Genomic DNA, 56,142 nt, shown 5'->3' on the forward strand with positions numbered 1-56,142 from the left:
AGGCCGAAGCGGCTGAAGCGGGTGAGGAATTCGGTGACCGCCGCGGGATTGACCGAGAACCGCCGCGACAGGTCGCGCACGTTCAGCCGCGTATCCGGCACGACGTCGCGGCGCAGGATCCATTCGAGGAAAGCCCGCTCCAGCCGCTCGCTGCCGGTGCGAAGGTCGGTCGGCGCGAAGCGGTCGGCCGGCAGGGGCCGGCGCAGCACCTGCTTGTCCCGGCCTCGCCAGCGGACGATGCCAGCCTCGTCGAGCTCCTTCAGCGCCGAGCGCGCGACGGTGCGGCTGACCGACAGCCACTCGGCGATCGCCGCCTCGGAGGGCAGCGCGGCGCCCTCCGGCCAGGCTTCCAGCCGCTGGAGAAGGGCGTTGTAGGCTGCCTTGAACCGCTCGTTCGTCCGCGCCACGACTTCCGTACCATTCGCAGAAGCAACTGACGGGGCTGCAACATTCCCGTTCAGTACGAAAACAATTAAAAACCATTGACGGAAAATCGCCGGCCTGTCTAGTGTCTCGCCCGGGAGAGGGAGCCGGGCCGACATCGCATGGGCCGGACCTTGAGACTGGCCGGTGAAGGCGAAGGCGGCGTTCCGCTCGCCGGCGCCTCGGCCGCGGGGAGGATCGAGATGACCCAGATGGAGGAGTCCGCGGCAAAGCCCGGAGGTCTCGACGTGATCGGCATCGCCGGCGCGGTGAAGCGCCAGGGCGACCTGATCCAGAAGGTCTCGGCGCTGGCGACGCTGGTCGTGCTCGTCGTCGCCTTCTCCTTCGTCAACGGCGCCTTCCTCTCGTCGGCGAATGCCATGACGATCCTGCTGCAGACCGCGGTGATCGGCCTGCTGGGCCTCGGCATGACCGTCGTCATCATCACCGGCGGCATCGACCTGTCGGTCGGCTCCGTGCTGGCCCTGTCGGGTGTCTGCGCCGGGCTTCTGGTCAAGGCGGGGCTGCCGGTTTCCGTCGGCTTTGCCGGCGGCCTCGCCGTCGGAACGTTCTGCGGCTTCCTCAACGGCCTCGTCGTCACCAAGCTGCGGATCACCCCCTTCATCGCGACCCTCGGCATGATGCTGATCGCGCGCGGCGTCGCGCTGCAGATCACCGGCGCCGCGCCCGTGTCGGGCCTCGGCGATACGTTCGGCCTGCTCGGCAACGGCGCCTTGTTCCGGATCGTCCAGAAGGCGCCGAACGGCTTTCCGCACGTCGTCTTTCCGGGCATCCCCTACCCCGCTATCCTGCTTCTCGTCGCGGCGCTGATCGTCAGCTTCGTCCTGCACAAGCGCGGCGTCGGCCGGCACGTCTATGCCGTCGGCTCCAACGAGGAGGCCGCGCATCTCTCGGGCGTCAGCGTCTGGCGCACCAAGCTCTTCGCCTATTCGCTCTCCGGCTTCATGGCCGGGCTCGCGGGCCTCGTCCTGATGTCGCGCCTCGTCACGGCGCAGCCGAGCGAGGGCGTCATGGCCGAGCTCGACGCCATCGCCGCGGCGGTGATCGGCGGCGCGTCGCTGATGGGCGGTGCCGGCACGATCTCCGGCACGATGATCGGCGCCTTCATCATCGGCATCCTGCGCAACGGGCTGAACATGGCCGGCGTGTCGTCCTTCATCCAGCAGATCGTCATCGGCTGCGTCGTCATCGGCGCGGTCTATGTCGACCAGCTGCGCAATCGCCGGTGAGGCGGCGCGGGAGGCGCCGCCGAACCCTGACGGAAAACGCAATCGCGGCCGGAGGTCGGCCGCCAAACGGGAGGATCATCCTATGAAGAAATTCGGAACATGGACGGCCGCGGCCGTCCTCGCCGGACTGCTGACCACGGTGTCGGGCGCCGCCATGGCGCAGGAGATCGCCGTGATCGTGAAGACCAACTCGTCGAACTACTGGCAGAACGTCAGGAAGGGCGCCGAGGCCGCGATCAAGAAGCACAAGGGCTACACCATGACCTTCGACGGGCCGGCGACCGAGACGGCCATCTCCGACGAGGTCAACATGGTCGAGAACGCCGTCAACCGCGGCGTGAAGGGCATCGTCCTCGCCCCCTCCGACCCGGAGGCGCTGGTGCCGGCGGTGAAGCGCGCCTTCGAGAACGGCATCCCGGTCGTGATCATCGACTCGGCGCTGTCCGACAAGGCCAAGCCCTACTACCAGTCGTTCCTGTCGACCGACAACAAGGCGGCCGGCGAGGCGATGGCCAAGGAGATGATCGACCGCGTCGGCAAGACCGGCAACATCGCGGTGATGTCCTACGTGCCGGGCGTCGGCTCCGAGATCGGCCGCGTCGGCGGGTTCAAGGACTACATCGCCAAGAACTCCGACCTGAAGGTCGTCTCGACGCTCTATTCGCAGTCGCAGATGGCGACGGCGCTGAACCAGACGACCGACGTGCTCTCGGCGCATCCGGACCTCAAGGGCATCTTCGGCGCCAACGAGCCGACCGCCGTCGGCATGGGCCGGGCGATCGAACAGGCCGGCAAGAAGGGTCAGCTCGTGGCGCTCGGCTTCGACGGCAATTCCGACGAGCAGCAGATGATCAAGGACGGCACGCTCGACGCGATCGCGGTCCAGAGCTCCTACGAGATGGGCAACAAGGGCGTCGACACCGTCATCGACCTGATCGAGGGCAAGAAGGTCGAGCCCTTCGTCAACACCGGCGTGGTGATCGTCACCAAGAAGAACATCGACAGCCCGGAAGCCAAGAACGTCCTCTACTGAGCGATCCGAACCAAGCCGCGGGCCGGGCACTCGGCCGGCCCGCGGCAGATCAGGCCCGAACGGCCGACTGAATGAGGCACGCGATGTCGAACGCCCAGCCGCCGCTCGTCGAGATGCGGCACATCTCCAAGCATTTCGGCGGTCTCCACGCCGTCAAGGACGTGTCGCTGTCGCTGCATGCGGGCGAGGTCGTCGGCGTCCTCGGCCACAACGGCGCGGGCAAGTCCTGCCTGATGCGGATCCTGTCCGGCGCGATGGCCGCCTCCTCCGGCGAGATCCGCCTCGGCGGCAAGCCGGCCGAAATCCCCAGCCCCTCCGCCGCCCGCGATCTCGGCATCGAGACGATCTACCAGACGCTGGCGCTCGCCGACCATCTCGACGCGCCCGCCAACCTCTTCCTCGGCCGCGAGCTGAAGACCCGCTTCGGCAATCTCGACAAGAAACGGATGCTGCGCGAGGCCGAGGCGGTGCTGCATCGGCTGAACCCCAACTTCAAGAACCTCACCGTCCCGGTCAGCGCCATGTCCGGCGGCCAGCGCCAGGTGATCGCCATCGCCCGGGCGATCTATTTCGACGTCAAGGTGCTGATCATGGACGAGCCGACGGCGGCGCTCGGCCCTTCCGAGACCGAGATGGTGTCCGGCCTCGTCGAGAAGCTGCGCGCCGACGGCATCGGCATCTTCCTCGTCTGCCACGACATGCACGACGTCTTTCGTCTGTGCGACCGGGTGATGGTGATGAACAACGGCCGCAACGTCGGCGACTACGCCATCGACCAGGTCACCAAGGACGACGTCCTCAGCCTGATCATCCGGGGCGAACTCCCCTCGGACTGGAGCGACCGCCGTGCAGCCTGATTCCGAGACCAAAGCCGCCGCCGGCACGATGCGCGCCCTCGTCGTCGCGGCGCCGGGGCGGCTGACGCTGGAGACGCGGCCGCGGCCGCAGAGCGCGCCGGAGGGCTGGGTGCTCGTCGACATCGCCCGCGTCGGCATCTGCGGCACCGACTACCACATCCTCGAAGGCAACCAGCCCTTCTTCGAATATCCGCGCGTCATCGGCCACGAGCTCAGCGGCCGCATCGCCGAGGACGCCCATGGCTTTCGGCGCGGCGACCTCGTCACCGTCAACCCCTACGTCTCCTGCGGGAAGTGCCGCGCCTGCCTGCGCGGCAAGCCGAACTGCTGCACCAACATCGCCGTCCTCGGCGTCCATCGCGACGGCGGCCTTGCCGAGCGGCTGGCGGTGCCGGCGGGCAATCTCTATCCGGCGGACGACCTGGCGCCGGACCAGGCGGCGATGGTCGAGTTCCTGGCGATCGGCGCCCATGCTGTGCGCCGCTCCCGCCTGACGGCCGAGGACCGCGTGCTGGTTGTCGGGCTCGGGCCGATCGGCCTCGGCACGGCGCTGTTCGCCAAGGCGCGGGGCGCCGAGGTCCATCTCCTCGACGCCAATGCCGAGCGGCTGGACGCCTTGAAGGGCGACTTCGGCTTCACGCACACCCACACCCTCGCCGACGGCCCGCAGGCGGTGATGGCGGCGAGCGGCGGCGCGGGCTTCGACGTCGTCTTCGACGCGACGGGCAGCGCGCGCGCCATCGAGGCGGGTTTTGCCTATGTCGGGCATGGCGGCACCTACGTCCTCGTCAGCGTCGTCAAGGACGAGATCCGCTTCCTCGATCCGGAGTTCCACAAGCGCGAGATGACGCTGATGGGCAGCCGCAACGCCACCCGCGAGGACTTCGAGACGGTGACGGCGGCGATGGCCGGCGGGACGATCGACACGGCCAAGCTGAAGACCCATGCGGCCCATTTCCCGGATGTCGTCGCGGCGCTGTCCGGCTGGAGCGCCGACCGCCGCGACATCGTCAAGGCGATCGTGACGGTCGCCGAATGACGGCGGCGGCGCGACCAGCCGTCTGCTGTATCTTCAGGGGCCGGAGGAAAGAGGCGGCGGAACGTCCAACCTCTTCCGGCGCCCGGAGGTGAAACGGATGCGCATCGACGCCCACCAGCACTTCTGGAACTACACCCGCGACGCCGCCGACTACGGCTGGATGACCGACCCGAAGATGCAGGTCGACCGTTCGCCCGGGGACCTCGCGCCGCTGCTCGCGGCGGAGGGTTTCGACGGCTGTGTGGCCGTGCAGGCGCGGGCGCGGCGGGAGGAGACCGACAGCCTTCTCCGGATCGCGGATGAGCACGCCTTCGTGAAAGGCGTCGTCGGCTGGCTCGACCTCACCGATCCGGACGTGGGCGCAATGCTCGACGCCTATGCCGATGCGCCCCGCCTGAAGGGCCTGCGCATGCTGATCCACGACGAGCCTGCGGACGATTTCGCCGCCTCGCCCGCGCATGTACACGGCGTCTCCATGCTCGCGGCGCACGGCCTCACCTACGACCTCCTCCTGCGCCCGCGGCACATCCCGGCAGCGATCGCGCTGGTCGACCGGTGTCCCGACCAGGCCTTTGTCGTCGACCACATCGCCAAGCCGGACCTGACGCTGCCGCGCGACGAGGCGTGGTTCGACGGCATGGCCGAGCTGGCGCGCCGGCCGAACGTCATGGCGAAGCTCTCCGGTCTCGTCACCGAGGCGGACCCGGCGAACTGGCGCGCGGCACCCTACGATCTCTATCTCGACCGCACACTCGACCTCTTCGGGCCGGAACGGCTGATGTTCGGCTCGGACTGGCCGGTCTCCGCCGCGACGGCCCCCTATGACGCGGTCCATGCGCTGGTCGCGGACTGGGCGAGACGTCTTGGCGAAGGTGAGCGGGCGGCGATCTTCGGCGAAACCGCCCGCCGGTTCTACGGCTTGGGATGACCCGGCGCGGGAGGAAGCATGCTGGACGGCTTCTCCCTTCTCCGGCGAATCGGCGAGAGCCCACGCGGGTGATCAGCGCCGCTTAAATGCTCGCTGAGGGTCAGGAGTTCGCGCCGGCCGCGGAAGCGATTCAGCTGTTCCGAAGTCGTGGCTGCACCGTCGCGGGACGCGACCGTGCCGCGACATCCGTGGACTTCACCTGGCGCCGATCAACCCGCGGAGAATCGTCCCGCTTGATGCGGAAACCGCGACGTGACGCCTGCAGAGGCCACGGCCGACGAAGCGCAGCGGCAAGCGCCATGACCGGACCACTCGGGAGATGTGGAGGATGATGGGCTTCGTCGCGCTATCCTGCAGCGAAGTCTTGGCCCGGGGGTTCGGATGGTGGGCGTGACAGGGATTGAACCTGTGACCCCTTCGATGTCAACGAAGTGCTCTCCCGCTGAGCTACACGCCCATCCGACGAAGCGGCATAGACCACAGGTCGGAAGCGCTCGTCAATAGGATGTCACACGACTTTTGCGGCTTGCGGCCTTCTCCCCTCGCGCCGCCTTCCCCAGCCGGCCGAAACGCCCGCATGCGGGACGCCTCCGGCCGGGCAACGGGCGGCAGCCGGTCATCTCGCAAGGACCGGCTGCGCCCTCGCATTCCTCAGGCCGCGTCTTCCAGCATCTTGCCGACCTCGTCGACGAGTTCGCGCAGATGGAAGGGCTTGGACAGGATCTTGGCGTCCTTCGGGGCCTTCGAATCGGGGTTCAGCGCCACCGCCGCGAAGCCGGTGATGAACATCACCTTCAGGTCCGGGTCGAGTTCGGTGGCACGGCGGGCGAGCTCGATGCCGTCCATCTCGGGCATGACGATGTCGGTGAGAAGCAGCGAGAACGGCTCCTCGCGCAGCCGCTCATAGGCGCTGCCGCCATTGTCGAAGGACACAACCTCGTAGCCGGCGCGCTCCAGCGCCTTGGCCAGGAAGCGGCGCATGTCGTTGTCGTCTTCGGCGAGTAGAATCTTGAACATTCGTGTTTTCCGCAAGCGCCGCGCAACTTGACCGGCGGCTGGTTCGTTCCTGCATCAATTGCATAGCAGAATGGTCCAACATTTTCTAAAAGGGAAATCGGCCCGCTTGTCGCGGGCGGGACTTTTTTGCGCCACGTGAGGCTGGAAGGGGTCAGATTGGCGACGATTCCGACACTGAATACGGCCAGCGGCCGCGTGCCGGCCTTTGACATCCTCGAACCTGACGACATCGCCGTCCCTTTCGTCTTCTGCTCGCCGCACAGCGGCCACGACTATCCCCAGCAATTCCTGGCGGCGACGCGCCTGTCGGGCGATGCGGTGCGGCGGTCGGAGGATCTGTTCGTCGACGAGCTGTTCGATTTCGTCCCGTCCTTCGGGGCGCCGCTGATTCGGGCGCGGTTCCCGCGCGCCTTTCTCGACGTGAACCGGGAGCCCTACGAGCTCGATCCGAAGATGTTCGCCGACACATTGCCGGACTTCGTCAACGCGGCGTCGGTGCGGGTCGCGGGCGGGCTGGGGACGATCCCGCGCATCGTCGCGGAAAACGAGGAGATCTACCGCGACACCCTGCCGCTCTCGGAGGGACTTCGGCGGATCGAGGACATCTACAAGCCCTTCCACGCAGCGCTCGAAACGCTGCTGAAGCGCACGCACCAGCGCTTCGGCCTCGCCATCCTCATCGACTGCCATTCGATGCCGTCGACCGTGCGGGCGCTGCCGGGCGGGCGCCGGCCCGACATCGTGCTCGGCGACCGCTACGGGACGAGCGCCGCGGGCCGCTTCGTCGCCATGGCGACGGCCCGGTTCACCGAGCTCGGCTACGACGTCGCGCGCAACAAGCCCTATGCCGGCGGCTTCATCACCGAGCGCTACGGACGCCCGCCGATCGGCTTCCACGCCCTGCAGATCGAGATCAACCGCGCGCTCTACGCCGACGAGCGCGCCTTTCAGCGCCACGACGGCTTCCCCATCCTGCGCGAGCGCCTCTGCCGCTTCGTCGAAGGCCTCTCCGACGACGTCATGGCCGAATATATCCGGCCGGCCGCAGCGGAGTGATCCCGGACGAGGCGAGGCTTCGGGCAAAAAAAACCGCACTGCAGTGAAGCAGCGCGGTCTGAGTCTAGGGAGGAAACGCCCGTAAGGGCAGCGGCAAACCAATGCCGCACTGCAAAACTATGCTGCGGCGCCAGAGCTGTCAAGCGCTGATCGCGTGTATTTTAGGCACGCCCAAAGATTGCGCAGATTCTGCCGACGCCGTAGTCAGTGCCAAGACCGAGCCTGGAGATAACTCCCGATGGAACGACCCGATGCGACCTTTCTGCGGCACCTCGCCGATGCGGCGGATCGCGAGACCCTGCCGCGGTTTCGGGCAGGGGTCGGCGTCGACAACAAGCTGAGCGATGCCTTCGATCCGGTGACCGAGGCCGACCGCGCCGCAGAGCGTGCGATCGTCTCCGCCATCTCGGCGCGCTATCCGGATCACGCGATCCTCGGCGAGGAGTACGGCGCCAGCGGCGCGTCGGACCGGCAGTGGGTGATCGATCCGATCGACGGCACGCGCGCTTTCATATCGGGGGTCCCGGTTTGGGGCACGCTGATCGGCTACTGCGAGAACGCGCGCGCCGAACTCGGGATCATGTCGCAGCCCTTCACCGGCGAGCGCTACCTCGCCGACGGTTCGGCGGCATGGTGCGAGCACGGCGGCCAGCGCAAAGCGCTGTCGGTGCACCGGACGCAGGGACTGGAAGATGCGACGCTCTTCACCACCTCCCCCCGCCTCTTCCAGGGGGATCTCCTCGAACGCTTCGAGGCGCTGGAGGCGCGCGCCCGCCTCACCCGCTTCGGCACCGACTGCTATGCCTACTGCATGCTTGCGGCCGGCCATGTCGATCTCGTCGTCGAGGCGGGCCTCAAGCCCTACGACATCGTCGCGCTGATCCCGATCGTCGAGCAGGCGGGCGGGATCATCACCACGCTGTCGGGCGGCCGGGCGGAAGGCGGCGGCGACATCGTCGCGGCGGCGACGCCGGCGCTCCACGCCGCGGCACTGGAGATTCTGGCGGGCTGACCCGCGGCCGTCGCCGGCTGTCTCCCCGGCTCCGGGCTGGCATCGCCGTCACGCCGGCGGCAGCGATTCCCCGACGAATGCCTCGAAGGCCTCCAGGACCGGCTCGCGGAACCGGTCCGCTTCCTGCAGGAGTTCGTGGCGAGCCAGCGGCACGCTCAGGCTGGCGCCGCAGCGCATGCGCCAGGCGAGACGCTCCGCCGCCTCGCTGGACACGACACGATCGGCGCCGGCGGTGACGATCAGCGTCGGCACGTTCAGCCGCGCGATCCGGTCGGAATCGGTGAGCCGCAGCATGGCGCCGGAGACTGCCGCGAGCCACGCGACCGTCGGTCCGCCGATGAACAGATCCGGCGCGGCCTGCATCAGTTCGCGGTTGCGGCGAAAGCGGCCGGCCTCGGAGGTCAGCGGGTTGTTCTCCGGATCCGGGAGCTTGCCGCTCGGCCCGAAGGGTCCCAGCGCCGAGCGGCCGAAGCCGAGCGCCGTCAGGAACCGCGCGACGCGGTGGATGGTGCGCAGTCCGACCTTCCGGCGGGGGAAGGCCACCAGGGGCGCGCAGACCACCATTCGCTCGATGATATTGCTGAGACGCGGGGCGGCCTCGAGGGCGATCAGCCCGCCCATCGAATGCGCCAGGATCGCGTAGGGGCCACGGCAGTCGGGCAGAGCGACGTTCTGCAGGACGGCCTCAAGGTCGTTCAGATAATGGCCGAAGCGCCGGACATGGCCGAGACGGCTGCGGCGAAGCAGGCGCTCCGACCCGCCCTGCCCGCGCCAGTCGAAGGTCAGGACGGCGAAGCCGCGGGCCGAAAGGTCGCGCATCGTCTCGAAATACTTCTCGATCGTCTCGTTGCGCCCCTGCAGGAGGATGACGGTGCCCCGCGTTCCCTCCTGCGCGCTCGGCGCCCGCGCATAGCGCACCTGCCGGCCGTCGAGCGTGCGCACGGTGCCGAGCGTCAGCCCCTCGGGCGCCGGATTGCCGTCGGTGACGAGAAGTCTTGCAGGTTCGGCTGTCTCGTGCATGGCGAAATCTTCGACTGGCCGGCTGGATGACGGCCGGAGGGCTGCACCGCAGGCGCTCGGCCAACGGATAGATGGCGCTTCTTAAGATCGCGCTACGACCGGGTCAAAGCCGATCCGGCGCGGCATCGGCGGCGCGGGAGCAGTGCGTCGGCGGGAGACGGCGTCGTTCCGAGCGGGGAGACCGGGGGCCCCGTCTAAAGACCCCCGGTCCCGGCGGCCGCAACGGAAGGGACGGGACGTTGCGACCGATTTCGGTACGCCCGGCAGCCGGTGGGATCGCCAGGCGAAGATCGACGCCGAATGGCCTGGCTGCGGCTCGGAGCGTGGGGGCAGAATAGCCGCCGCGGCTGAACCGGTCCGGAAGGCGCCGTTCATCGGCCGTTCAGATACCCGTTCGTTTTCAGGTGGTTAGAGCTGCCGCCGACGCCGGTGGAAAATTTTCGGCGGGCGACTTGACGGGGAAAATCGCCAATCCCACCTCATGGCTGCGGTCGCCGAAACGGGGCCGCTGGCCAAGGCCGCATCGCCAGAACGGGATGCCCGCCGCGCCATACGCAAACATTGTTGCTTCTGATGGAGAACACCATGCGTCACGTTGATTTCGCTCCGCTCTACCGCTCGACCGTCGGCTTCGACCGGCTGTTCTCGATGCTCGACGGCCTGTCCCAGCCGGAGGCGAACACCCAGACCTATCCGCCCTACAACATCGAGCGCACCGGCGAGAACGCCTACCGCATCACCATGGCGGTGGCCGGCTTCGGCGACGACGAGCTGTCGATCGAGTCGCGCGAGAACGTCCTGACGGTGAAGGGCGAGAAGACCGAGAGCAAGGACGAGCAGAGCGTCGAGACGCTGTATCGCGGCATTGCCGGCCGCGCCTTCGAGCGTCGCTTCCAGCTCGCCGAATATGTCGAGGTGAAGGGCGCGAGCCTGAAGAACGGCCTCCTGCACATCGATCTGGTCCGGGTCATTCCGGAGGCGATGAAGCCGCGCAAGATCGCGATCACCGCCGCCGGCAACGCCAACGAGAAGCAGATCGAGGCGAACGCCGCCTGATCGGCCGAAGGATCGGCGGCGCTTCGGCGGCGCCGCCGTCCGGAACGGCAGCACTGATGAAGCCCCGACGCAAGCCGGGGCTTTTTCGTTGGCTCGGCAAACAAGCTGTCGCAGCGTCTCGACGGAGACGGTGCGTCAGTTGCCGACGGGTGCCGGATTGAGGGCGCCCGCCTTCTCCCCCGTCATGATTGGCGGACGTGTCGCTCGTCGATGTGGCTGGCCTTTCGCGCGTCACCCATCATGCCGGATCGCTCGCCGCTTCCGCCGGTCGCCGGATCGGCGTTGCGGGCCTCGTTCCAGCCTCGCATCCACTCCGCACGCAGCGTCGAATCCACGGGATAGCTGCAGCCGGACATCGGGTAGTTGTTCTGGTAGGCAAGCTTACCCTGCTGATATGCATCGGTGGCCATGACAACCTCCTCTGGCGGTTTCCATCCCTGTGAGATGGGAGCACGCGGCGCGGCTTCAAACCGTTGGCTACGCGCGGCGCCCAGACTGCCCTCGACGGAGCGCGTGCCCGCACCCCGTCTGCGCCCACACCTCCCGCCCCGACCGCCTGGTCCGACGAGGCGTACGGCCCGCCGATTCTGCCGCGACGGGTCGCCGGGCCTCAGCGGGCCCCCGGCTCGTGGATCGGGCACTTGTTGAAGACCTGCCGGAAGGCCGCGGAATGCCGGTAGGTGTCGCGGCGGGCGCGGTTGATGTTGCCGAGCGGCCGGTGCGCGGCGAGCCCGGTCCAGACGCTGAAGCGCATCCCTTCGTTCACCTCCTGGACCAGTTCCTCGTCCCAGCTGTCCTGCGGACGGACCTCCACCGTCGCCACGGTCTCGAAGGGCGAGACGTCTTCGGACCACTCGACGGTCGGGTCCTCGACCGGCTGTGCCGCCCGGTCGCGCAGGAGCTGCACCCGCAGCTCCCAGGTCGCGGTGACCTTGCGCATCTCCTCGCGGACGATCTCGCGGATCGCGTCCTCCCGCCCGTCGACGGCGATCGTCTCGCCGCAGAGCGCCTTCAGGTCGGCCGAGACCGGCGCCAGCGAGAACTTGGCGACATAGTCGCCGTAGCGGAAGGGCGTGACGCTGTAATAGGTCTCGCCGAGCGGGTCGACCTGCGGCGCGCCGCCGAGCGCGTTCACCGTGGGGCTCTGGATCCCGACCGTCTGGAGCGCCGAATTGACGCCGCGCAGGACGCTCGACATCGCCTTCTTGGTGCCCTCGAGGCGGTCGGTCGTCCCCGCCAGCAGCTTGAGGCTCGAGTGGAACTCCGACGCGGTCTTCGCCTGGAACACCGTGCCGTTGACCATGACGAAGTCCTGCGTCGCCCCGTCCGCACCCGGCAGGCGCTCGCCGTCCACCTGCAGCACCTTCAGCGCCAGGCCGCGCGGCAGCGAGACCGCGTCCGGCAGGATGTCGCCGGCATTGGTCGACAGGCGCAGATAGACCGGATGGTCGCCGCCGCGCGCGAACATGCCCTGTGCCAGTTCCTCCGGCAGATCCGGCCGGATCCGCAGGACCCCGCGCAGGATGCCGTGCGACTTGGCATGGACGCCGCGGACCGCATGGCCGTAGTCCTCGGCGGTCGTCTCGATGATCGTGTCGAAGGTCTCGTTCAGGCCCTGGACGGTCTCGCCTTCGCCCGGCTGGACGTCTTCGAGGTCGGGCGTATAGCGGACGGGCGGCAGCAGTGTCGGCATCGTCATACTCCTTTGAAGGAGTGCGAACAGGTCCGGCGCGAATGCGTTCCCGCGCTTCGACACGCCTGACACGCATTTGATCCCGCCGGACCGCGACGCGGCAGCCGCGAGCCGGACGCCGATCCGGGCGCCGCCTCGGCCGGGCCTCAGCCCGATCTGCCCGTTCAGTCGATCGCCGCCTCGATCAGGAACGGCCCGTTCGTCTCGAACGAGGCGCGCAACAGGTCGGCGAGCTCCTCGCCGGTCTCCGCCCGGGCCCCCTCCACACCGTGACCGTGGGCAAGGCTCGGCCAGTCGAGCGGCGGCTCGTCGAAGCGCAGCATGGCTCGGGCGTTCGCGCCATATTGCGAGATGCCGACATTGCGCATCTCGTGTTCGAGGATGGCGTAGCGGCGGTTGGAGAGGATCACCGTCGTCACGTTCAGCCGCTCGCGCGCCTGCGTCCACAGCGCCTGCACGGTGTACATGGCGCTGCCGTCCGCCTGCAGGCAGACGACGCGCCGATCGGGGCATGCGACGGCGGCGCCGGTGCCGAGCGGCAGGCCGATGCCGATCGCGCCGCCGGTCAGCTGCAGATAATCGTGCCGGGCGCCGTCATAGCTCGCCTCGAAGAAGACGCCACCGGCGCTGATCGATTCGTCGCAGACGATCGCCTCCTCCGGCAGGAGGGCGGCGAGGATGGTGCAGGTGGTCTCGGCGGTGAGCCGCCCGGTGGGGAGCGCGTCCGGCCGCGCCAGAGCCGAGCGCGGCAGCGGTGCTTCGGCCGCGCCCGGCTTCGCGCCGACGGCCTCGGCCAGCGCCTGCAGCGCCGCCATCAGATCCTCGTCCGGATCGGCGAGGGCATGCAGGCTGGCGGCGGGGTCGTTGAGGACGCTCGGCTTGTCCGGATAGGCGAAGAAGGCGACCGGCGGCCGGGCGTCGACAAGGATCACGCGCTCGGCGCCCGCCAGCGTCGCAACGGCGGGATCGACGGGATAGGCGAGCTTGGCGAGGGGCACGCGTCCCCTTCCCCGCTGCATGCGCGCATTGAAGGTTTCGGCGAGGTAGTCCGCCCCGGTCTTCGCGGCGATCGCCGCGACCAGCGCCAGCGCCTCCTCCCGCAATGCCCGCCCGCCGACGAGAAGCACGGTGCGCCCGGGCTCTCGAAGTGCAGCCGCCGCCTCCGTCACCTTGCCCGCATCGGCAGGTTTCCACCCGGGATGGGCGACCGGCGCGATCGGGCCCGATGCGGCCGCTCCCCAGGCGATATCGGCCGGCAGGATCAGCGTGGCGACGCCCGGCGTCGACACCGCCGCCCGCCAGGCCGCCGCGGCTTCGTCCGCCACACGGTCGGGATGGCTCGCCCGCGCCAGCCAGTTCGACATCGGCCGCGCGACGGCGTCGACGTCGCTCGTCAGCGGCGCATCATATTGCAGGTGCCGGGCGGCATGGTCGCCGACGACGGCGATCAGCGGCGTGCGTCCCTTCTTGGCGTTGTGGAGGTTGGCAAGGCCGTTGGCGAGGCCGGGCCCGAGATGCAGCAGCGTCGCCGCCGGCTTCTCCGCCATTCGCGCATATCCGTCCGCCGCAGCCGTCACGACGCCCTCGAACAGGCCGAGCACGCAGCGCATCTGCGGCCGGCGGTCCAGCGCCCCGACGAAATGCATTTCCGAGGTGCCGGGATTGGCGAAACAGGTATCGACCCCTTGTGCGATCAGCGAGTCGCACAGCCGCTCCGCCCCGTTCGTCTGCTGTTCGTCCCCCATCCAATCCTCCCGCTCCGATCGGCTTGCCCAGCCTAATCCTTGTGAACGACGTCCTCCCAGGGCACGTGCATGACGCAGGCGACGCCCTCTGGCTCGAAGGCGAGGTCGGCGCCCCCGTCCTTGGCGTAGGCGAGGCTGCGGGCGATCACGGTCCGGCCGAAGCCGCGCCGCACCGGCTCGGCGGTGATCAGGCCGCCTGTCTCGCGCCAGGTCACCGTCAGGCGGCCCGCATCCGGATCGAGCGCGGCCGCGACCTTCAGATCGCCATAGGCGTGCGACAGCGCCCCGTACTTGACGGCGTTGGTCGCAAGTTCGTGGAGCACCAGGCCGATCGCCGTCGCAGCCCGCGGCGCGATACGCACGTCCAGTCCTTCGAGCGAGAGGCGCGGATCGCCTTCGCCGACGAAGGGCGCGAGTTCGGCGACGACGATGCTCCTCAGCGTCAGGTCGGTCCAGGACTTTTCGGCCAGGAGATTATGGGTCGCCGACAGCGCCTGGATGCGGCCGAGAAACGCGCGGCGGAAGCCGTCGACGGTGTCCTCGGAGGAGGCCGTGCGGGCGCAGATCGAGGTGACCAGCGCCAGCGTGTTCTTCACCCGGTGGTCGAGCTCGCGCATCAACAGAAGCTGCTGCTGCTCCGCCTTCTTGCGTTCGGTGAGGTCCACCATGGTGACGACGCAGCCGCGGATCTCGTCCGAACCGACGATCAGCGGCGCTGCGCTGACAAGCAGGCTGCGGGCCTTCGGCGCCTTGGGCGCCGTCGCCTCGATGCCCTGGATCGTACCGCCGGCGACAGCGACGCCGATCAGGTCCTCGCCGGAGACGAGGCCGGTCATGTCGGGCAGGATCAGCGGGATCGCCTCGTCGAAGCGCTTGCCGAGCGGCGCCTGCGGGCAGATCGCCAGCGCCGCGGCATTGCTGTGGGTGATCCGGCCGTCGAGGTCGCAGACGACGACCGCCTCGTTGGCCGAGGCGATGACGGCGCGCGCCAGCCGCTCGGACTCCTCGATCGCGGCGGCGCGGATGCGGTCGGTCAGGTCGGTGACGGTGAGCGCGAAGCCGAGCGAGGGCCCGACCTGCAGCGGGGCAGCCGAGATGTGCAGATGCAGCGTCCTGCCACCGAGATGCAGCTGCAGTTCCATCGCTGCAGCGCCGGCTGCCGCCGCGTGAAACAGCTGCTCGAATCCGGCGGCATGCTCGGCCCCGAACGCCTCGACGAGGCCTTCCTCCTCGATCTCCATGCGCGAGCGGCCGAGGAGCTGGCAGAGCGCCTTGTTGGCGAAGAGCAGCCGGTGGGAGCCGTCCAGCGCCGCGGCGCCGGTCTCCATCGCCTCCATGAAGACGCGGTAGGGCTCCGGCCCGCCTTCGAGCGTGAACACCTCTGCCGGCCGGGCGCCCTCGACGACCAGCGCATCCACCTCGCCCTCGCGGATCGCGCGGATCAGTTCCTCGGCTTCCTCCAGGCGCAGCTTCAGCGCGCCAATATCGTCCTCGCGGCCGGCCATGGAGGCGTCACTCCCCCTCGACCGACAGATGCACCAGGACCTTCTGGGTGTCGGACAGGTCGCCGATGATCTTGCGCATCGGCTCCGGCAGTTCGCGCACCAGCGTCGGGATCGCGACGATGTTGTGCTCGCGCGCGAGCTGCGGCGACTTGCGCAGGTCGATGACCTCGACCGCGAACCGGCCTTCGAAATGCTCGCTGCAGATCCGTTCGAGATTGCGCACCGCGGCTAGCGACTTCGGCGTCTGCCCGGCGACGTAGAGGCGCAGCCGGATGGGATCGGCACTAGCGTCCGACATGGGCGATACTCCCGTTCGCGAAATCGGCGCTCAAAGCCGGCGTGCCCGCGCCATCGCCGCGGCATCGTCCACGGCCTGGCGCCGATAGTCGCTCTCTTCCTGTGACAGACGCGCAATCTCGGCCTCTTCGGCCGCGAGATCCGCCTGCAGCATCTCGATCTCGGCAAGGGTGCGCCGACGCCGCTGGCGGCTCAGCTCCCGCTGCTGTTCGGCCTCCTGCCGCCGCCTGGTCTCCTCGCGGCGGCTGCGGGCTTCCTGCGCACGTCGCGACGCGCCGGTCAGAGCGACCCCGTCGCCGATGTAAGGCTCGATCAGCCGGATGCCCCCGGAGGTCATGACGAATTCGCGCACCTGGTTCGAATGCGAGATGCCCCGCGCCTTCAGGAGATAGAGTTCGCGATTGAATTCGCCATTCGTCTCGCGGTTCAACAAGAGGATCCAGGCGTCCATCAGCGAGGACAGGCCAGCCTCGGTCTCCAGAGCGTCGGAGACGTGCGCGAGATGGGTGAAGACGCCGGTGATTCCCTTGGCCTTCAGGAAATCGACGATGCGCAGGAGCATCGCCTGGACCTCCATCGGGTCCCCGGAGCCGACGAAGGCCGAGATCGGATCGAGCACGACGAGGGTCGGAGAAAAGCGCGTCACCTCACGCAGCATCACCGCCAGGTGCATTTCCAGGCTGTAGAAGGTGGGACGCGCCGCGATGTGCTTCAGGGCGCCCGCATCGACCCAGCGCTGCAGATCGATGCCGATCGAGCGCATGTTGCGCACCGTCTGCTGCTCGGACTCCTCGAAGGAGAGGTAGAGCGCCCGCTCGCCGGCCTGGCAGGCGGCGTCGGCGAAGCAGGCGGCGAGCGAACTCTTGCCCGCACCGGCAACGCCGCTGAGAAGGATGCTGGAGCCGCGATAGAAGCCGCCGCCGGAGAGCATGCCGTCGAGGTCGGCGACGCCGCTCGCGATCCGCTCCTGGCTGACGCGGTGATCGAGACCGAGCGCGCTCACCGGCAGCACGCTGAAGCCGTCCTCGTCGATCAGGAAGGGATATTCGTTGGTGCCGTGCGCCGTGCCGCGATACTTCACGATGCGCAGGCGCCGGGTCGAGACCTGGTTGTGCACCCGGTGATCGAGCAGGATGACGCAGTCGGAGACGTATTCCTCGAGGCCCTGCCGCGTCAGCGTCCCGTCGCCGCGCTCGCCGGTGATGACGGCGGTCAGGCCCTTGTCCTTCAGCCAGTCGAACAGCCGGCGGATCTCGGCGCGCAGGATGGCCGGATTGGAGAAGGCGGAGAACAGGCTCTCGATCGTATCGAGGACGATGCGCTTCGCGCCGATCTCGTCGATCGCCAGTTCGAGCCGCAGGAACAGGCCTTCGAGATCGTAGTCCCCGATCTCGGCGACCTCGGAGGCATCGATGGCGATGTGCTCGATCAGGAGCTTGCCGTCCGCCACCATGTCGTCGACGGCAAAGCCGAGCGAGGCGACGTTGGCGGCGATGTCGGAGGGCCTCTCCTCGAAGCTGACGAAGATGCCGGGCTCGCCCTCCTGCCGGATGCCGTTGACGAGGAAGGTCGAGCCGAACAGCGTCTTGCCGCAGCCGGCCGATCCGCACACGAGCGTCGGACGGCCGGTGGGCACCCCGCCGAGCGTGAGTTCGTCGAACCCCTCGATCCCGGTCCGGGATTTGCTGATACCGTCCGCCATGCCTCGTCCACCGCCTCTCGCTAAGTCCCTCTTAGACAAAGCGTCGCACTTTGCAAACGACCCTCGCGCGGGGCTGGCGCGGGGGTTAACGATCGGCGGAGGGCGGGCGATCACGGTCCGCCTGCGGCGCCACGGTCCGGACCGGCAGAACCGCGGCCGCGGGCCATCAAGCTCCGGCGGCTACTGCGCCGCCTCGGCGAGCCGTGCGACATGCGCCTTGAGGTCGAAGGCATGATGCGCGACGTCCTCTCGCGCGACCTTCAGGTCCTGTCCGAGGATCCTGCGGCCCAGCATGTGCTCGCCCGGCCGGTTCACCGTCTCGATCCCGAGCAGCCTGTCGCCCTTGAAGCAGTAGGCGATCAGCTTGCCCTCGTCGCCGAGCTTGGCGAGCTCGACATGATCGGCACCGGCCGTCAGCCCGACGATCTGCAGCTTGAAGGGACCCTGGTCGCTCCAGAACCAGGGAACGCTGCGATAGGGCTCGCTCGCCGTGCCCATGATCCGCGCGGCGACGAGCTTCGCCTGGTCGACCGCGTTCTGCACCGATTCCAGCCGCACCCGAGCGTCGGCGAAGGGGCTGTCGAAGGCGGCGCAGTCGCCGATGGCGAAGATCTTCGGATCAGCGGTCGTCATGAAACCGTCGACGAGAATGCCGTTGTCGGTCGCCAGCCCCGCCGCGCGGGCAAGCTGATCGTTCGGCTTCACGCCGGCGGCGATCAGCACGATGTCGGCCGGGATCGTCTCGCCCCCGGCGACGGTGACGCCCCCGGCCCTTTTCGTGCCGGTGATGGCCTGCAGCGGCGTCGACAGGCGGACGTCGGTGCCCATCTCGCGGTGCCGGTCGAGGAAGAAGGCCGACACCTGCCGCGACACGGCGCGGCCCATCAGCCGGTCCGCCGCCTCGACCAGCACGACGTCCTTGCCGAGCGTCCGCACGGCCGCGGCGACCTCCAGTCCGATGAAGCCGCCGCCGACGATGGCGATGCGGCTCGCCGCATGGACGCCGGCACGCAGCGCCTCGGCGTCCTCGGCCGAGCGCAGCTGGTAGACGCCGGGAAGATCGGCGCCCGCAACAGGCAGCGAGCGGTTGGCGGCGCCGGTCGCGAGCACCAGGTGATCGTAAGCGAGCGCCTCGCCGGTCGAGAGCGTCACAGTCGCGGCAGCGCGGTCGATCGCGGTCACGCGCTCGCCGCCGCGGAACTGGATCTCGTTCTTCTCGTAGAAGCTTTCCGGCCGCAGCAGCAGGCTGTCGAAAGCGGCGTCCGTCTTGATGTAGGTCTTCGACAGCGGCGGGCGCTGATACGCGAGCCGCGCCTCCTCCGAGACGATGGTGACGGCGCCGTCGAATCCGGCCTGGCGAAGCGACGCGGCGACCTGGAAGCCGGCCTGCCCGCCCCCGGCGATCACGACGGACGCCATCAGGAACGACCCTCCGGCAGCCCGCGGGCTGCAAAGCGCCGCATGATGGTCATGGTGCTAAACAAGGTCATGATACGCGTCCTGAAAATCTCTTCCCCGCGTGCCGGAAAGGTTTCTCCCCGGCGCCTGGCTCCTCGCCTCGGGGGCCGAACTCTCCGCAAGCGTCGGCCTCGACGAGAATCGCCCCGGGCCGACGAGGCGAAATGGTAGTCGGTTGCCGCTCCAACGCCAAGCAAGGCGAGCGCCACCCAGCCATCGACACACCAGCCCGCCAGCCCATAGATAGTCGCATGGAGAACAGCCACGATACCGACATCGTCGAAGCACCGGGTGCCGACGGAGCGAGGGCGGACACCGGCGCAGCGCGATTCACGTTGCGCGGCCGGGAATTCTCGGCGCCACGCCCCGAGCCCGGCCTCTACCTCGTCGCGACGCCGATCGGGAACCTCTCCGACATCACCCTGCGGGCGCTGGAGACGATCGCGGGCGCCGACCGCCTCGCCTGCGAGGACACCCGCGTCACCGGCAAGCTCCTCTCCCGCTTTTCCATCGCGCGGCGAATGAGCGCCTATCACGAACACAACGCGGCGGAGGCGGGCGAGAAGCTCCTCGCCGATCTCGAAGCGGGTCTGTCGGTGGCGCTAGTCTCAGACGCCGGAACGCCGCTGGTTTCGGATCCCGGCTACCGGCTGGTGCGCGAGGCGCTGGAGCGCGGCATCAAGGTGATCCCGATCCCCGGCGCCTCGGCCGCGATCGCGGCGCTGACCGCATCCGGCCTGCCCTCCGACGCCTTCTTCTTCGCCGGCTTTCTGCCGCAGAAGGAACAGGCGCGCGCAGCCCGGCTGGAGGAGATCGCGCGCATTCCGGGAACGCTCGTCCTGTTCGAGGCGCCGCATCGCATCGCAGCGAGCCTTTCCGCGATGGCAAAGGTGCTCGGCGCCCGCCCGGCGGCCGTCTGCCGCGAACTGACCAAGCTGCACGAGACCGTCTACCGCGGCTCGCTCTTCGACCTCGCGGCGACGTTTTCCGCCATGGAGAGCGTGCGCGGCGAGATCGTCGTCTGCATCGGGCCTCCCGAAGCCGAGGCGCTTGCGGCCCCGCAGGACGCGGACGCTATCCTGGCCGGTCTGCTTGGCGAAATGAAGCCGGCCAAGGCCGCGCAGGAGGCGGCACGGCTTACCGGACTGCCCCGCCGCGACCTCTACCAGAGGGCACTGGCCTTGAAGGATCGGCGGTGACGGCGCGGCCGGCGTCCGATGAAAAGCGCCGGCGCAGCGAGGCGCGCGGCCATCGCGGCGAATGGCTGGCGGCGATGGCCCTGCGCCTCAAGGGCTACCGGATCCTCGCCAGGCGCTACCGCGCACCCGGCGGCGAGATCGACATCATCGCCCGGCGCGGCGACCTCGTCGCGATCGTCGAGGTAAAGGCGCGCAAGACGCTGCTGGCCGCGATGGACGCCGTCGGCCCGTTCGCGGAACGGCGGATCGAGGCGGCGGCGGACCATTGGCTGGTGCGCCAGCCCGACTACGCGAAGCTGTCGCTGCGCTTCGACCTCGTCGCGGTGCTGCCGCGCCGCTGGCCGGTACATGTGCCGGACGCATGGCGAGGTCGGCATTGACGGCCTCGCCATGATGTCGCGGCATTCTTGCCGCAGTCGGCGTGCTGCGATCTGGGGCCGATCTGTCGGTTTCTCCGTTGCGCGGATAGGCATGAGGCGCCGCGCGCTCTATAGCTGCGCGCCATGACCAGACGAGGCGAACATTGGCATCGGCCGACGGCGTGAAAAACCCGAAGAAAATATCCCTCAAGCAGCCCGAGAGCCGCGGCATCATCGTCAAGCTGATGAAGCGGATCATCGCCGAAAACGGCCGGATCTTCGTCCGGCAGTATGCGATCGCGATCGCCTGCCTGATCCTGGTGGCTGCGTCGACGGCGTTCATGGCCTGGATCATGCGCGATGTGATCGACAAGATCTTCGTGCAGCAGAACCGCACCGCGATCGTCTCGCTGCCGATCGTCGTGTTCCTCTCCTTCGCCGTGCGGGGCCTTGCGACCTATGGCCAGGGCGTCATTCTCTCGCGCATCGGCAACAACATCGTCGCGCGCTATCAGCGGCGGCTGTTCGCCCACATTACAGAACTCTCGGTCGACTTTTTTGCGGAGAACCGCTCGGCCCATCTCGCGGCGCGCATCAATCAAAACGTCTCCGGCATTCGCGACACGCTGAACCTGACGATCACTTCGATCGCCCGCGACGCGCTGAGTCTGGTCTTCCTGGTCGGCGTGATGATTTGGCAGGATCCGATCCTGTCGGCGATCGCGCTCCTCGCCGGCCCACCGATCGCGCTGATGATCGGCGCCCTCGCCCGGCAACTCAGGGCGGCGACACGCAAGTCGATCGACATCAACGCGCGGGTGCTGGCGTCAATGCAGGAGACGGCGCAGGGCATCACGGTGGTGAAGGCCTTCACCATGGAAGCGCCGTTGCGCGAGCGCATCGAGAAGCTGATCGATGCGGCGGAGGAGTACTCCAACCGAATAGCCGTGATCACCGAACGTTCGACGCCGGTGACCGAGATGATCGCGGGCCTCGCGATCGCCGGCGTGATCGCCTACTCCGGCTATCGCGCCATCGTCTACGGCTACTCGCCCGGCTCGATGTTCGCCTTCATCACCGCGCTGCTCCTCGCCTACGATCCGGCCCGGCGCCTCGCCCGGCTGCAGATCCAGCTGGAGCGGGCCTTGGTCAACGCCTCGATGATCTACGAGATCCTCGACCTGAAGCCACGCCAAGCCGATCCCGCGGACGCCAAGGCTCTGGCGATCGAGAAGGGCGAGATCGTCTTCGACAAGGTCGACTTCTCCTACTACGAGGGCGAGCCGGTGCTGAACCAGATGAGCTTCGTGGCGCCGGCCGGCAAGACGACGGCGCTGATCGGCGCTTCGGGAGGCGGCAAGTCGACGGTCATCTCGCTGCTGCAACGCTTCTACGACGTCGAAGGCGGGCGCATCCTCGTCGACGGGCAGGACATCCGCCAGGTCACCAAGCGTTCGCTGCGCTCGCAAATCGCCTTCGTTCCGCAGACGCCCTACGTCTTCGAGGGCACGATCCGGGACAACATCCGGCTCGGCCGGCCGGACGCGACCGATGCCGAGATCGAAGAGGCGGCGCGCCAGGCGCAAGCGGAAGAGTTCATCATCGCCGCGCCCAGGGGCTACGACACGCCCGTCGGCGAAAACGGCATGACGCTCTCGGGCGGCCAGCGCCAGCGCCTGTCGATCGCCCGCGCCCTGGTGCGCAACGCCCCGATCCTGCTCCTCGACGAGGCGACCTCGGCTCTCGACACGCGCTCGGAAACGCTGGTTCAGGCCGCGCTCGACGCGGCGATGAAGAACCGCACCGTACTCGTCGTCGCGCACCGGCTCTCGACCATCACCGGCGCCGACCAGATCCTCGTCGTCGACGGCGGTGAGATCGTGGAGCGGGGCACGCATCAGGAACTGGTCGAGCGGCGCGACGGGCTCTATGCCCGCTTCTACGGGCTGCAGACCACCGAGAAGCGCCGGCCGACCGCCGCCGCGATCGCGGAGAGCGTGCGAGGCTGACGATGCGGCAGGGAAGACTGGAGGGACAGGTTTGGGTGCGATGAAGCTCCTCGTTCTGGGCGCGGCCGGCCGCATGGGCCGGACGCTGGTCAAGGTGATCTGTGAGAGGGACGGAGCGACGCTGTCCGGGGCCCTGGAGCGGGATGGATCCCCTGCCCTCGGCCAGGACGCAGGGCTTCTCGCCGGCCTCGGCGAGATCGGCGTCCCCGTCACCGCCGATGCGGACGAGGCCCTGGCCGGGGCCGACGGTATCATCGACTTCACCGCTCCCGCGGTCTCGACCGCCTTCGCCGCGCGCGCCGCCGAGCGCGGAATCGCGCATGTGATCGGAACGACCGGCTTCTCCGCGCAGGACGAGGCGACGATCGCCGAGGCCGCCCGGCGCGCCGTCATCGTGAAGTCCGGCAATATGAGCCTCGGCGTGAACCTTCTCGCGGGCCTCGTCGAGCAGGCGGCGCGGGCGCTCGGCCCGGACGCCTTCGATCTCGAGGTTCTGGAGATGCATCACCGGCACAAGGTCGACGCGCCGTCCGGCACCGCGCTTCTCCTCGGCGAAGCCGCCGCCAAGGGCCGCGGCATCGACCTCAGCGAGAGCAGCGTGCGTTCCCGCGACGGCCATATCGGGGCGCGGCCGGAAGGGTCGATCGGCTTTGCCACCCTTCGCGGCGGGTCGGTGGTCGGCGAGCACACCGTGATCCTCGCCGGCGAGGGCGAGCGCATCGAACTGACCCACCGGGCCACCGACCGGGCGATCTTCGCGCGCGGCGCCGTGACCGCCGCCCTCTGGGCCAAGGGCCGGCCGCCCGGCCTCTATTCCATGCGCGACGTTCTCGGCCTGTCCGGCTGAGCCCTTCGCCGGTATAGACCTCGCCGAACCTCTCTTTCGTCCGCAGCTAGAAGGCAGCCTCCCATGTCCCGCACCCTGATTCTCGTCCGGCACGGCCAGAGCGAGTGGAACCTGAAGAACCTCTTCACCGGCTGGAAGGACCCGGACCTGACGGACAAGGGTGTCGAGGAAGCCCGCACCGCCGGCCGCCGGATCAAGGCGGCGGGTCTGACGCCCGACATCGCCTTCACCAGCGCCCTGTCGCGCGCCCAGCGCACGCTGACCCTGATGCTGGAGGAACTCGGCCAGGAGGGCCTCGGGACGATCCGGAACGCGGCGCTGAACGAGCGCGACTACGGCGATCTCTCCGGCCTCAACAAGGACGATGCGCGGGCGAAATGGGGCGAGGAGCAGGTCCACATCTGGCGGCGCTCCTACGACACGCCGCCTCCGGGCGGCGAGAGCCTGAAGGACACCGGCGCGCGGGTCTGGCCCTATTACATCCACGACCTCCAGCCGAAGGTGCTCGCCGGCGGCACGGTCCTCGTCGCCGCGCACGGCAACTCGCTGCGCGCCCTGGTGATGGCGCTGGAAGGGCTCTCCGGGGAGGAGATCGTCGGTCACGAGATCGCGACGGGCCTGCCGATCGTCTACGAGCTGAACAACGACTCGACCATCGCGAAGAAGACGGTCCTCGACGCCTGACATTACGGCTCTCCGCCGCGTCGATGCGCGGGTCGGCGGCGACCCCGCGGCCGGCCGCGCAGGAGGTGAAGTTCGAGCGACCCCGTCGCCGTCGGCCGCCGCCGCTCCAGTTTCGCCCGGGAGATCAATCTCCCGGGAGCTCCTGATGCAGATCCAGCGCAACGCCTCGATTCCCTCGGCCAAGGGACCGGAGGAGCATTTCACCGGCTCGGTCCGCATGGACATGCGGTTCTCGCGCCCCGCCCCAGCTCGCGTCGGCGCGGTCATCGTGACCTTCGAGCCCGGCGCCCGCACCGCCTGGCATACCCATCCGCTCGGCCAGACGCTGATCGTCACCGCCGGTCTCGGCTGGGCGCAGCGCGAGGGCGGCCCGCGGGAAGAGATCCGGCCGGGCGACATCGTCTGGTTCGAGCCCGGCGAGAAGCACTGGCACGGCGCGACGGATCAGACGGCGATGACGCATATCGCCATCTCGGAAGCTGAGGACGGCACGTCGGTGAACTGGCTGGAGAAGGTCGAGGATGGCGATTATCTCGGCTGAGGCTCCGGGGTCGGCGGACTGCCGGCGGCCTTCCGTCCGGCGGTCTACATGACCGGAGCGCGGCCGTGACGATCCGGTCGGAAGCCGACGTCGCCGCGGCGCTCGCGGCGCTCCGCGACATCGATCCGAGACTGCACCCGGTCATCGAAGCGGCCGGTTCTGTTCCGCTGCGCCGGAGTGCCGGCGGCCTGCCTGGCCTCCTCGGCATCGTCACGGCACAGCAGGTCTCCAGGGCCAGTGCCGCGGCGATCTTCGCCCGCTTTTCCGCCGCGCTCGATCTTGCGGACGCCGATGCGATCCTCGCCGCCGACGACGCCCTCTATCGCGCCGTCGGGCTGTCGCGTCCGAAGCAACGCACGATCCACGCCCTCGCCGAGGCCGTGCGGGACGGGCGCCTGGACTTTTCGCGGATTGAGGCTGCACCGGCCGATGACGCCATCGCCGAACTCGTCGCGGTGCACGGCATCGGCCTGTGGACGGCCGAGTGCTACCTGCTCTTCTGTGCCGGCCATCCTGACGTCTTTCCCGCCGGCGACCTCGCTCTGCAGGTGGCGGTCGCCCATACCCTCGGCTTCGAGGCGCGCCCTGCCCCGAAGCGTCTTGCCGACCTTGCGGAAGCCTGGGCGCCGCATCGCTCCGTCGCGGCGCGGCTGTTCTGGGCCTACTATGCCGCCGTCACCCGCCGCGACGCCGCGCCGGTGACGAGGCCGATCGCTGCCGACGCATCCGATTTATCCACAGCTTCTTCACCGCCCTTGCGGCCGGGGCCGAAGCGCCGTCTTGCCAAGTCCCTGTGATGGTTATGCCGAAGGCTTCACAAAGGCGACACGATAGAGCACGATAGTCCGCGCCAACATGCTCCGGCAGTTTGGAAGTCAAGGAGACTTCGGTGACGATAGCGGTAACCCAGGAGTTATCCCCAGCACTGGTCTTGAACGCCGACTATCGGCCGCTCAGCTACTATCCCCTGTCCCTGTGGTCCTGGCAGGACGCGATCAAGGCGGTCTTCCTCGACCGGGTGACGATCCTTGCGGAATACGACCGGGCGGTGCGAAGTCCGAACTTCTCGATGCGCCTTCCCTCGGTCGTCTGCCTCAAGACCTACGTCAAGCCGGCCCGCCACCCCGCCTTCACCCGCTTCAACGTCTTCCTCCGCGACAGATTCCAGTGCCAGTACTGCGGCTCGCCGCATGAACTCACCTTCGACCACGTCATTCCACGTTCGAAGGGCGGTCTGACGACCTGGGAGAACGTCGTCGCCGCCTGCTCGCCCTGCAATCTGAAGAAGGGCGGGCTGATGCCGAAGGCGGCGGGCATGATCCCCCGCCAGACGCCGTTCCAGCCCACCGTCCACGACCTGCACAACAACGGTCGCCTGTTCCCGCCGAACTTCCTGCACGAAAGCTGGCTCGACTATCTCTACTGGGATTCCGAGCTCGATCCGGAATAGGCCGAGAGCCCTTACGTCGCGCCGCGGCAGATCCGCCGCAGCCTGAACCGTCCGGCATCGAGGCCTGGCTTGCCAAACCGTCCGACGCGCAGCGTTCACGTCTTTTCGACGCGAGTTGATGGGATGTGAGGGCGCTGGCCGCAACTTACCCATCCGTCTGTTCGAACCTTCAGCCGAGGTGCATGGTCGCACCGGCAAGCTCCGCGACGCCGACCGCGCCTCGGGTGTGGCAGCTGTCCGATCATGCGGCCCTCGATAAGACGGGCTACGGAGGAAGACGGGCATGGATACGATCCACTTGGATCGGCCGGAAATCGGTCCGCAGCCGGCGCCGCAGACAAAGGCGTCAGGTCTTGCCTTCTATGACGACGTGCCGCATCTCTCCGACTTCACCAGGGTCGGCGACGAGAGCGCCTATCGTGCGCTGCCGGAGGGATGGATCGTCGGCATCGCCGACATCGAGCGCTCGACCGACGCGGTCGCCGCCGGCCGCTACAAGGAAGTGAACACGGTCGCCGCGGCGGTCATCGCGGCCGTCGCGAATGTGCTTTCCGGCCGCGACTTCCCCTTCGTCTTCGGCGGGGACGGCGCGGGCTTCGCCCTCCCGGCCGAGCAGAGCGACCTTGCGGCCGGCGCCATGGCCGCCGTCGCCGGCTGGGCTCGCGACGCCTTCGGCCTGCACCTGCGCATCGCAATCGTGTCGGTGGAGACGATCCGCACTGCCGGCAGGGACGTCCGCGTCGCGCGCTTCTGCCCCTCGCCCGACGTCTCCTATGCGATGTTCCACGGCGGCGGCCTCGCCTGGGCCGAGGCCCGGATGAAGGACGGCGAATTCCGGCTCGACCCGGCGTCAGGGGATGCCGCGCGTCCCGACCTGACCGGGCTCTCCTGCCGGTTCTCCCCGGTCGCCGCGCAGCGCGGCCTGATCCTGTCGCTGATCGTCGTTCCGGATGGAGAGCCAGGCGAGGCCTTCGCCGCGCTGGTGCGCGACCTCCTGCGCCTCGCCGCCGATTCCGCCTCGTCCGGCAGCCCGGTGCCGGCAGGCGGACCGCCGCTTCGCTGGCCGTCGGCGGGGCTCGGCATCGAAGCGCGGGCGGCGGCGGCGGCGAGGCGCACCCCGCTCTGGCGCGCGCGCCTGTCGGTCGGGCTGCGCACGCTTCTCGCCTTCTTCGTCTTCAAGAGCCGGCGAAAGGTCGGCGGCTTCGATCCGGCCCGCTACATCGACGAACTCGTGCGCAACTCGGATTTCCGCAAGTTCGACGACGGGCTGCGCATGACGCTCGACTGCACCCCGGTCGTCGCCGACGCGATCGCGGCTCGGCTGAGCGCCGCGGAAGCGGAGGGCATCGCGGTCGCCGGACTGCACCGCCAGGACGAGGCGATGCTGACCTGCTTCACGCCGTCGCCGACGTCGAGCGACCACGTCCATTTCGTCGATGGCGCCATGGGCGGCTATGCCGCGGCGGCGGCGATGGCGTTCCGAAGAGCCCGCCCTGCCGCAAAGGCCGCCTGATCGGGCGAGATCCCGTTCGCCGCGCCGGCGTCAGCCGAGCCGACTGCCCTTGGCGAAGGCCCCGCGTAGCGCCACGGCGGCGAGGATCGCCGAGGCGACCGCGTTCCAGCCGGCAAAGGAGATGCCGAGGAAGCGGCCCGCCGCCGCGTCGCAGGACGGCGGATGGATGCGGTCGAGATCGCCGAGGAGGTCGCCGGTGGCGAGGTTGGCCCCCCCGACCGAGGCGCAGTCCGTCGGGCCGGCCCAGAAATGCCATTCCACGCCCGCGTGGTACACGCCGAGATACAGCGAGTAGAGCATGATCAGGCCGATCAGCAGGATCAGCCCGCGCGTCAGCAGCGCCGGCGCGCGGCCGGCGGCGGTGACGGCGGCGATCAGCGCGATCGGAATGCCGACATAGTAGGGAATGCGCTCCTTCAGGCAGAGCGCGCAGGGGATGTAGCCGCCGACATACTGGAAGAGCAGTGCGCCACCGACGGTCACGATCATGCCGGCGAGCAGGAAGCTCGCGGTCATCGTCTGGCGGGTGCCCGTCGGCCGGGCGAAACGGTCGGTGACTGCCATGCTTTGGACCCTCAGAACAGATAGCGCAGCGCGACGAAACCGCCGACCAGAAGCACCAGGAATAGGGTGAAGAGGAGGCCGAGCCAGCGCTCGATGAAGCGCCGCACCGGCGCGCCGAAGAGACTGAGCAGCCAGGCGATCACCGCGAAGCGCGCACCGCGGCCGACGATCGAGACGAGCGTGAAGACGGCGAGATTGAGCCCGGTCGCGCCGGAGAAGATGGTGATCACCTTGTAGGGAAACGGCGTCAGCGCCGCGATCAGCACCGCCCAGCCCCCCCAGTCGTTGTAGCGGGCGCCGAGTTCGGCGAACTTCTCTTCCGCGCCATAGAAGGCGAGGACTGGCCGGCCGACGATGTCGAAGAACACCGCCCCGATCGCATAGCCGAGGAAGGCGCCGAAGACCGAGCCGAGCGTCGCGATCAGCGCGACGCGGATCCACTTGCGCCGCTCGGCGATGACCATTGGGATCAGCAGCACGTCCGGCGGGATCGGGAAGACCGAGCTCTCGACGAAGGCGACGGCGGCGAGTGCACGCTCGGCATGGCGGGTCGCGGCGAGCGACATGACCCAGTCGTAGAGGCGGCGCAGCATCGGCTCTCGGCGGCGGTGTTGATCGTCGCGCCAGCGCTTACGGCGAAGCGGCGGCTGGCGCAATCATCTTTGGCTGTCTAACCGGCACGACGGGGGACGACGCACCGTCTTTGATCGCGCCGCCGCGCCGGGCCCATCAGTCCAGACGCTTCGCCCGGATTTCCCCCGTCTCGATCTTGTTCCAGTTGCTGAGCGTCTTGCGGGCAAGGCCGTCGAAGGCTGCGGCGAGATCGGGCTCGGCGTCGCGCAGCGCTCTCGCGATCACCGCGGCGGCGAGCGCGTCGCTGGCACGCCCCGCGCCGTCGTCGATCTTCAGCGCGAAGCCGAGGCCGAGATCGGGCAGCGCGCCGCAGAAGACGCCCTCGGCGCCGGTCTTGGCGAACACCTTGCGACCGCCGAGGTCCATGATCGCCTGGCAGGCGCGTCCGGTGCCGGACATCTCCCAGGGATGCGCCATGCAGGCCTCGATCAGCGCACGGCCGGCCTTGGCGCGGTCGGCGGAGACGTTCTTCATCGAGACGAGCTTGGCGAAGCCGTGGGCGAAGCCCTTCAGCGGCGCAGCGTAGGTGGGGATCGAGCAGCCGTCGGTGCCGCAGACGTCGGGGCCCAGCGCCGCGCCGGTCAGGTCCTCGATCACCGCCTTCGCCCGGCGCTGCACCGGATGGTCGGCGCCGACATAGCCGCGCGTCTCCTCGCCGAGATGCACGGCGGTGCACAGGAAGCCGGAATGCTTGCCCGAGCAGTTGTTGTGCAGCGGGTTCGGCTCTTCGCCGCGGCGCACCATGTCAAAGGCGACTTCCTGTCGCGAGGGCCAATGGCAGCCGCATTCCAGGGCATGACGATCGAGGCCGGCGCGATCGAGAATCGCGGCGGCCCGCTCGACATGACCGGGCTCGCCGGAATGCGAGGCGCAGGCGAGCGAGAGATCGGCGGGCTCGAAGGCGAAGGCCGCCGCTGCCCCGGTCTCGACCAGCGGGATGCCCTGGAACACCTTGACGGCAGAGCGCGGGAAGACCGGCTGCTCGACATCGCCGGCGCTCGCGACCAGGCGGCCGTCGCCGTCGACGATCGCGAAGGCTCCGCGGTGGAAGCTCTCGACGCGCTCGCCTCTGGTCACGTCCACGAGAACCGGGTTTTCCATCATCGATCCTGATCTTCCGTCTTGGCCTTCGTCGGGCCGGTCTAGCAGGCGCGCCCGCCGCTTGCCAGCTTCGGACGAAGGGGGCGCGTCAACGGCCAGCCCGAACCTCACGCCTCGGTCGGCCGCGGCTTGGCCCGCCTCTGCCGCGAAGCCAGGATCTCCTCGAGCGTGACCGGCCGGTAGGGGAAGGCGTCGACACCGACGTCGAACTGCCGCGTCATCGGCTTCAGCTTGGCGTGGGAGTGGCCGTGCAGGTCGATCGATCCCTTGCCCATCTGGTTCCAGGTGCGGAAGGCGTAGTGGCACAGGATGAGATGGCGGCCGTCGACGGTCATCTCGCGGTAGGCGCCGACGCTCTCCCAGCCCGGCAGTTCGATCGTCGCGGCGTCGTCGTTGTTGCCGGTGACGAGATGCTTCCGGCCGTTGAGACGCGCCAGCAGCGCGGCCTTCGTCTCGGCATCGCCGCGGGCGAAATCGCCGAGGTGGAAGACCTCGTCCCGGGGGCCGACGGTCTCGTTCCAGCGCGCGATCAGCGCCTCGTCGTGCTCTAAGAGATTCGCGAAGGGCCGCTTGTCGATCCTGAGGATGCGCGGATCGTTGAAATGCGTGTCCGAGGTGAAGAACATGGAGCTTCCGCTGAGGAGGGCTGCGCGACCGGCATGAAGCGACCGGTCTCCGGCCCCTAACACGGCCGGCCCGCACCGGGTTCAACCGACGTCCGGCCCGGCAGGCGCAGAGCGTGTGAAGCCAGACGGCCGCCGAATTCCCGGGTTTGCGGGAGGGTGCGGACAGGCTATCAGCCCTCCGGTGTTCTGATCTCCCGTGCAGCGCCCGGCACCAGCGTGCTGCGCCCGCCCGACGCCTCTCGGAATGGACCTGCCGACTTGACCCCAGCCGAACTCATCCTGGTCGCGGCCTGCCTCGCCGCCGGCGGCATCCTGAAGGGCGCGACCGGCGCCGGCGCGCCGGTTCTCGCGATTCCCGCAATGGCTGCAATCTTCGACGTGAAGTTCGCCGTGGTGGTGATGGTGGTGCCGAACCTTCTGACCAACCTCTTCCAGGCCTGGCGGTTTCGGCGGGAGCGCCCGCCCGGCGCCTTCGTCTGGCTCTTCGCGGTCGCCGGTGCGATCGGCGCGGCACTCGGCACCTGGATCCTCGCCGTCCTCGACCCGGAGACCCTGTCGCTGATCGTCGCCGTATCGGTGCTCGGCTATGTCGGCTTCCGCCTGGCGCGGCCGGACTGGCGCATCCCGCTCGGGCTCGGCAAGAAGCTCGGCGTCCCCGCCGGCATCGCGGCCGGCATGCTGCAAGGCGCCTCCGGCATCTCGGCGCCGATCTCGATCTCCTACCTCAACGCGCTGGGGCTCGAGCGCAGGACGTTCATCGCGACGATCTCGATCTTCTTCACTGTCATGTCGGCCGGCCAGATCCCGGCGCTCTCGTCGCTCGGCATCGTGACCGGCCACAGCCTTCTGCTCAGCCTGGCAGCGCTGGTCCCGGTCCTCGCCTTCATGCCGATCGGCTCGAAGATCGCCGAGCGCCTGTCGCCCAAGGTGTTCGACCGGGTGATCCTGGTCCTGCTCGCCGGGCTTGCGGCAAAGCTCCTCGCCGACGCCCTCCTCTGAGGAGGCCGGCCGCCTCGGGCGCCGCCCGCGCCGACGGACCCTAGTCCACCATATGCGGATAGCGGCGCCGGATCTCGTCGCGCATCTGCCTCGCCTCCGAAAAGACCTCGGCGGTCTGACGGACATAGGCGGCGATCCGGCGCAGTCCCTTCAGATCGCGGGCGGGGGTGCGGTCGACGGTGGTCATGGCGACGTCTCCATTGGGCTCGTATGCCCCTCCTATCTGGGTTGGAACGCGCGGCTCAGGCAGGCGACCGGGCGCAGGGCAGCCATGCAAGGGCGAAGCACCTTCCGGCGGATCAATGCAGCTGGCGCACACCGTGGTCGGCGCGCCGCCGCCCCGCCGTGTCGCGGGCCGTCCCCGCGAGGCGCGGTCGTCACGGAGGAGAGAGCGTTTTCGTTTGACCTTCGAATCGGTTTCGCTGTAGCGTCCTTTGCATTCGTTAGCGCAACTTCATCGTTGCGACGGGAGGTTGTGGAGGCAGCCGGCCAATGACGGTCCCTGAAACCGGACGGGGTTTTCGCCCCCGCCGCAAGCCGCGGTGCTTCGCGCCAATGCGCCCCCTCCGCCAATTGCAGCCCGCTTAGCGGGCGTCTACGAAGACTGTCGTGACGACCATCTGGGAGGATTACATGGTCACCAAAACGCTTCTTGCCGGCTGCACCGCCCTCGGCGCCCTGGCGCTGTCCACCTCGCTCGCGAGCGCCGTCGAACTCCGGTTCCAGTGCTATCAGGACGGCACGGAGTGCCAGACCTGGCGCGAGGAAATCCAGAAGTTCGAGAAGCAGAACCCGGACATCAAGGTCACCGTCGACGAGGTGCCCTACAAGGCGATCCTAGAGTCCCTGCCCGTGCAGCTCGCCGGCGGCGACGGACCGGATCTCGCCCGCGTGTCGGACCTCGGCGGCCTCGCCAAATACATGCTGGACATCCGACCGCTGATCCCGGACGCCGACTACTGGGAGAAGAACTACGGCGCGGAGCTGAAGTGGACCCAGGTCAACGGCAAGGGCGACAACGGCATCTACAACCTGCCGGACCAGCTGACGATCACCGGCCCCTTCGTCAACAAGACGCTGTTCGACCAGGCGGGCGTCAAAATGCCGGAGGGCAAGGCGACCTGGGACGACTGGGCGAAGGCCTCGGTCGAGGTGGCCAAGAAGACCCAGACGCCCTACCCGATGGCCATCGACCGCTCCGGCCATCGCTTCGCCGGCCCGGCGATTTCCTACGGCGCGAAGTATTTCGACAAGGACGGCAACCCGATCACCGTCGATGAGAGCTTCACGAACTTCGCCAAGCAGTTCGTCGAGTGGAACAAGAACGGCACGATGGACAAGGACGTCTGGGCCGGCTCCGGCGGCGCGACCTATCAGGACGCCTCGCAGCAGTTCGTCAACGCCAGCCTCGTCTTCTACATGTCCGGCTCCTGGCAGGTCGCGCGCTTCGGCAAGGAGATCGGCGACGCCTTCGACTGGGAGGTGGTCCAGCCGCCCTGCGGCCCCGCTGCCTGCACCGGCATTCCCGGCGGCGCCTCGATCGTCGGCTTCAAGCACACCAAGCACCCGAAGGAGGTCGCCAAGCTCCTCGACTTCATGGCGCAGGAAGACGTCTATGCCGACTTCATCGGCAAGACGAAGGCGATTCCCGCCAACAAGACCCTGCAGGAGAAGGGCGTCGACTATCCCGGGGCGACCGAGAACGTGAAGAAGGCCCTCGCCGCCTTCACCAAGGCCGCCAAGAACCTGACCCCGCTCGCCTTCGAGTTCCAGGGCTACAAGAACAACCGCGTCATCATGAACGCGACGGTGACGCGGCTCACCCAGGCGATCGTGGGCGAATCCACGCTCGACGAGGCGCTGAAGCGGATCGATTCCGACGTCAAGGAGGCCGTCAAGGCGGCCGGCGACGCCAAGAAGTAAGCGAACGCGTCCAAGACGCCGTGACAGAAGCGAAGGGCCAAGGCCCCTTCGCCGTCCGGGATGATCTCATGCTGAAGCCCTTCAACAGCGCAGTCCAGCTCGGCTACCGCACCGCCTTCGGCCTCTTCGAATGGCCGATGGCGAGCGCCCAGCGCCTCGTCGGCATCAGGCGCATCGCCTGGATGTTCCTTCTGCCGAACCTGATCATCTTCGGCGCCTTCACCTTCCTGCCGATCATCCTCAACTTCTTCTATGCGACGAGCGGATCGGACGCGATCCTGCTCTCGCAGCGCCCCTATGTCGGCGCCGACAACTTTGCCTCGCTGCTCTCCTGCACGAACTATCTGGATCCGAACACCTGCCGGCGCGACGTCTTCTGGCGCGCGGTCTACAACACCGGCTGGTTCGTCGTGCTGCAGGTCGGCTTCATGGTGCTGTTCTCGCTGCTGACCGCGCTGATCCTCAACCGCAAGATCCCGTTCCGCGGCTTCTTCCGCGGCGTGTTCTTCTATCCGGTCCTGCTCTCGCCGGTCGTCGTCGCGCTGATCTGGAAGTGGATCCTGCAGCGTTACGGCGTCCTCAACGCCGGGCTCGACGCCGTGGGCGTGACGCCCGTCGACTGGCTCACCAACGCCAACTGGGCGTTCTTCTGGATCATCTTCGTGTCGATCTGGGCCCATATGGGCTTCTACACGCTGATCCTCCTCGCCGGACTGCAGGCGATCCCCTCCGACGTCTATGAGGCGGCGGAGATGGACGGGGCCTCGCGCTGGCGGGTCTTCTACAGGATCACCATGCCGCTCTTGATGCCCACCATGGTCGTCGTGCTGGTGCTCAGTCTCATCCGCGCGGTGCAGGCCTTCGACGAGATCTTCGTCCTCACCGGCGGCGGCCCCGGCTCGGCGACGACGCTGATCCTGCAGTACATCTACGAAACCGGTTTCGCCTCGCGCCCGCAGCTCTTCGGCCTCGCCGCCGCCGCCTCGATCCTGATGGCGGTCGTGCTCCTGGTCCTGACCCTGCTGCAGCTGCGCGCGACCCGCAGCCAGGCGGAGGGATAGAACGATGGTCTGGTCCTTCATCTCGCGCACCCGAGGCCGCAACCGCTTCGACATCACCGACTGGCTGACCTGGGGCTACCTGATCTTCGGCATCGTGCTGATGTTCGGCCCGGTGCTCTGGGTGGCGCTCTCCTCCTTCAAGACCGACGCGGCGCTCGCCGAATACCCGCCGACCTTCCTGCCGCTGTCGGCGCAGACGGTCACGGTGCCGGGCTACGACAAGCCGCTGCCGCTCTACGAGGTGACGGGCGGGGAGCATAAGGGCGAGGTGCTGGCGCAGATCCGCCGCATCGGGCTCAACGCCCAGATGGTCGACCCAGCCCATCCCGACCAGAAGATCAACGTCAACATCAACGACCGGCAGCCGAAGCGCCAGTTCGCGGTGCAGTGGAGCAACTACACCCAGCTGTTCAAGCGCTTCAACTTCATGCGCTACTTCTGGAACAGCGTGTTCATCACCGTCGTCGCGACGATCATCACCGTGATCTTCAACTCGATGGCGGCCTTCGCGCTGGCCAAGTACAAGTTCAAGGGGCGAACCGTCGTCTTCCTCCTGATCATCGCCACCTTGATGATCCCGCCGACGATCAACCTCGTGCCGATCTATCTCGTCGTCAACGAGCTCGGCCTCGTCAACACGCCCTGGGCGGTGATCTGGCCGGCGGTGGCGACGCCGACCGGCGTGTTCCTGCTGCGGCAATACATGCTGACGATCCCGGACGACCTCCTCGACGCGGCGCGCATGGATCACGCGTCGGAATGGCGCGTCTACTGGCGGATCGTCCTGCCGCTCGCCGCCCCCGCCATCGCCGTCCTCGTGATCTTCTCGGTGATGTGGCGCTGGAACGAGTTCCTCTGGCCGCTGATCGTGCTGACGCGGTCCGAGCAGTTCACGCTGCAGCTGGCGCTGAACGCCTTCCAGGGCGACCTGCAGACCTCCTGGAGCGGGCTCCTCGCCATGACCATGCTGACGCTCATCCCGATCACCATCATCTTCGCGCTCCTGCAGAAGAACATCACCGCCGGCATCGCCCAGAGCGGCGTCAAGTAAGCAAGGGGGCGAGAATGGCCGTCGTCGAACTGGAAAAACTGGTCAAGGACTATGCCGGCTTCCGCGCGATCCACGGCGTGGACTTGACGATCGAGGACGGCGAGTTCTGCGTCTTCGTCGGCCCGTCCGGCTGCGGCAAGTCCACGCTCCTGCGGATGATCGCGGGGCTGGAGGAGATCTCGGACGGGGAGCTCAGGATCGACGGCCAGCGCGTCAACGAGCTGCGCGCCGCCGAGCGCGGCCTTGCCATGGTGTTCCAGACCTACGCGCTCTACCCGCACATGACGGTGCGCGAAAACCTCGCCTTCGGCCTCGAAAACATCAAGACGCCGAAGGACGAGATCAAGCAGCGCGTCGACGACGCGGCGCGCATGCTGCAGATCACCGAGCACCTGGAGCGCCGGCCGAAGCAGCTCTCCGGCGGCCAGCGCCAGCGCGTCGCCATCGGCCGGGCGGTGGTGCGCGAGCCGAAGGTGTTCCTCTTCGACGAGCCACTGTCGAACCTCGACGCGGAACTCCGCGTCGTCATGCGCGGCGAGATCTCGCAGCTGCATCGCCGGCTCGGCAACACGATGATCTACGTCACCCACGACCAGGTCGAGGCGATGACCATGGCCGACAAGATCGTCGTCCTGAAGAAGGGCACGATTCAGCAGGTCGGCTCGCCGCTCGACCTCTACAACCGGCCCGCCAACCACTTCGTCGCCGGCTTCATCGGCTCGCCGCGGATGAACTTTCTGGAGATGACGGTCGCGGAGGTCCGGAACGACGGCATCGTCGTGGAGGATTCCAGCCGGCACCGCTTCGAAGCGGCCGTCTCGCCCGAGGGCGTCGCTGTCGGCGAAGCCGTGACCGTCGGCGTGCGCCCCGAGCATCTGGAGATCGGCACCGAGCGCGGCCAGCCCGTCACGGTCGAAACCATCGAGCAGCTCGGCGGGGAGTCCTATCTCTACTGCACCGACGCGTCGGGCAAGCCGATCACCGTGCACAAGTCCGGCCAGACGCGGATCCGGGCAGGCGAGACGGCGCAGGTGTTTTTGCCGGCCGAGGCGATCCACGTGTTCCGCAAGGACGGCACCGCGCTGGAACGGCTGCGGATCGGCGAGGAAGTTTGAGAGCGGGATCTCAGGGTCCCCGAGAATTGAACGATGGCGGCTGTGCACCCCCCTCTGTCCTGCCGGACATCTCCCCCACAAGGGGGGAGATCGATCGCGCTTATGCGTCCCGCCCTACGTTCGTCGCTGTGGCTGGCACAACCGGCAAAGAGCGTCGCGCGATCGGCGCAGCTGCTGATCTCCCCCCCTGTGGGGGAGATGGGCGGCAGCCCAGAGGGGGGTGCCTCGGCACCCACGTCGATGCCCGCCTTTCGGCAACTGTCTGCCGCTGCGGCTGACGACATCAGCGCCGCCTGCGCCCAGCCGCGCATCCCGCATTCCAGAGGACCCCGCCCATGACCATCCTCAGCGCAACCGGCCCGGCCGAGACGACGCCGCACGGCCTCGACCTGCCGCTGAACGCCGGCTTCACCCTCAAGGTGGCGGTGCTGGAGGACTGGCTGACCCGCATCGCGATCGTGCCGGAGGGCGGCTTTCGCGTCGACCGGACGTGGACGATCGCGCCGGAGGGGGACACGCCGTGGGAGGGCCGCGACCGGCTTTCCACGGATGGCTTCGCGCTGCCGCAGGTGACGCATGAAGCGGCGAACGATCTGGAGATCGTCACCTCCGGCGATATCCGCGTGCTGGTCGAGCCGGCCCCGCTGCGCCTCGCCGTCCAGCGCCGCGAGGGCGGCAGCTGGCGCACGGTGATGCAGGATCGCGAGCGCAGCGCCTACTACTGGCTCGAGGCGCGCGGCGGCTTTCGCCATTACCAGACCCGGCACCCGGCCGAGCGCCATTACGGCCTCGGCGACAAGACCGGTCCGCTCGACCGCACGGGGCGCCGCTTCCGCTGCCTGCAGATCGACTCGATGGGCTACAATGCCGAGCTGTCCGACCCGCTCTACAAGCATGTCCCCTTCGTCATGGTCGAGGCGGAGGACGGGACGGCGACCGGCCTCCTCTACGACACGCTGTCGGAGATGGCCGTCGACCTCGGCGCCGAGCATTCGAACTATTACGACCCCTACCGGCACGTCGACATCCTGGAAAAGGGGATGGTGGCCTATGTCGTCGCCGGCCCGCGGCTCGCCGACATCGTGCCCCGCCTGGCTCAGCTCACCGGTCGGCCGCACCTGCCGCCGCGCTGGTCGATGGGCTTCGCCTTCACCACCATGCACCACGCCGACGCCCCCAATGCGCAGGAGGTGATGACGGGCTTCGCCGAGCGCTGCCGCGCCGACGACATCCCGATCAGCGCCATCCATTCCGGCTCGGGCTACACGACGCGCGAGGACGGGCGCCGCTACGTCTTCACCTGGAACGAGACGAAGTTCCCCGACCGCAAGGCCTTCTTCGCGCGGCTGAAGGAACTCGGATACCACACCTGCGCGAACGTCAAGCCGGTGCTCCTGAAGGAACATCCCGCCTACCCCGAGGCTGCCGAGAAGGGCCTCTTCGTCAAGCGCAGCGACGGCTCGCCGGCGGTGGAGATGTTCTGGGGCGGCGAGGGCGCGAGCCTCGACCTGTCGAACCCCGAGACGATCGCCTGGTGGCAGGCGGGCATCCGAACCCAAGTCCTCGGCCAGGGCTTCGACGCGGCCTGGAACGACAACAACGAGGCCGAGCTCTGGGACGAGACGGCGACGGTCGACGGCCTCGGCCGGCCGCTGCCCGCGATCGACGTCAAGCCGCTGCAGGCGCTCCTGATGACGCGCGCGACGTTCGAGGCGACGAAGGCGCGCGAGCCGGAGAAGCGCCCCTACACGATCAGCCGCGCCGGGCCGATCGGCATCTCCCGCTACGGCGAGACCTGGACCGGCGACAACTACACCTCCTGGCACACGCTGAAGTGGAACATCCGGGGCGGCGTCTCGATGAGCCTCTCCGGGATGCCCTTCATCGGCCACGACATCGGCGGCTTCGCCGGGCCGAAGCCGGGGCCGGAGCTGTTCACCCGCTTCGTCCAGTTGATGGCGCTGCATCCGCGTGCGGTGATGAACTCCTGGAAGCCGCAGCTCGCCGAGCCGGTGAACCTGCCCTGGATGCATCCGGAAGTGACGGATCACGTTCGCGAGGCGCTGCGCCTGCGCTACCGCTTCCTGCCACTCCTCTACTCCCTCGCCCACGACTGCCACCGGACCGGCGCCCCGATCGTCGCGCCGCTGCTCTACCACTTCCCGGACGTGTCCTGCCGCAAGGATCCGGACGCCTTCATGCTCGGCCCTGACGTGCTCGTCGCGCCCAACGTCACCGAGGGCGCGGACACCGTCACGATCGACCTGCCCAAGGTCGAGGGCGGCTGGCACGACTTCTGGAGCGAAGCCATCCACGACGGCGGCACCCGCGCCACCGTCCCCGCCCCGCTCGACCGCCTGCCGATCTTCGTGCGCTCCGGCGCCGTGCTGCCGCTGGCGATGGACTGGGCGCCGACCAGTCCGCACGAGGCGAAGGCGGTGGCGCTGGCGGCCTTCCTCGGCGCGGGCAGCTCGACGAGCCGGCGGACGGTGTTCTTCGACGACGGCGAGAGCTGGCGCTACCGGGACGGCGACTGTTCGCTGCTCGCCTGCGAGCTCACCGCGGGCGAAGGGAGCGTCCGGCTCACCGTCACCGAACAGGGCAGCGGCCGCGGCCAACCGGAGCTGTTCGTCGAGATGCGGGGGCTTGGCGAGCGGATGGCGGAGCATGAGCTGCCGTGACGCCGCGCGGCGGAACAGGAGGCGCGCCCGCTTCTTCTCCCCCGTGGGGAGAAGGTGGCCCGAAGGGCCGGATGAGGGGGAGTTCGCCCTCGGTCGAAAGGGTCGCGCCGATGGGGCTTCCTTCGTCCAGGCCGGCACCGTTCCCCTCATCGCCTGCCGGCACGTGTCCCCACGGGGGAGAAGAAGGCGGCGTTCAGGCCGAGGCGAACATCCTGCCGCCGATACATCGGGATCCGACCGTCAAGCGAGGTGCAGGGTCGAGGGATGACGACATGACCGGAGCCACGGAGTAGCACCATGCCCCGCAAGGACATCACCGAGCTGCGCAGCCAGCGCTGGTTCGCCTCCTCCGACATGCGCGGCTTTGCCCATCGCCAGCGGACCCAGCAGATGGGTCTCAGGCGCGAGGAGTTCCTCGGCAAGCCGGTGATCGCCATCCTCAACACCTGGTCCGACATGAGTCCCTGCCATGCGCATCTCAGGGACCGGGCCGAGGCGGTGAAGCGCGGCGTCTGGCAGGCCGGCGGCTATCCCGTCGAGCTGCCGGTGCTCTCGGTCGGCGAGGTCATGGTGAAGCCTTCGACCATGCTCTACCGCAACTTCCTCGCCATGGAGGCCGAGGAGGTGCTGCGCTCGCATCCGATCGACGGCGCCGTGCTCCTCGGCGGCTGCGACAAGTCCACGCCGGCGCTGCTGATGGGCGTGATCTCGATGGACATCCCGGCGATCTTCTGCCCGGCCGGCCCGATGTCGAGCGGCCAGTGGCGCGGGACGAAGGTCGGCGCCGGCACGCACACCAAGAAGTACTGGGACGAATACCGCGCCGGCGGCATCTCGGAGGAGGACTGGATCGATCTGGAAAGCCGGATGACCCGCTCCTTCGGCACCTGCAACACCATGGGGACGGCATCGACCATGACCTCGATCGCCGACGCCATGGGGATGTGCTTCACCGGCGCCTCCTCGATCCCCGCCGCCGATTCCGGCCACCGGCGCATGGCCTCGGCCTGCGGCGCCCGGATCGTCGACATGGTCTGGCAAGACCTGAAGCCCTCCGACATCCTGTCGCGGCAGAGCTTCGAGAACGGCCTTGCCGCCTACATGGCGCTCGGCGGCTCGACCAATGCGGCGGTGCATCTCGTCGCCATGGCGCGGCGCGCGGGCGTCGATCTGTCGCTGGACGACATGGCGGCGGTCTCGGCCAAGGTGCCGGTCCTTGCCAATCTCTTTCCATCCGGCACCTGTCTGATGGAGGACTTCTACTTCGCCGGCGGCCTCGCCGCGCTGTTGAAGAACCTCGCGCCGCATCTCCACCTCGATGCCCGGACGGTCGAGGGCCGCAGCCTCGGCGAAGCGATCGAGACCGCCGAGTGCTACGACGCCGACGTCATCCGGCCGCTCGACAACCCGGTCGTACCGCTGGAGAAGGGCCGCACCCTCGTCGTCCTCAAGGGCAACCTGGCGCCGGACGGTGCGGTGATGAAGTCGTCGGCCGCGAGCGGAAATCTTCTCAAGCACAAGGGACCCGCCGTCGTCTTCGACAGTCCCGCCGAGATGCGCGCCCGGATCGACGATCCGGATCTCGACATCTCCGCCGAGAGCGTCCTCGTCCTCCGCAATGCCGGCCCGGTCGGGGCGCCCGGCATGCCGGAATGGGGCAACCTGCCGATCCCGAAGAAGCTGCTGGCGAAGGGCGTTCGCGACATGGTCCGGATCTGCGACGGGCGGATGAGCGGCACGCATTACGGCACCTGCATCCTGCACGTCGCGCCGGAAGCCGCCGTCGGCGGGCCGCTGGGGCTCCTGCAGACCGGCGACATCGTCAGCCTCGACGTCGCGGCCGGCCGGCTCGACATGGAGGTGGACGCCGAGGAGATCGAGCGGCGCAGGGCCGCGTGGCGGCCGGCCACGCCGCTCTACGAGCGTTCCTTCGCCGCGCTCTACCAGCGCCACGTGTCCCAGGCCGACAAGGGCTGCGACTTCGACTTCCTCGCCGCGCCGGGCGTCGTGCCGGAACCGGAGATCTTCTGAGAGGCAGCCCCATGATCGACATCACCAACCGCTTCAAGGCCTGGCTCTCGCAGAGCGACCGCCGGCCGCCGCTCGGCACCTGGCTGATGGCCGCAGCACCCGCGACGGCAGAGGCTATGGGGCATTCGGGCTTCGATTTCCTCGTTGTCGACATGGAGCACGTGCCGATCGAGGTCGCCGATCTCGCCCATATCCTGCGCGCCGTCGGCACGACGCCGGCCGTTCCCGTCGTGCGTCTCGCCTGGAACGACCAGGTGCTGGTGAAGCGCTGCCTCGACGCCGGCGCCGAGACGATCATGCTGCCCTTCGTCGAGACCGCCGAGGCGGCGCGGCAGGCCGTCGCCTTCGCGAAATATCCGCCGATGGGCGTCCGCGGCGTCGCGGCGGTGCACCGGGCGTCGCGCTTCGGTGCGGCGGGCGACTATCTGAAGCGCGCCAATGACGAGACCTGCGTCATCGTCCAGCTCGAGACCCCGCAGGCGATCGGGCGGCTGGCGGAGATCGCGGCGGTGCCTGGCGTCGATGCGCTGTTCGTCGGGCCCGGCGACCTTGCAGCGTCGATGGGCCGGATCGGCGAGATCGCCCATCCCGAGGTGCAGGCGATGATTGAACGTGCAGCGAAGGACGCCAAGGCCGCCGGCAAGCCGGTCGGCATCGTCGGGCCGAACCCGGAGATGGTGACGCGCTTCCTCGGCTACGGCTATTCCTTCGCCGCCGTCGCCTCGGACATCGCGATGATGACCGGACGGGCGCGGGACTGGCTCGGCCAGTTGAAGAACGAAGCTCCGGCGCCCGGACCGTCCGGCGCGGCCTACTAGATCAGGATCCCCCAGCATGGCCGAACTCGTTCCGCTCCGCGCCGGCGCCCTCGCCGTCGACATCGCGCCGCATCTCGGCGGCTCGCTCACCGCCTTCACCCGCGGCTCGGAGCACATCCTGCGCGAGACCCCGCTGACGGCTCTCTCGGACAAGAAGCCGACGCTCGCCGGCTCCTATCCGATGATCCCCTTCTCCAACCGCATCGCCGACGCCCGCTTCGCCTTCGGCGGCGAGACTTTCCAGCTGAACCGCAATTTCGGCGACAGCCCGCATGCGATCCACGGCAATGCCTGGCAGCGGGACTGGACGGTGGAGGCGGCCGAACCGTCCGAGGCGCGGCTGTCGCTCGATCACGACCCCGCCGAGGGCGCGCGGGCGCGCGAATGGCCGTTTGCCTACCGCGCCGAACAGTCCTTCGTCCTTGAGCCCGACTCGCTCACGATCACGCTGAGCCTCGAAAATCGCGACAGCCGCGACATGCCCGCCGGGTTCGGCCTCCACCCCTATTTCGACAAGCAGGGCGCGAGCCTGAAGTTTGCGGCCGACACCGTCTGGCAGAGCGACGACCGCCTGCTGCCGACCGAGCGCACCGCCGTGCCCGAAGGCTGGAACTGCCGCGATTTCCGGACGATGGACGAGATCGCGCCGGTGGACCACCTGTTCGAGGGCTGGGGCGGCGTCGCCGAGATCGTCTATCCCGACCGCAACCTTTCGATCCGCATCGTGGCCGAGCCGATCTTCGCCAAGCTCGTCGTGTTCCGGCTGGACGAGCGCAGCTTCTTTGCGGTGGAGCCGGTGACGCATATGGTCGACGCCGTCAATCGGATGGACGGCGTTGCGAATCACGGATTGCAGGTCCTTGCGCCCGGCGCCGCCATTCGAGGCACGGTGCGGTTTGAAATTGGGACTTTGCGATGACAGCCACCGAACCCGAACTCGTCCTCGATCTGCGCTGCGAACTCGGCGAAAGCCCGGTCTGGTTGCCGGCGGAGCAGGTGCTCGTCTTCGTCGACATCAAGCGCCGGCGGCTGCACCGATTCGATCCGGTCAGCGAGCGGCATGACGGTTTCGGCCTGCCCGAGGAGATCGGCTGCGTCGCGCCGGCCAAGGAGGGCGGCTTCGTCGCCGGCCTGCGCTCCGGCATCTGGCAGCTCGACGATGCCGGCCAACCCGCGGCCATGCTGGCGGAAAATCCCGAGGATGCGAAGACGCACCGCTTCAACGACGGCTGCATCGATCCCGCCGGGCGCTTCTGGCTCGGCACGCTGGACGAGACGAAGCAGGCGGGCGACGCCCATCTCTATCGCTTCGACAGACGCGGCCTGACAAGGGTCGAGGGCGGGCTGATGACGTCGAACGGCGCCGCCTTCTCGCCCGACGGACGGTTCATGTACCACTCCGACACGCCCCGCCGCACGATCTACCGCTACGACTACGACGCTGCGACCGGCACCGCCTCAAACCGGCAGATCTTCGCGAAATGGGAAATCGCGGGCGACGATCTCGGCCGGCCGGACGGCGGCGCCGTCGATGCCGAGGGCTGCTACTGGTCGGCGCTCTATGAGGGCGGCCGCATCCGGCGCTATTCGCCGCAGGGCGAGATCCTGGCGGAATATCAGGTTCCGGCGAAGTGCCCGACGATGATCGCCTTCGGCGGGCGCGATCTTCGCACCCTCTTCATCACCACCGCCCGCTCCGGCCGGCCGGCGGACGAACTTTCCGAATTCCCGCATTCGGGCGGCCTGTTCGCCATGCAGGTGGAAACGCCCGGCCTGCCAAAACCGCCCTTCGACCCGGAAAGCTGAGCCCAAGATGTTCATCGCTCCAACCTCCGCCGCCGCCTATGAGACCGTCTGCTATGCCTCGCTGGATGGCCGCTCCGTCCTGATCACCGGCGGCGCTTCGGGCATCGGCGAGGCGATGGTGACCGCCTTCGCGGCGCAAGGGGCGCGCGTCGCCTTCGTCGACATCGATGCAGCGGCCGGGGCGCAGGTGGCGGAGCGGACCGGGGCGCGGTTCCTCCCCTGCGACGTCACCGATATCCCGGCGCTGCGCGAGGCTATCGCCGCGGTCGCCGCCGAGGCCGGCGGCATCGACGTCCTCGTCAACAATGCCGGCAAGGACGACCGGCACAGGATGGACGAGGTCGAGCCGGACTACTGGCGGCGCGCCCTCTCGCTCAACCTCGACCACCAGTTCTTCGCAACGCAGGCGGCGGCGAAGAGCATGGCGGAGCGCGGCGGCGGCTCGGTGATCATGCTCGGCTCGGTGTCCTGGATGCGCGGCATGCCGGGCATGGTCGGCTACACCACCGCCAAGGCGGCGATCAACGGCATGACCCGCACGCTGTCCCGCGAACTCGGTCCCTCCGGCATCCGCGTGAACTGCATCGTCCCCGGCGCGATCCTCACCGAGCGGCAGAAGGCGCTCTGGCTGACGCCCGAGGCCGACGCCGAGTTCATCCGGCTGCAGGCGCTGAAGTTCCGGCTGGACGCCGGCCATGTCGCCCGCCTCGCCCTCTTCCTCGGCTCCGACGAAAGCGCCGGCTGCACCGGCGCGAACTTCGTCGTCGACGCCGGCCTCAGCCACCTCTGAGCCGCGAAATGCAGATCATCGAGAGCGACGGCGGCTTCGACCTCCTCCTCGGCGGCCGCCGCATCATCGCGCATCGCACGGATTCGCCCTGCCTCTTCGTCGGCCGCGGCACCGAGCGCATGGAGATGTATCGCGGCAATTTCGATATCGAGGACACGCTGACGGCGCGCATTCCGCTCGCCCATGCAGCGGTGTCGGACTTTCAAAGCGGCTGGCGGATCGACTTCGCCTTCGCGCCCGGCCTTCCGCCGCTCCTGTCGTTGACGACCTCCGGCGATGCGCAAGGCGGCCATCTCGCCGTGACGGCGCAGGACGCCGCGCTCAACCGCTTCTGGCTGCGCGTCGTGGCGGAGCCCGGCGAACATGTCTTCGGCGGCGGCGAGCAGATGTCCTATTTCGACCTCGCGGGTCGCCGCTTCCCGCTCTGGACGTCCGAGCCCGGCGTCGGCCGCGACAAGACGAGTACGATCACCTTCGAGGCGGACCGAACGGGACGGGCCGGCGGCGACTACTACAACACCAACTATCCCCAGCCGACCTATCTCTCCTCGCGCCGCTACGCCCTGCATGTCGAGACGACGGCCTATTCGGTCTTCGACTTCCGCGATCCCGGCTTCCACGAGATCGAGGTCTGGGCGATGCCGGAGCGGATCGAGCTCTTCGCCCGTGAGAGCTTCCCCGGGATCGTCACCGCCCTGTCGGACCGCTTCGGCCGCCAGCCGCGGCTCCCCGACTGGGCGCTTCAGGGGGCGATCGTCGGGCTGAAGGACGGCGACAACTCCTTCGCCCGGCTGGAGCGCTACATCGAGGCCGGCGCGGCGGTCTCGGCGCTCTGGTGCGAGGACTGGGTCGGCCTGCGCGAGACCTCCTTCGGCAAGCGCCTGTTCTGGGACTGGCGGGCGAGCGAGACGCGCTACCCCGATCTCGAGCGCCGCATCGCCGAACTCAATCGGCGCGGCATCCGCTTCCTCGGCTATGTGAACCCCTATCTCTGCAACGACGGCGCACTCTTTGCCGAGGCCGAGGCCAAGGGCTTCCTCGCCACCAACGCCGCGGGCGGCACCTACCTCGTCGACTTCGGCGAGTTCGACTGCGGCGTCGTCGACTTCACGGACGAGGCCGCCTGCCGCTGGTTCGAGGACCGGGTGATCGGCGAGAACCTGATCGACTATGGCCTCGGCGGCTGGATGGCGGATTTCGGCGAGTATCTGCCGATCGACCTGAACCTGAAGACCGGCGCCGACCCGAAGCTGATGCACAATGCCTGGCCGGTGCTCTGGGGCGCCGTCAACGCCCGCGCCGTCGAGCGCAAGGGCCGCACGGGCGACATCGTCTTCTTCATGCGCGCCGGCTTCACCGGCATCCAGGCGCAATGCCCCCTCCTGTGGGCCGGCGACCAGTCGGTCGACTTCACGCGGCACGACGGCCTCGTCACCGTCATCGTCGGCGCTCTGTCCTCCGGCCTGCTCGGCAACGCCTACCACCACTCCGACATCGGCGGCTATACCAGCCTCTTCGGCAATGTCCGCACAGCCGAACTCCTGAAGCGCTGGGCCGAGATGGCCGCGTTCACGCCGGTGATGCGCACCCATGAGGGCAACCGGCCGACGGAGAACCTGCAGGTCGACCAGGACGCCGACGTCCTCGCCCACTTCGCCCGCATGACCCGCATCCACGCCGCGCTCTCGCCCTATCTCGCCTCGCTCGCGGGCGAAGCCGCCGCGATCGGCCTGCCGCTGCAGCGCCCGCTCTTCCTCCACCACGAGGACGATCCGCGCGCCTATGAGATCTTCGACCAGTACCTCCTCGGCCCCGACCTCCTCGTCGCGCCGGTCTGGCAGGCGGGGGCCGAAACGTGGACGCCCTACCTTCCGGCCGGCGCCGGCTGGGTGCACCTGTGGTCGGCCAAGCGCTTCGCCGGCGGCGGCACGGCGGAAGTGGAAACGCCGTTCGGACAGCCGCCGGTGTTCGTGCGCGAGGGCTCGCCTTTCGCAGACATGTTCGCGGCGCTGCAGGGGCTATGAATCCGCCAGCCGCACACGCGGCCTAAGCATTCTTCCTGCCGCCGGCCGCTAGCGGATTTGACCCTGCGTGAGCCGGCGTTGTAGGGCGTGCCGTCGAGGCGAAGGGGTGGGCCATGTTTCGTGTCTTATCCGGCATCTGGGCCCTGCTGGTCGGCATCGTCCTGATCATGCTCGGCAACGGCATGCATTTCACCCTGATCGGCCTGCGCGGCGGGCTCGAAGGGTTTTCCGCGACCGAGCTTTCGATCGTCACCTCCGGCTATTTCGTCGGCTTCCTCTCCGGGGCTCGCTACACCCCCTCGCTCATCCGCAATGTCGGGCATGTCCGCGTCTTCGCCGCGCTCGGCAGCTTCATGTCGGCGGCCCTCATCGCCTTCCCGCTGCTGACCGAGCCGTGGGCGTGGACGCTTCTGCGCCTGCTCATCGGATTTTGCATGTCGGGCATCTACGTGACGGCCGAAAGCTGGCTCAACGACGCCTCGACCAACGAGACGCGCGGCAAGGTGCTCTCCGCCTACATGATCGCCCAGACCGTCGGCATCATCGGCGCGCAGGGTCTCCTGACGCTCGGCGACGCGCGCACGTCGGTGCTGTTCATCGGCGCCTCGATCCTCGTTTCGATCTCGTTCGCGCCGATCCTCCTGACGGCCTCGCGTACTCCCGAGACGGAACTGACGCGGCCGATGCCGCTGAAGCAGCTTTTCCTGGGGTCTCCCCTCGGCACCGTCGGCATGATCCTGCTCGGCAGCGCCTATGCGACGCAATCCGGCATGGGGGCGGTCTTCGGGACGCTGGTCGGGATGACGAAGTCAGAGATCGCGCTCTTCGTCGCGATGCTGTTCACCGGTGCCCTCCTGTTCCAGTACCCGATCGGGTGGATTTCGGACCGGGTCGATCGCCGCATGATCATCTTCGCCGCCTCCGCGATCGGCGCGACCGCCTCGTTCCTCGGCTGGACGACCGGAGGCGGGCTTTGGCCGCTGATGACGGCCGCCTTCTTCGTCGGCGGGATCACGACGCCCCTCTACGCCCTGCTGCTGGCCCACACGAACGACTTCCTCGCCGCGGAAGACATGCCGGCCGCCTCCGGCGGGCTGGTGTTCACGTTCGGGATCGGCGCCATCGCCGGCCCGCTCGTCACCGGCTGGGCGATGGAGCGCATGGGCCCGATCTCGTTCTGGCTGGTGCTGGCGGTCACGTTCGCGGGGATCGCCGCCTACGCGCTCTACCGGATGACGCAGCGCGCTGCCGTGCCGGCGAGCCAGACCGAGAGCTATATCGGCGTCGTGCCGACCACATCACCCGTCGCCGTGGAAGCCGCGAGCGTCTGGGCAGCAGAACAGGCCGAGGAGAGTTCCAGCTGATCGAACCGGGTGCCGAGGCACCTTGGACTCAGCGATATTCCGGTGCACGCCCCCTAGTCGCCCTCTCCGTCGTCATACCCGTCCGCCGGCGGAAACGTCATCGCCACACCCACGCCCGGGGGCGCCTCGGCGGGGCCGAGATACTGGTCGATCAGCGCCGTCACCTCGCGGTCGCGGGCCCGCGCGGTGCGCCCGCCGAGAACGACGACGAAGATCCGACGGCCGTGCCGGATCGCGGTCGCGACGAGATTGGAGCCGGAATCGTTGATGTAGCCGGTCTTCAGCCCGTCGACGCCCTCCACCTTGCCGAGGAGATGGTTGGTCGCGTGATAGGTGCGCCCGCCATACTCGAACTCCGGCATCTTGTAGAGATAGTGATACTGCGGGAAGCGGGCGAAGAGCGCCCGGCCGAGGATCGCGAGATCGCGCGCCGTCGAGACGTTGCGCGGGTCCGGCAGGCCGTTCGGCGTCGTGAAGCGGGTGTGCCGCATGCCGAGCCGGATCGCCGTCGCGGTCATGATGTTGGCGAAGGCTTCCTGCGAGCCCGCGAGGTTCTCTGCCACCACCATCGCGACGTCGTTGCAGGATTTGACCGCCAGCGCCTCGAGCGCGACGCGAACCGGCAGCTTGTCGCCCGGCTGCATGCCGAGCTTCGAGGGTGGCTGCGCGGCCGCGTTCTCGCTGACGCTCAGCTCCGAACCGAGCGACAGCTTGCCGCTCTCGATCGTCTCGAACAGCAGGTACAGCGTCATCATCTTGGTGAGCGAGGCGGGGTAGCGCAGCCCGTCTGCCTGATCCTCATAGAGCACCCGCCCGGTCTGGTAGTCCATCACCAGGCTTGCCGGCGCTCGCACCTCGGCCGGCCCGAGATCGACCTGGACGAGCGGAAGCGGCGACAGCGGCGTCAGCCCGGCGGTCGAAAGCTGCGCCGACTGGCAGCCGACCAGCGAAAGGACGAGGACGGCCGAGACCGCCGCGCGAAGCCAGGCGGCGGGACGGGACCGGAGGAATGGGGAGAGCGGCAATGGACGACCTGCGGCTGGGTTCGCGAGGGAGCTAAAGCTCCGGCGTTTCGCCTGTCAATTTAACGGCTTGGCGTGCCGATAAGGTTAACGGACCATCGCCGCGCAGCGGCAGGCTTCGCCTTCGCCCGGCAAAAAGCTGTTCCGCTGCCCTCACGGCCGGCAGAGCGGACTTCGACGATCGACCGGTGTGTTTCCGGACGGCGGCGATTCCGGCTGCGCGGCGCCGTCGTCTCCGTGCTATGGGCGGGCCATGACGTGCAACATCCGGCCGGGCCGCCCATGACCGACAACGCCTTCATCCTCACCCTCTCCGCGCAAGACCGTCCCGGCATCGTCGCCGCGGTGACGACCGAACTCGCCGAGGCCGGTGCCAACATCGCCGAGAGCGCGCAGTTCTGGGACCGCCAGACCGGCCGCTTCTTCATGCGCATCGCCTTCACCGCGCCGCAGGCCGCTCACCGGGACGCGCTGGAGCGCCAGCTCGCGCCCGCCGCCCAGCGCTTCGACCTGAAACTCGCCATCGCTGACCAGGCGCGGGTGCCGCGCATCGTCATCATGGTCTCGAAGTTCGACCATGCACTTCTGCACCTACTCTACCAGATCAAGGTGGGCTGGCTGCGGGCCGAGGTGGTCGCGATCGTCTCCAACCACGAGGACAGCCGCAAGACGGCCGAGGACCAGGGCATCCCCTTCCACCACTGGCCGGTGACGAAGGAGACCAAGAGCGAGCAGGAGGAGAGGATCCTGAAGCTGGTGCGCGAGAACGACGTCGATCTCGTCGTCCTCGCCCGCTACATGCAGGTCCTGTCCGACAACCTGTCGCGGCGGCTGTCGGGCAAGGTGATCAACATCCACCACTCCTTCCTGCCGAGCTTCAAGGGCGCCAAGCCCTATCATCAGGCGCATGAGCGCGGCGTGAAGCTGATCGGCGCGACGGCGCACTACGTCACCGCCGACCTCGACGAGGGGCCGATCATCGAGCAGGAGACCGAGCGGGTGACGCATGCGCTCTCGCCGGACGATCTCGTTGCAGCCGGCCGCGACATCGAAAGCCGCGTGCTCGCCCGCGCGGTGAAGTACCATCTGGAGAACCGCATCATGCTGAACGGCACGAAGACGGTGGTCTTCCTCTGAACGCCGCGCCGCCGGCCTTCGCCGGCGACATCCTCCTGTCACGCGGCGGAGGGGAGAATGGCGGCACGGCCTGTCCGTTCACCTGCCGCACGCCGGTGCCATGGGGGAGCCGGCCTCCGACTCGATCCACTCCATCCATGCGGAAGGTGCCCGACATGCGCGTTGCCATCTACTTCACCCCACCCGCCGGAGCCGAACTCACCCGCAGAGCCGGCGAATGGCTCGGCCGCAGCGCCTTCGACGGCGAGGCGACGCGCGAGCCGGAGATCGCGCTCGACGCGCTGACGTCGGAGCCCGCCCGCTACGGCTTCCACGCCACGATGAAGGCGCCGTTCCGCCTCGCCGAGGCGGCGGATCTGGAGGAACTCGACGCGCGCCTCGCCGCCTTCTGCGCCTCGCGCGATCCGGTGACGATCGCGAACCTCAAGGTCGCGCAGCTCGGCCCCTTCTTCGCCTTCGTCCCGGAGACGGCGCCGCCGGCGCTCGGCGAGCTGGAGGAGGCCGTGGTGCGCGCCTTCGAGCCGCTGCGCGCAGCCCTGACCGAGGAGGAATACCAGCGCCGGCATCCCGAGCGGCTGAGCGAGAAGGAGCGGGAGAACCTGAAGACCTGGGGCTACCCGCATGTCTTCGACGCCTTCCGCTTCCACATGACGCTGACCGGTCCGGTGGCGCCGGAACGCCAGGACGAGGCGCGCGAGCGCATCGCGGAGCATTTCGGCAATCTCGACGGTCAGCCGCTGACCATCGACCAGCTGGCGATCTTCCTGGAGCCGGAGCGGGGCGCGCCGTTCAGGGTCCATTCGCTCCACCGGTTCCGCCCGCAGGGTTGACGGCACCGGGGCAGCGGCTCGACAAGAGGGCGCGCCCGTTCCGGGCCGCCGAACGGGAGGCTCCACGATGAACGACACCGGCAATCCGGATGCCCCGGCGAAGGTCGCCGTTCTGGACGCGCCCGCCTGCCGGCTCGGCGAAGGCCCGACCTTCGACGCGGCGACCGGCACCGCCTTCTGGTTCGACATCAAGAGAAAAGCGCTCTTCGAGATGCCGCGCGGCGCGACCACGCCCACCATCCACGCCCTCCCCTTCATGGCGAGCGCGCTGGCGGTGGTGGACAGGGAGCGGCAGCTGGTCTTTGCCGAGGACGGCCTCCATCTCCGCGACGCCGCGACCGGCCGGCTGACGCTGCATCGCCCGCTCGAGGCCGACAAGCCGCAGAACCGCTGCAACGACGCGCGGGTGCATCCCTCGGGCGCCTTCTGGCTCGGCACGATGGGCAAGGCGGCCGAACGCGAAGCCGGCGCCATCTACTGGTACCGCGCCGGCGAGCTGCGCCCCCTCTACGAGCGCGTCGGCATCCCGAATTCGATCTGCTTTTCGCCGGACGGCGCGACGGGCTACTTCACCGACTCGCAGGATCACCGGCTGATGCGGGTGCCGCTCGACCCGGCAACCGGCCTGCCGCTCGGCGATCCCGAGGTCCTCTACGACCAGCGCGGCGAGGAGGGAACGCTGGACGGCTCCGTCTGCGACGCGGACGGCGTTATCTGGAACGCGCGGTGGGGTGCCGGACGCCTCGAAGCCTATTCGCCGCAAGGCAAGCGCATCCGCTCGATCGAGCTGCCGACGCGTCTGACGACCTGCCCCTGCTTCATCGGCGACGACCTCGGCCGCATCCTCGTGACCTCGGCCTCCGACGAATTGTCCGAGGCGGAGTTGGCGGCCGATCCGAATGCCGGCAAGACCTTCGTCGTCGATCTTCCCGTGCGCGGCCGCGCCGACCCGCTTGTGGTCCTGTAGTATAGTGGAATGCGGCCGGTACCCGCGGAGGATGCCGGCCGCTCGGGCGGCGCGGGAGGGAATGCGCCGCCCGTCGTGTCAGGCCGGTCAGCCGTTGTCGGGACCGAAACCGTCGTCGTCATCGGGACCCTGCGGCCCCGGGCCCATGCCGTGATGCGGCCCCATGGCCGGCCCCATGTCGTCGCCAGGTCCCATGTGGTGGGGGCCCATGCGGTCGGGCCGCATTCCGTCGCCGGGGCCCATCTTCTCGCCGCGACCCCAGCCGTGGTGATGGTGGTGCCAGCCGCCGTGTCGCGCGCGGGCTTCCATCATCATCGACCGGACGAGACCGCGCGCCGTCTGCACCTGCTCGTCGGTCAGGACGTTCTGGAGTTGGCCGATGGCGTTCTTCAGCGCCTTCGCCTTCTCCCCGCGATCGATGGCGCGGTCGGCGAAACGGTCGAGGAAGCGGAAGGCCCGGGCCTTGGCGTTGTCCTGACCCACCGCGGCCGGTCCGCCGTTGTCCGCGGCGGACGGCTGGCCGTTCGCCCGGGGCCCCGGTGCCGGCGGGTTGCCCGGCTGCGGCGCATTGGCGTTCGGCATCATGCGGACGCCGCCGGGTGCGCCCGGCCCGCCCGGTCCGCCCATGAACGGCGGCTGCGAGGCTTCCACGAAGGCGATCAGCGCGCCGGTGAAGTTGCGCCACGCGCCCATCTGGTCGGGCCTGACGCCGATGCCGGTCTCGATGATCGACAGCGCGCCGGCGATCTTTGCCGGCGCCATCATGCCGGGCATGCCGGGGTGATGCGGTCCCCAGCCCGGGCCGCCCTGCGGGCCCGGATGCCGGCCGCCGGGACCTCTATCCCAGCCAGGGCCGTGGTCGGCCATCCGCTGCGGGCCGTGATGCGGCGGCGGCGGAATCTGCGGTCCGCCCTGCGGCCCTCCCTGCGGGCCCATGGCCTGGCCCGGCCCCGGTCCGGCGGCGGGCGGCGGCGGGGGCGTCGGCTGACCGGATTGCTGCGCCATGGCGACGCCGGTGGATGCCATCAGCGCCGCGGCGAAGACCGCGGCGACACGGCGCGTGCGACCGGCTCTGCCGGCACGGTTCGTTTCGGTGATCATCATCGATATCCTCTCGTTCGATGCGTGATGGTCGGAAGCTAGGGGCCGGATGTTGCGATCGTGCGGCCGCAGATTGCGAAATGTCGCGAGCCGGGCGGAAACTTGTTACGGAACGTTGCGCGGGCCCCGCCCGCAACACGGCGAAACAAAAATCGGCTCGCGGGGGCAGAGGCGGCGCTTCAAAGAGGAGAAGCGAGTGCGCGCGAGGGACCTGCCATGAGTACACCCAACATCCTGGTCGTCGACGACGATCCCGAGATCGGCCGCCTGCTCGGAAAGTATCTGGACGGCCAGGGGTTCCGGTGCGCGATCGCGGCCAATCGCCGGCAGTGCGAGCAGAAGATCGCCGACAGCCGGGTCGACCTCGTGGTGCTCGACGTCATGCTGCCCGACGGGTCCGGCCTCGACATCTGCCGCGACCTGAAGGAGCGCCGGCCGGAGATCGCGATCATCCTCCTGACCGCGCTGAAGGAGGACGTCGACCGCATCATCGGTCTGGAACTCGGGGCCGACGACTATCTCGGCAAGCCGTTCAACCCGCGCGAACTCGCCGCCCGCATCCGGGCCGTCCTGCGGCGCGGCAGCGGCGCCGGCGGCGAGACCTCGCAGGAACCGCAGGCGCGCAGCTATGCCTTCGAGGGCTTCTCCGTCGAGCCGGATCGCCGTTCGGTCAGGGATGGCCAGGGCGAGGAGATCCCGCTGACGGGCGCCGAGTTCGACCTGTTGATGATCTTTCTCGACCGGCCCGGCCGCGTGCTCTCCCGCGACGTGCTGATGGACCTTTTGCACGGTCGCTCCGCCGATCCCTTCGACCGGTCGATCGACGTCACGATGAGCCGCCTCAGGCGCAAGTTCAACGACAGCGGCGTCTTCCGCCTGTTCAAGACGGTCCGCAACGGCGGCTATCAGTTCGCGGCCCGGGTCGAAAAGCACGGGACCGAGACCGAATGAAGTCGCTCCGCTCGCGGCTGGCGCTCCTCCTCGTGGCCGCGATCCTCGGCGTCGTCGCGATCGCCGGACTGATCTCGGTGCAGGTGCTGGAACGGCCGGACCACGAGAGCTTCCAGGCGACCTTCGCCGAGGAGGTCCGCATCATCGCGACGGTGCTGGCCAGCGACCCCACGGCAGCCGAACGGCTCGGCGTCGAGATCGGCGGCATGCCGCGGTCCGGACCGGACTTCCTGGTGCGCGAGAGCGAGGGGATCCACGATGTCCTCGCCCAGAAGGGGCTCGACATCCCGGTCCGCATCGCCAGCGATCCCCGGTCGAGGACGCGGCAGCTCGCCTTCGAATTCTCGCCGGGCAAGTGGGCCTACCTGCCCTATCCCGGCTTTCCGCCGCGCAACCGGGCCGGCTTCATCGCCTATCTCTCGATTGTTGCCGTCGGCGCCGCGGCCGTCTCGATCTATGCCGCGACCAAGATCACGCGACCCTTGCGCATCCTCGACGAGGCCGTCTCCTCGGTCGGCCCCGACGGCCTGCCGGCGCATGTGCCGGAGGACGGGCCCGTCGAGGTGCGGGCCACCGCCTCGGCGCTGAACCGGCTGACGGCGCGGGTCCGGGCGGCGATTGAAGGGCGCATGCGGCTCGTCGCCGCCGCCGGGCACGATCTGAGGACCCCGATGACGCGCATGCGGCTGCGCGCCGAGTTCCTGCCGGACGAGGAGCGCGAGACCTGGCTGAAGGACCTCGCCGAGCTCGACCGGATCGCCGATTCCGCGATCCGGCTGGTGCGCGAGGAAGTCGATCCGGCAGCGCGCGAGCCGATCGAGCTCGGGCCGCTGCTCGCCGAAATCACCGGGGAACTGCGCGAAATCGGCCATCCGGTCGCGGCTCTCGACACCGGCACCCGCCCCGTCTCCACCGCGGCGCGGCCGCTGGCGCTGAAGCGCGCGCTGCGCAACCTCATCGACAACGCCGCCGTCCATGGCGGCGGCGCCGACGTATCGCTGTCGCAGGCGGCGGGCGCTGCGGTCATCACCATCGCCGACCGCGGCCCCGGCATACCCGACGAGCTGATCACGCGGGCGTTCGAGCCCTTCTTCCGCGTCGATCCCGGCCGGCGGCAGCTGAAGCCGGGCGCCGGTCTCGGCATGGCGATCGCCAAGGAGATCATCGACCAGTCCGGCGGCTCGATCGAGATCGCCAACCGGAAGGGCGGCGGACTGACCCAGACGGTGCGCCTGCCGCTGGCGCAGGAGGGAGCTGTGTAGTGGCGAGCTATCCCCGCGGATCATAGCGACCGAGCCCTATGGCCGGGGATGCCGGCCGGCACCCGTCTCTCTCTCTCTCTCTCTCTCTCTCTCTCTCTCTCTCTCTCTCTCTTCCTCTCTTCGGTCGGTGATCGGCGCGGCCAGTTACGTTTCTTCACGGGATCGATCGGCGCGACGCGGGATTACCCCTTTTGAAACGGGCGACCAGCCCGTCACTCGAAGTGAAGGAGTTCGGCCATGCTGTTGAAGCCGATTGCAGTCATCCTCAGTCTCGCCGTCGCGGCCCCCGCCATCGGCGCGGTTCCGGCACTCGCGCAGACCAACCGCCCGCAGCACCACGACGTTACGCGGCCGCCGGTGCCGCAGGAAGCGGATCGCCGGCACGAGGATCGCGGGCCCCGCCATCGCATCGCCCGGCATGTCCGCCATGATCGGCATCCGGCCTGGCACCGCCGCGGCGGTGCCAGGCCGGATGCCGAGCGCGGTCACGTGGTGACCGACTGGCGCAGGCACGGCCTGCACCGCCCCGGCCGCGGCCAGCGCTGGGTCCGCGTCGGCAACGAGTACATCCTCATCGCCGGCGCGACCGGCC

54 protein-coding genes and 1 tRNA gene (2 of these 55 running past the window's edge) are annotated in these 56,142 nt (G+C 68.8%); 37 read left to right on the top strand and 18 right to left on the bottom strand.

Translation table 11 applies throughout. The features are described 5' to 3' along the window. Positions 1–407 carry the 5' portion of a GntR family transcriptional regulator gene (locus AB5S17_RS06140; RefSeq protein ID WP_369237217.1) on the bottom strand. It extends 487 nt beyond the left edge of the window, so only the first 407 of its 894 coding nucleotides appear in the window; its start codon is at positions 405–407; its stop codon lies off the left edge, out of view. A 219-nt stretch (positions 408–626) separates the two neighbouring features. Here AB5S17_RS06140 and AB5S17_RS06145 point away from each other — a divergent pair, with 219 nt between their 5' ends. The 5 genes from AB5S17_RS06145 to AB5S17_RS06165 all read left to right on the top strand — a co-directional run bounded on the left by AB5S17_RS06145 (position 627) and on the right by AB5S17_RS06165 (position 5,530). Next, positions 627–1,673: an ABC transporter permease gene (locus AB5S17_RS06145; RefSeq protein ID WP_369237219.1), complete on the top strand. Its 1,047-nt coding sequence runs from the start codon at positions 627–629 to the stop codon at positions 1,671–1,673. An 82-nt stretch (positions 1,674–1,755) separates the two neighbouring features. After that, entirely contained in the window at positions 1,756–2,706 is a 951-nt protein-coding gene (locus AB5S17_RS06150; protein ID WP_369237221.1) for an ABC transporter substrate-binding protein, read from the top strand. An 83-nt stretch (positions 2,707–2,789) separates the two neighbouring features. Beyond that, a complete protein-coding gene (locus AB5S17_RS06155) occupies positions 2,790–3,563 on the top strand; it encodes an ATP-binding cassette domain-containing protein (RefSeq protein WP_369237223.1) in 774 nt (257 codons plus the stop codon). Positions 3,564–3,591: 28 nt separating this feature from the next. Then, positions 3,592–4,602, top strand: coding sequence for a zinc-binding alcohol dehydrogenase family protein (locus AB5S17_RS06160; protein WP_369237411.1), 1,011 nt, complete (start codon positions 3,592–3,594; stop codon positions 4,600–4,602). A 97-nt stretch (positions 4,603–4,699) separates the two neighbouring features. Further along, complete coding sequence (locus AB5S17_RS06165; protein ID WP_369237225.1) at positions 4,700–5,530, top strand: amidohydrolase; 831 nt, start codon at positions 4,700–4,702, stop codon at positions 5,528–5,530. A 382-nt stretch (positions 5,531–5,912) separates the two neighbouring features. Here the strand turns inward: AB5S17_RS06165 and AB5S17_RS06170 are convergent. Further along, a tRNA-Val gene (locus AB5S17_RS06170) sits at positions 5,913–5,987 on the bottom strand. Positions 5,988–6,181: 194 nt separating this feature from the next. After that, positions 6,182–6,547, bottom strand: coding sequence for a cell cycle two-component system response regulator CpdR (cpdR, locus tag AB5S17_RS06175; protein ID WP_369237227.1), 366 nt, complete (start codon positions 6,545–6,547; stop codon positions 6,182–6,184). Between the two features lie 156 nt (positions 6,548–6,703). On the opposite strand from cpdR, the gene AB5S17_RS06180 reads away from it, so the two are divergent. Together AB5S17_RS06180 and hisN are read left to right on the top strand one after the other, a co-directional pair. Continuing rightward, positions 6,704–7,603 carry an N-formylglutamate amidohydrolase gene (locus AB5S17_RS06180; RefSeq protein ID WP_369237229.1) on the top strand — a complete coding sequence of 300 codons (900 nt, stop codon included), beginning with the start codon at positions 6,704–6,706 and terminating at the stop codon, positions 7,601–7,603. 238 nt (positions 7,604–7,841) lie between these two features. After that, a complete protein-coding gene (hisN, locus tag AB5S17_RS06185) occupies positions 7,842–8,615 on the top strand; it encodes a histidinol-phosphatase (protein ID WP_369237231.1) in 774 nt (257 codons plus the stop codon). Positions 8,616–8,663: 48 nt separating this feature from the next. Here the strand turns inward: hisN and AB5S17_RS06190 are convergent, their stop codons facing one another. Further along, positions 8,664–9,635 carry an alpha/beta fold hydrolase gene (locus AB5S17_RS06190; RefSeq protein WP_369237235.1) on the bottom strand — a complete coding sequence of 324 codons (972 nt, stop codon included), beginning with the start codon at positions 9,633–9,635 and terminating at the stop codon, positions 8,664–8,666. Between the two features lie 585 nt (positions 9,636–10,220). Between AB5S17_RS06190 and AB5S17_RS06195 the strand changes: the two genes are divergently transcribed. Continuing rightward, on the top strand, positions 10,221–10,691 hold the full coding sequence (locus tag AB5S17_RS06195; RefSeq protein WP_369237237.1) for an Hsp20 family protein: 471 nt from the start codon (positions 10,221–10,223) through the stop codon (positions 10,689–10,691). Positions 10,692–10,873: 182 nt separating this feature from the next. On the opposite strand, the gene AB5S17_RS06200 is transcribed toward AB5S17_RS06195, so the two are convergent. The 7 genes from AB5S17_RS06200 to AB5S17_RS06230 all read right to left on the bottom strand — a co-directional run bounded on the left by AB5S17_RS06200 (position 10,874) and on the right by AB5S17_RS06230 (position 19,052). After that, positions 10,874–11,101 carry an Rmf/CrpP family protein gene (locus AB5S17_RS06200; RefSeq protein ID WP_369237239.1) on the bottom strand — a complete coding sequence of 76 codons (228 nt, stop codon included), beginning with the start codon at positions 11,099–11,101 and terminating at the stop codon, positions 10,874–10,876. Positions 11,102–11,301: 200 nt separating this feature from the next. Further along, complete coding sequence (locus AB5S17_RS06205) at positions 11,302–12,384, bottom strand: catalase family protein (RefSeq protein WP_369237241.1); 1,083 nt, start codon at positions 12,382–12,384, stop codon at positions 11,302–11,304. 164 nt (positions 12,385–12,548) lie between these two features. Beyond that, positions 12,549–14,129: an acetolactate synthase large subunit gene (locus AB5S17_RS06210; protein ID WP_369237243.1), complete on the bottom strand. Its 1,581-nt coding sequence runs from the start codon at positions 14,127–14,129 to the stop codon at positions 12,549–12,551. A gap of 32 nt (positions 14,130–14,161) precedes the next feature. Next, positions 14,162–15,634 (bottom strand): HWE histidine kinase domain-containing protein, encoded by a 1,473-nt coding sequence (locus AB5S17_RS06215; RefSeq protein ID WP_369237245.1) that lies wholly within the window; start codon positions 15,632–15,634, stop codon positions 14,162–14,164. 7 nt (positions 15,635–15,641) lie between these two features. Further along, positions 15,642–15,932, bottom strand: a complete 291-nt coding sequence (locus tag AB5S17_RS06220) for a circadian clock KaiB family protein (RefSeq protein WP_369237247.1) — start codon at positions 15,930–15,932, stop codon at positions 15,642–15,644. Positions 15,933–15,962: 30 nt separating this feature from the next. Beyond that, positions 15,963–17,633, bottom strand: a complete 1,671-nt coding sequence (kaiC, locus tag AB5S17_RS06225) for a circadian clock protein KaiC (RefSeq protein ID WP_369237249.1) — start codon at positions 17,631–17,633, stop codon at positions 15,963–15,965. Positions 17,634–17,813: 180 nt separating this feature from the next. Next, positions 17,814–19,052, bottom strand: a complete 1,239-nt coding sequence (locus tag AB5S17_RS06230) for an NAD(P)/FAD-dependent oxidoreductase (RefSeq protein WP_369237251.1) — start codon at positions 19,050–19,052, stop codon at positions 17,814–17,816. A 290-nt stretch (positions 19,053–19,342) separates the two neighbouring features. Between AB5S17_RS06230 and rsmI the strand changes: the two genes are divergently transcribed. From rsmI to AB5S17_RS06275, 9 genes are all read left to right on the top strand, one after another. Next, positions 19,343–20,290 carry a 16S rRNA (cytidine(1402)-2'-O)-methyltransferase gene (gene rsmI / locus AB5S17_RS06235; RefSeq protein WP_369237253.1) on the top strand — a complete coding sequence of 316 codons (948 nt, stop codon included), beginning with the start codon at positions 19,343–19,345 and terminating at the stop codon, positions 20,288–20,290. Next, entirely contained in the window at positions 20,287–20,670 is a 384-nt protein-coding gene (locus AB5S17_RS06240; protein WP_369237255.1) for a YraN family protein, read from the top strand. Before rsmI ends, AB5S17_RS06240 begins: the two co-directional genes overlap by 4 nt. 224 nt (positions 20,671–20,894) lie before the next feature. Continuing rightward, positions 20,895–22,658: an ABC transporter ATP-binding protein gene (locus AB5S17_RS06245; RefSeq protein ID WP_369237413.1), complete on the top strand. Its 1,764-nt coding sequence runs from the start codon at positions 20,895–20,897 to the stop codon at positions 22,656–22,658. A gap of 40 nt (positions 22,659–22,698) precedes the next feature. Next, positions 22,699–23,505, top strand: coding sequence for a 4-hydroxy-tetrahydrodipicolinate reductase (gene dapB, locus AB5S17_RS06250; RefSeq protein WP_369237257.1), 807 nt, complete (start codon positions 22,699–22,701; stop codon positions 23,503–23,505). A 63-nt stretch (positions 23,506–23,568) separates the two neighbouring features. Continuing rightward, positions 23,569–24,189 carry a 2,3-bisphosphoglycerate-dependent phosphoglycerate mutase gene (locus AB5S17_RS06255; protein ID WP_369237259.1) on the top strand — a complete coding sequence of 207 codons (621 nt, stop codon included), beginning with the start codon at positions 23,569–23,571 and terminating at the stop codon, positions 24,187–24,189. Between the two features lie 145 nt (positions 24,190–24,334). After that, entirely contained in the window at positions 24,335–24,730 is a 396-nt protein-coding gene (locus tag AB5S17_RS06260; protein ID WP_369237261.1) for a cupin domain-containing protein, read from the top strand. 65 nt (positions 24,731–24,795) lie between these two features. Continuing rightward, the gene (locus AB5S17_RS06265) at positions 24,796–25,527 is read left to right on the top strand and encodes a DNA-3-methyladenine glycosylase (RefSeq protein ID WP_369237263.1); all 732 of its coding nucleotides are present in this window, start codon (positions 24,796–24,798) and stop codon (positions 25,525–25,527) included. Between the two features lie 92 nt (positions 25,528–25,619). Beyond that, positions 25,620–26,180, top strand: a complete 561-nt coding sequence (locus AB5S17_RS06270; protein WP_369237265.1) for an HNH endonuclease — start codon at positions 25,620–25,622, stop codon at positions 26,178–26,180. 283 nt (positions 26,181–26,463) lie between these two features. Continuing rightward, positions 26,464–27,693 (top strand): DUF3095 domain-containing protein, encoded by a 1,230-nt coding sequence (locus AB5S17_RS06275; protein WP_369237267.1) that lies wholly within the window; start codon positions 26,464–26,466, stop codon positions 27,691–27,693. A gap of 30 nt (positions 27,694–27,723) precedes the next feature. On the opposite strand, the gene AB5S17_RS06280 is transcribed toward AB5S17_RS06275, so the two are convergent. The 4 genes from AB5S17_RS06280 to AB5S17_RS06295 form a co-directional block, all read right to left on the bottom strand. Continuing rightward, positions 27,724–28,257, bottom strand: coding sequence for a disulfide bond formation protein B (locus tag AB5S17_RS06280; RefSeq protein ID WP_369237269.1), 534 nt, complete (start codon positions 28,255–28,257; stop codon positions 27,724–27,726). Positions 28,258–28,268: 11 nt separating this feature from the next. Beyond that, entirely contained in the window at positions 28,269–28,850 is a 582-nt protein-coding gene (locus AB5S17_RS06285; RefSeq protein WP_369237271.1) for a YqaA family protein, read from the bottom strand. Positions 28,851–28,986: 136 nt separating this feature from the next. Then, a complete protein-coding gene (locus AB5S17_RS06290) occupies positions 28,987–29,994 on the bottom strand; it encodes an asparaginase (RefSeq protein WP_369237273.1) in 1,008 nt (335 codons plus the stop codon). Positions 29,995–30,098: 104 nt separating this feature from the next. Further along, positions 30,099–30,617, bottom strand: a complete 519-nt coding sequence (locus tag AB5S17_RS06295; RefSeq protein ID WP_369237275.1) for a metallophosphoesterase family protein — start codon at positions 30,615–30,617, stop codon at positions 30,099–30,101. Between the two features lie 258 nt (positions 30,618–30,875). Between AB5S17_RS06295 and AB5S17_RS06300 the strand changes: the two genes are divergently transcribed. Next, positions 30,876–31,616: a sulfite exporter TauE/SafE family protein gene (locus tag AB5S17_RS06300; RefSeq protein ID WP_369237277.1), complete on the top strand. Its 741-nt coding sequence runs from the start codon at positions 30,876–30,878 to the stop codon at positions 31,614–31,616. A gap of 40 nt (positions 31,617–31,656) precedes the next feature. On the opposite strand, the gene AB5S17_RS06305 is transcribed toward AB5S17_RS06300, so the two are convergent. Further along, positions 31,657–31,803, bottom strand: coding sequence for a hypothetical protein (locus tag AB5S17_RS06305; protein ID WP_369237279.1), 147 nt, complete (start codon positions 31,801–31,803; stop codon positions 31,657–31,659). Positions 31,804–32,225: 422 nt separating this feature from the next. Here AB5S17_RS06305 and AB5S17_RS06310 point away from each other — a divergent pair, with 422 nt between their 5' ends. From AB5S17_RS06310 to AB5S17_RS06365, 12 genes are all read left to right on the top strand, one after another. Continuing rightward, positions 32,226–33,539, top strand: a complete 1,314-nt coding sequence (locus AB5S17_RS06310; RefSeq protein WP_369237281.1) for an ABC transporter substrate-binding protein — start codon at positions 32,226–32,228, stop codon at positions 33,537–33,539. A gap of 68 nt (positions 33,540–33,607) precedes the next feature. After that, a complete protein-coding gene (locus AB5S17_RS06315) occupies positions 33,608–34,600 on the top strand; it encodes a carbohydrate ABC transporter permease (RefSeq protein WP_369237283.1) in 993 nt (330 codons plus the stop codon). Positions 34,601–34,604: 4 nt separating this feature from the next. After that, positions 34,605–35,651 (top strand): carbohydrate ABC transporter permease, encoded by a 1,047-nt coding sequence (locus AB5S17_RS06320; protein WP_369237285.1) that lies wholly within the window; start codon positions 34,605–34,607, stop codon positions 35,649–35,651. Between the two features lie 14 nt (positions 35,652–35,665). Continuing rightward, positions 35,666–36,766, top strand: coding sequence for an ABC transporter ATP-binding protein (locus AB5S17_RS06325; protein ID WP_369237287.1), 1,101 nt, complete (start codon positions 35,666–35,668; stop codon positions 36,764–36,766). 335 nt (positions 36,767–37,101) lie between these two features. Beyond that, positions 37,102–39,447 carry a TIM-barrel domain-containing protein gene (locus AB5S17_RS06330; protein WP_369237289.1) on the top strand — a complete coding sequence of 782 codons (2,346 nt, stop codon included), beginning with the start codon at positions 37,102–37,104 and terminating at the stop codon, positions 39,445–39,447. A 297-nt stretch (positions 39,448–39,744) separates the two neighbouring features. Beyond that, entirely contained in the window at positions 39,745–41,478 is a 1,734-nt protein-coding gene (gene araD, locus AB5S17_RS06335) for an L-arabinonate dehydratase (protein ID WP_369237291.1), read from the top strand. Positions 41,479–41,489: 11 nt separating this feature from the next. Continuing rightward, the gene (locus tag AB5S17_RS06340) at positions 41,490–42,296 is read left to right on the top strand and encodes an HpcH/HpaI aldolase/citrate lyase family protein (protein ID WP_369237293.1); all 807 of its coding nucleotides are present in this window, start codon (positions 41,490–41,492) and stop codon (positions 42,294–42,296) included. 16 nt (positions 42,297–42,312) lie between these two features. Further along, the gene (locus AB5S17_RS06345) at positions 42,313–43,215 is read left to right on the top strand and encodes an aldose 1-epimerase (RefSeq protein WP_369237295.1); all 903 of its coding nucleotides are present in this window, start codon (positions 42,313–42,315) and stop codon (positions 43,213–43,215) included. Continuing rightward, on the top strand, positions 43,212–44,102 hold the full coding sequence (locus tag AB5S17_RS06350; protein ID WP_369237297.1) for an SMP-30/gluconolactonase/LRE family protein: 891 nt from the start codon (positions 43,212–43,214) through the stop codon (positions 44,100–44,102). The genes AB5S17_RS06345 and AB5S17_RS06350 overlap by 4 nt, the downstream gene beginning before the upstream one ends. Positions 44,103–44,109: 7 nt before the next feature. Further along, complete coding sequence (locus AB5S17_RS06355; RefSeq protein ID WP_369237299.1) at positions 44,110–44,892, top strand: SDR family NAD(P)-dependent oxidoreductase; 783 nt, start codon at positions 44,110–44,112, stop codon at positions 44,890–44,892. Between the two features lie 8 nt (positions 44,893–44,900). Beyond that, positions 44,901–46,916 (top strand): alpha-glucosidase, encoded by a 2,016-nt coding sequence (locus AB5S17_RS06360; protein ID WP_369237301.1) that lies wholly within the window; start codon positions 44,901–44,903, stop codon positions 46,914–46,916. 113 nt (positions 46,917–47,029) lie between these two features. Then, positions 47,030–48,280, top strand: a complete 1,251-nt coding sequence (locus tag AB5S17_RS06365; protein ID WP_369237303.1) for an MFS transporter — start codon at positions 47,030–47,032, stop codon at positions 48,278–48,280. A gap of 53 nt (positions 48,281–48,333) precedes the next feature. On the opposite strand, the gene AB5S17_RS06370 is transcribed toward AB5S17_RS06365, so the two are convergent. Continuing rightward, entirely contained in the window at positions 48,334–49,305 is a 972-nt protein-coding gene (locus AB5S17_RS06370; RefSeq protein WP_369237305.1) for a D-alanyl-D-alanine carboxypeptidase family protein, read from the bottom strand. Positions 49,306–49,584: 279 nt separating this feature from the next. On the opposite strand from AB5S17_RS06370, the gene purU reads away from it, so the two are divergent. From purU to AB5S17_RS06385, 3 genes are all read left to right on the top strand, one after another. Next, the gene (gene purU / locus AB5S17_RS06375; protein WP_369237307.1) at positions 49,585–50,439 is read left to right on the top strand and encodes a formyltetrahydrofolate deformylase; all 855 of its coding nucleotides are present in this window, start codon (positions 49,585–49,587) and stop codon (positions 50,437–50,439) included. Between the two features lie 155 nt (positions 50,440–50,594). After that, positions 50,595–51,269, top strand: coding sequence for a DUF1045 domain-containing protein (locus AB5S17_RS06380; protein WP_369237310.1), 675 nt, complete (start codon positions 50,595–50,597; stop codon positions 51,267–51,269). Between the two features lie 67 nt (positions 51,270–51,336). Further along, positions 51,337–52,236 (top strand): SMP-30/gluconolactonase/LRE family protein, encoded by a 900-nt coding sequence (locus tag AB5S17_RS06385; protein WP_369237312.1) that lies wholly within the window; start codon positions 51,337–51,339, stop codon positions 52,234–52,236. Between the two features lie 87 nt (positions 52,237–52,323). Here AB5S17_RS06385 and AB5S17_RS06390 read toward each other — a convergent pair whose 3' ends face one another. Further along, positions 52,324–53,001, bottom strand: a complete 678-nt coding sequence (locus AB5S17_RS06390) for a hypothetical protein (RefSeq protein ID WP_369237314.1) — start codon at positions 52,999–53,001, stop codon at positions 52,324–52,326. A gap of 238 nt (positions 53,002–53,239) precedes the next feature. On the opposite strand from AB5S17_RS06390, the gene AB5S17_RS06395 reads away from it, so the two are divergent. The 4 genes from AB5S17_RS06395 to AB5S17_RS06410 form a co-directional block, all read left to right on the top strand. Then, on the top strand, positions 53,240–53,365 hold the full coding sequence (locus AB5S17_RS06395; protein ID WP_369237316.1) for a hypothetical protein: 126 nt from the start codon (positions 53,240–53,242) through the stop codon (positions 53,363–53,365). Positions 53,366–53,553: 188 nt separating this feature from the next. After that, on the top strand, positions 53,554–54,288 hold the full coding sequence (locus AB5S17_RS06400) for a response regulator (protein WP_369237318.1): 735 nt from the start codon (positions 53,554–53,556) through the stop codon (positions 54,286–54,288). Continuing rightward, positions 54,285–55,550, top strand: coding sequence for an ATP-binding protein (locus AB5S17_RS06405; protein ID WP_369237320.1), 1,266 nt, complete (start codon positions 54,285–54,287; stop codon positions 55,548–55,550). Before AB5S17_RS06400 ends, AB5S17_RS06405 begins: the two co-directional genes overlap by 4 nt. A 237-nt stretch (positions 55,551–55,787) precedes the next feature. Continuing rightward, positions 55,788–56,142 carry the 5' portion of an RcnB family protein gene (locus AB5S17_RS06410; protein WP_369237322.1) on the top strand. Its footprint extends 32 nt past the window's final position, so only the first 355 of its 387 coding nucleotides appear in the window; it begins with the start codon at positions 55,788–55,790; its stop codon lies beyond the right edge, outside the window.

Origin of the sequence: Jiella sp. M17.18, from assembly GCF_041027365.1 — a bacterium.
Lineage (GTDB): Bacteria > Pseudomonadota > Alphaproteobacteria > Rhizobiales > Rhizobiaceae > VKMB-3413.

Excerpts from the sequence above, each read along its gene's own strand:
- AB5S17_RS06325 (WP_369237287.1), top strand. The coding sequence starts at position 35,666 with ATGGCCGTCGTCGAACTGGAAAAACTGGTCAAGGACTATGCCGGCTTC.
- AB5S17_RS06345 (WP_369237295.1), top strand. The coding sequence starts at position 42,313 with ATGGCCGAACTCGTTCCGCTCCGCGCCGGCGCCCTCGCCGTCGACATC.
- AB5S17_RS06400 (WP_369237318.1), top strand. The coding sequence starts at position 53,554 with ATGAGTACACCCAACATCCTGGTCGTCGACGACGATCCCGAGATCGGC.
- AB5S17_RS06365 (WP_369237303.1), top strand. The coding sequence starts at position 47,030 with ATGTTTCGTGTCTTATCCGGCATCTGGGCCCTGCTGGTCGGCATCGTC.
- AB5S17_RS06220 (WP_369237247.1), bottom strand. The coding sequence starts at position 15,932 with ATGTCGGACGCTAGTGCCGATCCCATCCGGCTGCGCCTCTACGTCGCC.
- AB5S17_RS06380 (WP_369237310.1), top strand. The coding sequence starts at position 50,595 with ATGCGCGTTGCCATCTACTTCACCCCACCCGCCGGAGCCGAACTCACC.
- AB5S17_RS06245 (WP_369237413.1), top strand. The coding sequence starts at position 20,895 with ATGAAGCGGATCATCGCCGAAAACGGCCGGATCTTCGTCCGGCAGTAT.
- AB5S17_RS06145 (WP_369237219.1), top strand. The coding sequence starts at position 627 with ATGACCCAGATGGAGGAGTCCGCGGCAAAGCCCGGAGGTCTCGACGTG.
- AB5S17_RS06405 (WP_369237320.1), top strand. The coding sequence starts at position 54,285 with ATGAAGTCGCTCCGCTCGCGGCTGGCGCTCCTCCTCGTGGCCGCGATC.
- AB5S17_RS06395 (WP_369237316.1), top strand. The coding sequence starts at position 53,240 with ATGGCGACGCCGGTGGATGCCATCAGCGCCGCGGCGAAGACCGCGGCG.
- araD (WP_369237291.1), top strand. The coding sequence starts at position 39,745 with ATGCCCCGCAAGGACATCACCGAGCTGCGCAGCCAGCGCTGGTTCGCC.
- AB5S17_RS06315 (WP_369237283.1), top strand. The coding sequence starts at position 33,608 with ATGCTGAAGCCCTTCAACAGCGCAGTCCAGCTCGGCTACCGCACCGCC.
- AB5S17_RS06330 (WP_369237289.1), top strand. The coding sequence starts at position 37,102 with ATGACCATCCTCAGCGCAACCGGCCCGGCCGAGACGACGCCGCACGGC.
- AB5S17_RS06230 (WP_369237251.1), bottom strand. The coding sequence starts at position 19,052 with ATGGCGTCCGTCGTGATCGCCGGGGGCGGGCAGGCCGGCTTCCAGGTC.
- AB5S17_RS06285 (WP_369237271.1), bottom strand. The coding sequence starts at position 28,850 with ATGCTGCGCCGCCTCTACGACTGGGTCATGTCGCTCGCCGCGACCCGC.
- AB5S17_RS06260 (WP_369237261.1), top strand. The coding sequence starts at position 24,335 with ATGCAGATCCAGCGCAACGCCTCGATTCCCTCGGCCAAGGGACCGGAG.
- AB5S17_RS06205 (WP_369237241.1), bottom strand. The coding sequence starts at position 12,384 with ATGCCGACACTGCTGCCGCCCGTCCGCTATACGCCCGACCTCGAAGAC.
- AB5S17_RS06160 (WP_369237411.1), top strand. The coding sequence starts at position 3,592 with ATGCGCGCCCTCGTCGTCGCGGCGCCGGGGCGGCTGACGCTGGAGACG.
- AB5S17_RS06200 (WP_369237239.1), bottom strand. The coding sequence starts at position 11,101 with ATGGCCACCGATGCATATCAGCAGGGTAAGCTTGCCTACCAGAACAAC.
- AB5S17_RS06150 (WP_369237221.1), top strand. The coding sequence starts at position 1,756 with ATGAAGAAATTCGGAACATGGACGGCCGCGGCCGTCCTCGCCGGACTG.
- AB5S17_RS06215 (WP_369237245.1), bottom strand. The coding sequence starts at position 15,634 with ATGGCCGGCCGCGAGGACGATATTGGCGCGCTGAAGCTGCGCCTGGAG.
- AB5S17_RS06295 (WP_369237275.1), bottom strand. The coding sequence starts at position 30,617 with ATGTTCTTCACCTCGGACACGCATTTCAACGATCCGCGCATCCTCAGG.
- AB5S17_RS06320 (WP_369237285.1), top strand. The coding sequence starts at position 34,605 with ATGGTCTGGTCCTTCATCTCGCGCACCCGAGGCCGCAACCGCTTCGAC.
- AB5S17_RS06390 (WP_369237314.1), bottom strand. The coding sequence starts at position 53,001 with ATGATGGCGCCGGCAAAGATCGCCGGCGCGCTGTCGATCATCGAGACC.
- AB5S17_RS06360 (WP_369237301.1), top strand. The coding sequence starts at position 44,901 with ATGCAGATCATCGAGAGCGACGGCGGCTTCGACCTCCTCCTCGGCGGC.
- AB5S17_RS06350 (WP_369237297.1), top strand. The coding sequence starts at position 43,212 with ATGACAGCCACCGAACCCGAACTCGTCCTCGATCTGCGCTGCGAACTC.
- kaiC (WP_369237249.1), bottom strand. The coding sequence starts at position 17,633 with ATGGCGGACGGTATCAGCAAATCCCGGACCGGGATCGAGGGGTTCGAC.
- AB5S17_RS06290 (WP_369237273.1), bottom strand. The coding sequence starts at position 29,994 with ATGATGGAAAACCCGGTTCTCGTGGACGTGACCAGAGGCGAGCGCGTC.
- AB5S17_RS06155 (WP_369237223.1), top strand. The coding sequence starts at position 2,790 with ATGTCGAACGCCCAGCCGCCGCTCGTCGAGATGCGGCACATCTCCAAG.
- AB5S17_RS06255 (WP_369237259.1), top strand. The coding sequence starts at position 23,569 with ATGTCCCGCACCCTGATTCTCGTCCGGCACGGCCAGAGCGAGTGGAAC.
- AB5S17_RS06385 (WP_369237312.1), top strand. The coding sequence starts at position 51,337 with ATGAACGACACCGGCAATCCGGATGCCCCGGCGAAGGTCGCCGTTCTG.
- AB5S17_RS06210 (WP_369237243.1), bottom strand. The coding sequence starts at position 14,129 with ATGGGGGACGAACAGCAGACGAACGGGGCGGAGCGGCTGTGCGACTCG.
- AB5S17_RS06275 (WP_369237267.1), top strand. The coding sequence starts at position 26,464 with ATGGATACGATCCACTTGGATCGGCCGGAAATCGGTCCGCAGCCGGCG.
- rsmI (WP_369237253.1), top strand. The coding sequence starts at position 19,343 with ATGGAGAACAGCCACGATACCGACATCGTCGAAGCACCGGGTGCCGAC.
- AB5S17_RS06195 (WP_369237237.1), top strand. The coding sequence starts at position 10,221 with ATGCGTCACGTTGATTTCGCTCCGCTCTACCGCTCGACCGTCGGCTTC.
- AB5S17_RS06190 (WP_369237235.1), bottom strand. The coding sequence starts at position 9,635 with ATGCACGAGACAGCCGAACCTGCAAGACTTCTCGTCACCGACGGCAAT.
- AB5S17_RS06355 (WP_369237299.1), top strand. The coding sequence starts at position 44,110 with ATGTTCATCGCTCCAACCTCCGCCGCCGCCTATGAGACCGTCTGCTAT.
- AB5S17_RS06340 (WP_369237293.1), top strand. The coding sequence starts at position 41,490 with ATGATCGACATCACCAACCGCTTCAAGGCCTGGCTCTCGCAGAGCGAC.
- purU (WP_369237307.1), top strand. The coding sequence starts at position 49,585 with ATGACCGACAACGCCTTCATCCTCACCCTCTCCGCGCAAGACCGTCCC.
- hisN (WP_369237231.1), top strand. The coding sequence starts at position 7,842 with ATGGAACGACCCGATGCGACCTTTCTGCGGCACCTCGCCGATGCGGCG.
- cpdR (WP_369237227.1), bottom strand. The coding sequence starts at position 6,547 with ATGTTCAAGATTCTACTCGCCGAAGACGACAACGACATGCGCCGCTTC.
- AB5S17_RS06165 (WP_369237225.1), top strand. The coding sequence starts at position 4,700 with ATGCGCATCGACGCCCACCAGCACTTCTGGAACTACACCCGCGACGCC.
- dapB (WP_369237257.1), top strand. The coding sequence starts at position 22,699 with ATGAAGCTCCTCGTTCTGGGCGCGGCCGGCCGCATGGGCCGGACGCTG.
- AB5S17_RS06280 (WP_369237269.1), bottom strand. The coding sequence starts at position 28,257 with ATGGCAGTCACCGACCGTTTCGCCCGGCCGACGGGCACCCGCCAGACG.
- AB5S17_RS06305 (WP_369237279.1), bottom strand. The coding sequence starts at position 31,803 with ATGACCACCGTCGACCGCACCCCCGCCCGCGATCTGAAGGGACTGCGC.